General features: G+C 71.7%; 7 protein-coding genes and 2 pseudogenes (2 of these 9 cut by a window edge). 4 read left to right on the top strand and 5 right to left on the bottom strand.

Going from position 1 to position 57,671, the window contains the following annotated elements:
• From JJ691_RS50750 to JJ691_RS50735, 4 genes are all read left to right on the top strand, one after another.
• Nucleotides 1–3,627, top strand: partial view of a type I polyketide synthase gene (locus JJ691_RS50750; protein ID WP_442912814.1) — the end only. It extends 8,331 nt beyond the left edge of the window; the window shows 3,627 of its 11,958 coding nt (coding positions 8,332–11,958); its start codon lies off the left edge, out of view; its stop codon occupies nt 3,625–3,627.
• A gap of 114 nt (nt 3,628–3,741) precedes the next feature.
• Nucleotides 3,742–5,076: a crotonyl-CoA carboxylase/reductase gene (gene ccrA / locus JJ691_RS50745; RefSeq protein ID WP_211766488.1), complete on the top strand. Its 1,335-nt coding sequence runs from the start codon at nt 3,742–3,744 to the stop codon at nt 5,074–5,076.
• Nucleotides 5,077–5,094: 18 nt separating this feature from the next.
• Nucleotides 5,095–6,792, top strand: coding sequence for a 3-hydroxyacyl-CoA dehydrogenase family protein (locus JJ691_RS50740; protein WP_211766487.1), 1,698 nt, complete (start codon nt 5,095–5,097; stop codon nt 6,790–6,792).
• Between the two features lie 635 nt (nt 6,793–7,427).
• On the top strand, nt 7,428–8,375 hold the full coding sequence (locus JJ691_RS50735) for a DUF222 domain-containing protein (RefSeq protein ID WP_211766486.1): 948 nt from the start codon (nt 7,428–7,430) through the stop codon (nt 8,373–8,375).
• A 373-nt stretch (nt 8,376–8,748) separates the two neighbouring features.
• Here the strand turns inward: JJ691_RS50735 and JJ691_RS50730 are convergent, their stop codons facing one another.
• From JJ691_RS50730 to JJ691_RS52825, 5 genes and pseudogenes are all read right to left on the bottom strand, one after another.
• Complete coding sequence (locus JJ691_RS50730) at nt 8,749–14,754, bottom strand: type I polyketide synthase (RefSeq protein ID WP_211766485.1); 6,006 nt, start codon at nt 14,752–14,754, stop codon at nt 8,749–8,751.
• A gap of 48 nt (nt 14,755–14,802) precedes the next feature.
• Nucleotides 14,803–23,994: pseudogene (locus JJ691_RS50725) on the bottom strand (type I polyketide synthase); the annotation flags it as partial.
• 37 nt (nt 23,995–24,031) lie between these two features.
• On the bottom strand, nt 24,032–46,489 hold the full coding sequence (locus JJ691_RS52830) for a type I polyketide synthase (RefSeq protein ID WP_442912578.1): 22,458 nt from the start codon (nt 46,487–46,489) through the stop codon (nt 24,032–24,034).
• Between the two features lie 271 nt (nt 46,490–46,760).
• On the bottom strand, nt 46,761–48,275 hold the full coding sequence (locus JJ691_RS50665; RefSeq protein ID WP_211766483.1) for an ArnT family glycosyltransferase: 1,515 nt from the start codon (nt 48,273–48,275) through the stop codon (nt 46,761–46,763).
• Between the two features lie 55 nt (nt 48,276–48,330).
• Nucleotides 48,331–57,671, bottom strand: a pseudogene (locus JJ691_RS52825) (type I polyketide synthase) (its annotated part continues 13,189 nt past the right edge of the window); the annotation flags it as partial.

Here is a 57,671-nt window from a genome sequence, read left to right as displayed (position 1 = left end):
GTGAAGACCAACATCGGGCACACCCAGACCGCGGCCGGCGTCGCCGGTGTCATCAAGATGGTGATGGCGCTGCGGCACGGGGTGCTGCCCAGGAGCCTGTACGCCGAGCAGCCCAGCCCGCACGTGGAGTGGGCGGGCAGCGGGGTCCAGGTGCTCAACGAGACGATCCCGTGGCCGGCGACCGATCGCCCGCACCGGGCGGCGGTCTCCGCGTTCGGCATCAGCGGCACCAACGCGCACGTGATCATCGAGCAGGCCCCGGTCGTCGACGAGCCCGAGCCCCAGCCGGTGCCGGGTATCTCCCCGCTTGTGCTGTCGGCCCGGTCGGAGCAGGCGCTGCGGGCGCAGGCGGAGAACCTGGCGTCCCGTGTGGACGGTCTGGACCTGGCCGATGTCGGCTGGTCGCTGGCGACCACGCGGTCGGCGTTCGAGCACCGCGCGGTGGTGTTCGGCGAGGAATCGCTGCGGGCCTTGGCTTCCGGCGAGGCCGCGGCCGGTGTGGTCGAGGGTGTCACCGCCGCTTCCGGCCGGACCGTGTTCGTGTTCCCGGGCCAGGGTGCGCAGTGGGCCGGCATGGCCGTGGAACTGCTGGACTCCTCGCCGGTGTTCGCCGCCCGGATCGCCGAGTGCGAGGAGGCGCTGGCGCCGCACGTGGACTGGTCGCTGACCGAGGTCCTGCACGGCGATCCCGCCCTGCTGGAGCGGGTCGACGTCCTGCAGCCCCTGCTGTGGGCCGTGATGGTGTCGATGGCCGAGTTGTGGCGTTCGGTCGGTGTGGTTCCCGACGCGGTGGTCGGCACCTCGCAGGGTGAGGTCGCGGCCGCGTGCGTGGCGGGTGCGCTGTCCCTTGAGGACTCGGCGCGGTTGAGCGTGGTGCGCGCCATGGTGACCAACGACGCCATGGACGTGCTGGGCGGCCTGGCCACGATCGCGCTGCCGGCCGACGAGATCCAGCTGGGCGAGGGCGTGTGGGTCGCGGTGGTCAACAGCGCCACCAGCACCGTGGTCGGCGGCTACTCCGACGCCATCGACGAGTTCGTCGCCCGGTACGAGGCGGCCGGGGTTCGGGTGCGCCGGATGCCGGCGGCCTACGCCTCGCACACTCCGCTGATGGAGCCGATCCACGACCGGCTCGTCGCCGAGCTGGCGTCAATCACGCCGCTGGTGCCGCAGGTGCCGTTCTTCTCGACCGCGACGGCGGACTGGATCGACACCGCCGCGCTGGACGGCGAGTACTGGTACACCAACCTGCGCCAGCCGGTCCGCTTCCACGACGCGGTGACCGCGTTGGCGGAACAGGGCTTCGGGGTGTTCGTCGAGCCCAGCACGCACCCGGTGCTGATCTCGCTGATCGACCGGGAGGGTGTGATCACGTCCGGCTCGGTGCGCCGCAACGAGGGCAGCCTCCAGCGGTTCCTCACCTCGGCCGCCGAGCTGTGGGTGCGGGGCGTGCCGGTCCGGTGGGACCAGGTGTTCGAGGGTCGGGACGCCCGACTGGTGGACCTGCCCACCTATCCGTTCCAGCGCGAGCGTTTCTGGCTGGCGGACTCGGTGAAGGCCGCCGCGGCGGCACCGGCCAGGTCCGGCGACGTGGACGCGTCGTTCTGGGCGGCGGTGGAGCACAACGACCTCGACACGCTGGCCGACACCCTCGGGGTCGACAGCGCCGAACTGGACGGCGTGCTGCCGGCACTGTCGTCCTGGTACCGGAACCAGCGAGTTGAGTCCACTGTGGAGGACTGGCTGTACCGGATCGACTGGCGCCCGCTGTCCGGCGGCCAGAGCCGGCCGTACGGCGACTGGATCGCGGTCGTGCCGGAGGTGGAGATCGAGGCGGTCACGACCCTGCTCGACCGGCTTCGCGCCCAGGGCCTCCAGATCATGACGTCCACGCTGTCCGCCGTGGACTTCCTGATGGCCGAGGGTGTGCTTTCCCTGCTGGGCCTGGACACCCGTCCGCACCCGGACCACCCGGAGCTGTCGGTCGGCGTGGTCGACACCATGCGGCTGGTCACGTCGCTGACCGAGGCGGGCACCAAGACGCCGCTGTGGTGCGTGACGAGCGGGGCGGTGTCGATCGACCCGAGCGACCTGGTCACCGACCCGGTGCAGGCCTCGCTCTGGGGCGCGGCCGCGGTGCTGTCGCTGGACGAGCCCGACCGCTGGGGCGGCATCATCGACGTGCCGGCGGTCGTGGACGACCGGGCGGCCGCCGAGCTGTGCGCCGCGCTGGCTGACGGCAGCGAGGACCAGGTGGCGATCAGGGCCGGCGGCCGGTTCGGGCGCAGGATGGTCCGTGCGGCCGAAACCACTGTCCCGCAACGGAAGTGGCAGCCGCGGGGCACCGTGCTGGTCACCGGTGGCACCGGTGCGATCGGCGGTCACGTGGCCCGCTGGCTGGCCGCGAACGGCGCCGAGCACCTGGTGCTCACCAGCCGGAGCGGCAGTGCCGCGCCGGGTGCGGCCGAGCTGGAGGCCGAGCTGGTCGGGTTGGGCGCCCGGGTGACGATCGCGGCCTGCGACGTCAGCGACCGGGCGGCGCTGGTGGAACTGCTCGACTCGCTCGACGAGCCGGTGACGGCCGTGATGCACACCGCCGGCCTGGTGCAGGAGCAGACCCCGCTGGCGGAGGTGTCCGTCGCGGAGTTCGCCGAGATCGGCCGGGCCAAGCGGGTCGGCGCCACCAACCTGGACGAGCTGCTCGGCGACCTGGACGCGTTCGTGCTGTTCTCGTCCGGGGCCTCGACCTGGGGCAGTTCCGGGGTGGCGGCGTACGCCAGCGCCAACGGCTTCCTCGACGGTCTGGCCCACCGGCGCCGGGCTCGCGGGGCGACCGCGACCTCGGTGGCGTGGGGCGCGTGGGGCGGCGGCGGCATGGTGCACGAGGACGCCGCGGAGCACTACCGCAAGCGTGGTGTGACGCTGATGGCGCCCGAGCTGGCGGTCGCCGGCCTCCAGCGGGCACTCGACGCCGACGCGACGCAGCTGGTCGTCGCCAAGATCGAGTGGGAGACCTTCGGCCCGACCATGAGCCTGGCCGGCCCGCGCCCGCTGCTGAGCGACATTCCGGAGGCCACGCCGGCGCCGGTGGAGGTCACGTCGGACAACACCGGCGGCGAGCGGGAGTTGGTGCGGCGGTTGACGTCGCTGCCGGCCGACGAGCGGCTGCGGGTGCTGACCGGCGAGGTGCGGGACCTGACCGCGCTGGTGATCGGCCAGCGGGCGGAGTCGCTGCGGGTGGAGAAGCCGTTCAAGGAACTGGGTTTCGACTCGCTGACCAGTGTGGAGCTGCGCAACCGGCTCAACGCGCTGACCGGCTGCTCGCTGCCGGCCACCGTGGTCTTCGACCACCCGACGCCGCAGAGCCTGGCCGCGCACGTGCTGGAACTGCTGCTGCCGCCGGTGGCCGCGACCGATCCGCTCGACGAGCTGGACCGCCTGGAGGAAATGCTGATCAACACCGCCTCCGACGCCGAGCTGCGCAACCGGATCCAGACCAGGCTGCGCGATCTGATGGCCAAGTGGGGCCCGGAGGAGAGCGAGGACGAGGAGTTCGGGCTGGACATGGACAGCGCCAGCGACGACGAGATCTTCGACCTGATCGACCGGGAACTGGGCGTGAACTGATCACGGCCAGACGTGAAGGGCCAGTGGCGGGTGTCGGTCCGACCGACACCCGCGCACTGCCTGTCCAGTGCTGGTGAAGCCGAGTGCCGGTGACAGGTCCGGCTAGGGAGCGAAGTGAAACACATAGTCGACGCCGTCCTCTCCGAGGACACCTCACCCCAGGAGTTCAACTCCCTGCCGGTACCGGACAACTATCGCGGCGCGGTCGTGCTCGCCGCCGAGTCCGAGATGTTCGCCGGCATGGCCACCCGGGACAAGGACCCCGCCAAAGCCCTGCACATCCGCGAGGTCCCCACCCCCGACATCGGCCCCGACGAAGTGCTCGTGGCCGTCATGGCCAGCAGCATCAACTACAACACCGTCTGGACCTCGATCTTCGAGCCGCTGCCGACCTTCGGCTTCCTGCAGCGCTACGCCGCGACCGTGCCCGGCGCGGAGAAGCACGACCAGCCCTTCCACGTGGTCGGCTCCGACCTGTCCGGCGTCGTGCTGCGCACCGGCGGCGCGGTCCGCTCGGTCAAGCCCGGCGACCGCGTCGTCGCGCACTGCCTCAACGTCGAGCTCACTCATCCCGACGGGCACGACGACTCCATGCTCGACCCCGAGCAGCGGATCTGGGGCTTCGAGACCAACTACGGCGGCCTGGGCGAACTGGCTCTGGTCAAGGCCAACCAGCTCATGCCCAAGCCGGCCCACCTGACGTGGGAGGAGGCCGCCGCCTCCGGGCTGGTCCACTCCACCGCCTACCGGCAGCTGGTCTCGGCCAACGGCGCCCACATGAAGCAGGGCGACGTCGTGCTGATCTGGGGCGCGGCCGGCGGCCTCGGCTCGTACGCCACCCAGCTCGTGCTCAACGGCGGCGGCATCCCGGTGTGCGTGGTGTCCAGCCCGCGCAAGGCCGAGCTGGTCCGGTCCATGGGCGCGGAGCTGGTGATCGACCGGTCGGCCGAGGGACTGCGGTTCTGGTCCGACGAGCACACCCAGAACCAGCGGGAGTGGAAGCGGTTCGGCGGCCTGGTCCGCGAGCTGACCGGCGGCGAGGACCCCGACATCGTGTTCGAGCACCCCGGCCGGGAAACCTTCGGCGCCAGCGTGTACGTGGCCCGGCGCGGCGGCACCATCGTGACCTGCGCGTCGACCTCGGGCTACGAACACGTCTACGACAACCGGCACCTGTGGATGCGGCTCAAGCGCATCGTCGGCACCCACTTCGCCAACTACCGCGAGGCCTGGGAGGCCAACCGCCTGATCGCCAAGGGCATGGTGCACCCGACACTGTCCACTGTGTACGGACTGGACGACATCGGCGAGGCCGTCAGCGAGGTGCACGCCAACCGGCACGACGGCAAGGTCGGCGTGCTCTGCCTGGCGCCGCAGGCCGATCTGGGCGTCACCGACCCCGAGACCCGTGAACGCCACCTGCCCCAGCTGACCAGGTTCCGCATCTGACCGGGAAGGACATCTGCTGTGACTGAACAGAACATGACTGTCGGCGTCGTCGGACTCGGCTCACTCGGGCTGGCCTGCGCCGAACTGCTTGCCGGGGCCGGGATCCCGGTCATCGCCGTGGACTGCGACCCCGCCGCCGTGGCGCGGGCCCAGGCCCGGGAGATCCCGGTCGCCACCGAGATCTCCGCCCTGTCGGGGGCCGGTCTGGTCATCGAGGCCGTGACCGAGGATCCCGAGGTCAAGAGCTCGGTGCTGCGTACGGTGGCCGCGGCCTGCGCCCCCGACACGGTCCTGGTCTCCACCACCGCGTCGCTGTCCTTACCCGTGCTGGCCACCGCCTCGGGCCACCCGACCAAGCTGGTCGGGCTGCGCCTGCTCGTCCCGCCGGTGGCCGGCACCGGCTTCGAGGTCGTCGCGACCACCATGTCCGACCCCGACGCCGTCGACGTGCTGCGGGAGCTGCTGGGCCGACTTCCGTTGCAGGAGAAGACCTTCGGTCCGGCTCGGCAGCTGGCCTGGGACCTGCTGCTGGGCTACCTGAACCGGTCGGCCGCGCTGTACGAGGCCGGGTACGCCACCCGTGAGGACATCGACACCGCCATGCGGCTGGGCTGCGGCCTGCCCGCCGGGCCGCTGGAGCTGCTGGACCGGATCGGCGTGGACGTGGTCGTGGCCGGGCTGGCGGACCTGCACCGGCGCAGCGGCCGCGCCGCGCACGCACCCGCCCCGCTGCTGATCGCGATGGTCGCCCGCCAGGAACTGGGCCGCAAGGCCGGCAAGGGCATCTACGACTACCAGCCCTCCGGCGCCGTCGTGCCGCCGGTCGCGGCGAACCTGGCCGACGAGGCCACGCCGCGACCGGTCGAGCGGGTCGGCATCGTCGGCTCCGGCACCATGGCCCGGGGCATCGCCCAGGTCACCGCGCTGGGCGGGTTGGACACCATCCTGTTGGCCCGCAACCAGAACAAGGCCGAGGCCGCCGTCGAGGCCATCGACGCCGCCCTGGTCCGGGCCGTGCGACGCGGCCAGGTCAGCCCCGACGAGCGCCGCGCCGCGCTGGCCCGACTCCACCCGTCCTCCACGTTCGCCGATCTTGGCGACCGGGACCTGGTGATGGAGGCCGTCGCTGAGGACGACGACGTCAAGGCCGAGATCTTCGGCCGCCTCGACCGGGTCTGCCGGCCCGGCGCGATCCTGACCACCACCACCTCCAGCCTGTCGGTCGGCGACTGCGCCGAGGCCACCGGCCGCCGCGATGACGTGCTCGGCATGCACTTCTTCAACCCCGCGCCGGCCATGGGCCTCGTCGAGGTCTGCCGCACCAAGTTCACCGCCGAGGACGTCGTCGCCACCGCCCACGCGCTGGCCCGCTCCCTCGGCAAGACCCCCGTCGACTGCTCCGACCGCGCCGGCTTCATCGTCAACTACCTGCTGTTCCCGTACCTCAACGACGCGGTGCTGCAGGTCGAGGCCGGTGCGGCGAGCATCGAGGACATCGACACGGCGGTGGAAAGCGGCCTCGGCTACCCGTTGGGGCCGTTCGCGTTGATGGACGCCATCGGCCTGGACGTCGGCGAAGCCATCCAGCGGAGGCTGCACGAGGTCAACGAGGACCCCGACGTGAAGCCGACCGTGATGCTGACCGAGCTGACCCGGCTGGGGCGATTGGGCCGTAAGGTCGGGGCCGGCTTCTACCACCACCCGCCACGCCGATGACGGCGTGACGGGTGAGGGGTTATGGGACAGGGCGGTAGAGCGAACGGCGTGGTTGGTCATTATGGCCGCCACGCCGTTCGCTTTTGCGTTGGGGGGCGGGTTTGCGGGGGGTGGCTGTGGGTGTGGTTTTGCGGCCCGCTTCGGGGGGCGTTGTGTGACCGGCTCCGGGGGTCGCGTTTTATGGCTGACTCCGGGTGGATTTTGCGCGGTGCCTCTGGGCGATGGCAGATCAAGGCATCTTCGGGCAGGCTTCGCCTGCCTTGATCGCTGACAAGCTTATGCCATCGCCCCCCTCCGCGCAAAATCCACCCTCCGACACGGAATTGGAGGCGATTCGCGTGGGGGATTACTCGGCAGGGGGCTGCGATTATGCATGAAACGCCAGATTAACCCGTTAGTGATTCGATTTGGATCTTTGGGCAGAGTATTCTGACTGCATGGAAGAAATCGCCCGAGAGTTGGAGTCCACGGAACCGTCAGGGGCCATGCTGGACTTGCTCCTGGGCGCTGATCCCTCCAGCCTCACGCCCGATCAACAAATCACGGCGTTCATCATGGCCCGTAAGATCAAAGCCGTTGCCGATCATGTGCAGTTGTGCATTCTGCATGGTTTCGAGGACACGACGGAGATGGCTATGGCCCTTCGTGAGTCGGAGCAGTCGGTGGTGCGGCAGAAGGACCGCAGTGAGGTGCTGGATCGGTTGCCTCGACTGTGCGAGCAGCTACGGCGCGGGGAGATCGACCTGCGCCGGCTGGAGACCGTGGACGAGAGGGTGGTCCACCTGACCGACCCGGCCAAGGTCACCCAGGTCGAGGACGAGTTGGTCGACGCAGCCCCGGGTCTGACCCGCACCCAACTCGCCCGCCGCGCCACCAAACTGGTCGCCGAAGCCGACCCTCTCGGCTACGACCAACGCCGCCAGAAGGCCCGGGAGGAGCGGCGCGTCGAGTTCTCCCCGCTGCCGGACGGCATGGCCGAACTCCGGCTCCGGCTGGCCGCCATCGATGCCCGCCAGTGCTACGACACCCTCACCGCCGACGCCCGGGCCCTGATCAAAGACGGCCGCACCACCGACCAGAAGCGGGCGGATGCCTTCCTCGACCGGTTCCTGGGCTACGGCATCGACCGGAAGGTTCAGGTGCACGTCACCCTCTCCATGGAAACCCTCATGGGCCTCACCGAAGACCCCGGCCTCCTGGATGGCTACGGCCCGATCGCCGCCGACTCCGCCCGGGAACTCGCGATGCTCGGCCCCTGGCGGGGCATCCTCACCGACGAGCACGAGCGCGCCACCGCCATGACCACCCACAAATACCGCCCCGACACCCGCTGCCGGGAACTCATCAAGGTCCGCGACGGTGGAACGTGTTCGGCTCCGGGCTGCACCACCCCGATCCAGGAGATCGACCACACCATCCCCTGGCCCCGAGGCAAGACCGACCCCGCCCAACTCAAGGGCTACTGCGCCCATCACCACCACAAGAAACACGCCAACTACACCGCCACCCTCGACGAGGACGGCACCCTCCACTGGAACATCCCACAAGGCCGCCACTACACCACCCAACCCCACCAGTACTGACCACACCACGCCGCCGCACTCGTTCTTTGACAACTCCACAGCGAAACACGCCCCAAAAAAGCCCCCTCCGACAAAACGGGGACACAACCCGGGAAAGCGACCGGCTCACGTGTCCATCAACGTCAAGGAACGGAGGACGGATTCTGCGTTGGGGGCATAAGCTTGTCGGCGATCAAGGCAGGCGAAGCCTGCCGAACATTGCCTTGATCTGCCATCGCCCAGCGGTCTCCACGCGAAATCCACCCGGAGCTAGCTGCAAATCCCCCGGAACCAGCCACAACGCAACACCCCAAGCCGCACCACGGACAAACGCGAATCCGCCGGGGTGGTGACCACTGCTCACCACCCCGGCGGATTCACGCCCTTTACCTGGTCAGACGGTTTCTCGCAGCCAGTCGGTCAGCACACGGACCGTCGACTTCTCCCGGCCGCTGATCAGCGTGAAGTGGTCGCCGGGCGCGGGCAGGGCGACGTGGTCGGTGCGCCACGTCGGCTGCACGGCCCTCGGCCTGCCCTCACCCATCTCATCGGTGGCGTGCAGGAACAGCACCGGCGCCTTGACCTCCGGCGGCGTCCAGCTCTCGCTCTCCCGCATGTACCAGGACATCGCGGTCAGCTTGGTGAAGTCCATGTAGCCGGCGAACTGGTCCCCCATCGCCAACGCCTCGCGCAGCGTGTCGCCCTGCGCGGTGGCGTTCCACGCCTTGTCGCCCGGCGCGAAAGTGTCGATCACCACCACCGCGGCCGGATGCACCCCGGCCGCCTCCAGGTGGCTGGCCACGGTGAACGCCATCATGCCACCGGCCGAGTGACCCAACACCGCGAACGGTTCGTCGGTCACGTGCGGGATGGTGGCCTCGGCCAGCACCTGCGCGGCGAGGTCGAACGAGGCGGGCAGGCCCTCGTCGTCCATGAAGCCGGGGTTGGGGAAGGCGAGCAGGTCGTGCGCGCCGTTGAACTCGTGGCCCAGCCGGATGTACTGGTGCACGCCGCCGAGCAGTGCGTAGGAGGAGTACGCCAGCAGCTTCAGCCCGTCCCCACGGGCCAGCGTGATCGGCTGCGGGACCCTGGTCGCCCCCGACACCGTGTCGAAGGTGTCACGCAGCTTCGCCGCGGCGTAGACCACTGCGAACGCCTCGTCTTCCTTGCCGTTGCGGCTACCGGCCCAGTACAGGTCGCCGAGCGTCTGCCCCGGGATCGCGGCCGCGGGCTGGGCGGTGGTCGTCGCGGCGCCGTCGAGGGAATCCGCGAGCTTCTCGTGCAGGTGACGCGACAGGTCGACGGGCAGCGGATAGTCGAACACGATGGACGCCGGCAGACGCAGGCCGGTGGCCGCGTTGAGCGCGTTGCGCAACTGGAGCGCGGTCAGGGAGTCCAGTCCCAGCTCGCCCAGACCCTGGTTGGGGTCGATGGACTCCGGTCCGTCGTGCCACAGCACAGCGGCCGCGCAGGAGCGGACCAGGGTGAGCAGCGTCTCCTCCCGCTCGGCGGCCGACTTGCCGGCCAGCTCACGCAGCAGGCCGCCGCTGTCGGCGCCGGTCGCCGCGCTGCGCCTGGTGACCGGCGCGGACACCCCGAGCAGCTTGGCCAGCGTCGAGCCCTGTTCCCTGATCGTCTTCATGTCCAGCGCGGCCGGGACGACCAGCGACCGGTCGGCGCGCAGCGCGGCGTCGAACAGCCGCGTTCCCTCCACAGTGGACATCGGGACCAGGCCGCCACGGGCGATGCGGTCCTGCAAGCCGCCGGTCAGCTCGCTGCTCTCACCCCACAGGCCCCACGCGAGCGAGACGCCGGGCCGGCCGGCGGCGCGGCGACAAGCCACGAGGGCGTCCAGGAATGTGTTGGCGGCGGCGTAGTTGCCCTGCCCGGCGGCGCCGATCGCGCCGGAGATCGAGGAGAACACCGCGAACATCCGCAGGTCCTGGCCCCGGGTCAGCTCGTGCAGGTGCCAGGCGGTGTTCGCCTTGGGACGCAACACCTCCGCCACGCTGTCCGGGGTGAGCGACTCGATCACGCCGTCGGCGATCACCCCGGCCAGGTGCACCACGCCGGTGAGCCGCTGGTCGGCCAGCACGGCGGCGAGCGCGTCGCGGTCGGAGGTGTCACAGGCCACGATCCGTGCCGTGGCGCCGAGTTCGGCCAGCTCGGCCACTAGCTCGGACGCACCGGGCGCGTCCATTCCCTGCCGGCTCAGCAGAATCAGCTCGCGCGCGGAGTACTCGGCGGCCAGATGCCTGGCGAAGACCTTGCCGAGCGTGCCGGTGCCGCCGGTCAGCAGCACGGCGCCAGGACCGCTCAGATCCACCTTGTCCGTGGAAACCGGCTGGACCCGCGCCAACCTGGGCACATGGATCACGCCATCGCGCAGCGCGAGCTGGCTCTGTCCCGAGGCCAGCGCCGCCGGCAGCGCGGCCCGCGAGGACTCCGTGCCGTCGACGTCGATCAGGATGAACCGGCCGGGGTTCTCCGCCTGCGCGGAGCGAATCAGGCCCCACAGCGCGGAATTCGCGAGATCGGTGACGTCGCTGTCGGCGGTGGCGGCGACCGCGCCGCGCGTGACGATCGCCAGTTGGTGATCGACCACCCGGTCGTCGGCCAGCCAGGACCGCACATGCGTCAGCGCCCGGTCGATGGCGGCACCGAGGTCGGCCGTCGGGTCGTCACCACTGCCGACGCACGGGAGCACCACGTAGTCGGGGCTGGTGATACCGCCGGCCACCGAGGCCATCAGACCGTCGATGTCGAGGGCCGTCCAGACAGCGCCGGCGGCCAGGCCCAGGTCGGCCCCTTCGTCGCCGTCCAGCACGGCCCAGCGCGGGGTGCTGGCCGGCGTCGGCGCGGCCAGCGGGACCCAGTCCATCCCGTACAGCGGCTCGGCGCCCGCGTCACGCGCCGCCGCACCGCTGACTTCCTTGAGTTCCAAGGATTCCACGGTGAGCAGCGGCTGGCCGTCGAGGTCGGCGAAGGTGATCGCCACGCCGTCGCCGGCCGGTGTGAGCCGGGCCCGCGCGGCGGCGGCGCCGGTGGCGTGCAGGGTCACGCCGCTCCACAGGAACGGCAGCGCGGTGTCCCGCTTCTGCACGCCGACGCCCAGCCCCAGCGCCTGGAGGCCGGAGTCGAGCAGCACCGGGTGGATGCCGAACCGCTGCGCGTCCCGGACGACGCCGTCCGGCAGGGCGATGTCGGCGAAGACCTCGTCGCCCAGCCGCCACGCCCTGGTCAGGCCCCGGAACGCCGGGCCATGGTCGATGCCGGCCTCGGCGAATGTCCGGTAGACGGCCGTGGTGTCGGCTTCCTCGGCGCCGGCCGGCGGCCACTGCTCCAGCGTGTCGCCCTCGACGCCGTCGGCGGCGCGCACACCACCGGTCGCGTGCAGGGTCCAGTCCTGGTCGTCCTCGGGCCGGGAGTGCACGCTGACCGGCCGGACGCCGTGCTCGTCGGCCGCGCCCACAATCACCTGGAGCTGAACACCGTCCTGCTCGGGCAGCACCAGCGGCGCGGCCAACACCAGTTCGTCGATCCGGCCACAGCCGACCTGGTCACCGGCCCGGACGGCCAGTTCCACGAACGCGGCGCCGGGCAGGATCGCGTTGCCCAGCACCACGTGGTCGGCCAGCCACGGCTGGGTCCGCGTCGAGAGCCGGCCGGAGAACACGTATCCGCCCGAGTCCGCCACCACGGTGATCGCGGCCAGCAGCGGATGGTCGGCGGCGGTCAGACCCGCCGCGCGCAGGTCGGTGGCCACCTCGGTCAGCTCGACCCAGTAACGGTTGTGTTGGAAGGCATACGTCGGCAGGTCGATCCGGCGGCCGCCACAGTCGGCGTGGATCCGCCGCCAGTCGACCGGACCGCCCTGGACATGGAGCTCCGCCAGGGCCGCGGTCAGGGATCGGGTCTCGTCCCGGCCGCGACGCAGCAGCGGCACCGCGCCGTCCACCATGCCGGCGAGCACGCTGTCCGCCCCGACCTCCACGAACCGCGTCACGCCCTGCTCGGCCAGGAATCCAGCACCGTCATGGAAGCGCACGGCCTCGCGGACGTGACGCACCCAGTACTCGGCGTCGAACACCGACACCAGCTCGCCGGTCAGGTTCGACACCACCGGGATCTCCGGCCGCCCGTAGGTCACACTCTCGGCGACCTGGCGGAACTCGGCCAGCATCGGATCCATCAACGGCGAGTGGAACGCATGCGACACCTTCAGCCGCTTGGTCTTCTCGAACCGCGCCGCCACCGCCAGCACAGCGTCCTCAACACCCGACACCACAACCGACGTCGGCCCGTTGATCGCCGCAATCGACACACCGTCAGTCAGGTGCGGCAACACCTCGGCCTCGGTGGCCTGAATCGCGACCATCGCGCCACCCTCGGGCAGCGCCTGCATCAGACGACCGCGTGCGGCCACCAACGTGCACGCGTCCTCCAACGACAGCACACCAGCCACATGCGCCGCCGCCAACTCACCAATCGAATGCCCCACAACGAAGTCCGGCTTGACACCCCACGACTCCAGCAGACGGAACAACGCCACCTCGATCGCGAACAGCGCCGGCTGCGTGTGGCCCGTCTGGTCCAACTCCGGACCACCGTTGAACATCACCTCACGCAGACCAGCGTCGAAGTGCGTGAGAACGGCGTCCAACGCCTGCGCGAACACCGGGAAGGCCGCATGGAGCTCCTTGCCCATGCCCGGGCGCTGTGAACCCTGACCGGAGAACATGAACGCCGTCAGACCGTCGACCGCCGCGCCGGTCACCACATCGGCACTGACCGCGCCGGCGGCGAGAGCCCGCGCACCCGCCGCCGGGTCGTCACCGAGCAGGACGGCGCGGTGCCCGAACATCGGCCGGGTGGTCATCAGCGACCACCCGACATCGACCGGGTTGCGGCCGTCCGCGAAGGACGCGATCCGGTCGGCCTGAGCCCGCAGCGCCTGCTCGGACGTCGCCGACAGCACCCACGGAACAACGCCCTCCGGCGCGGGCCGCTCACTGTCGTCCCGGCCGGGAGCTTCCTCGATGATCGCGTGCGCGTTGGTGCCGCTCACCCCGAACGACGACACTCCGGCCCGTCGCGGCCGTGCCCCGGCCGGCCACGGCACGGCCTCGGTCAGCAGCTCGACCCGGCCGGCCGACCAGTCCACATGGGACGACGGTTCGGTGACGTGCAGGGTCTTCGGCAGCACTCCGTTCTGCAGCGCCAGCACCATCTTCATCACGCCGGCGACACCGGCGGCGGCCTGGGTGTGGCCCAGATTGGACTTGACCGATCCCAGCCACAGCGGCTTGTCCCGGTCCTGGCCGTAGGTCGCGAGCAGGGCCTGGGCCTCGATCGGGTCACCCAGCGCCGTGCCCGTGCCGTGCGCCTCGACGACGTCCACATCGGACGTCGAGAGGCCGGCGCCGGCCAGCGCCTGCCGGATCACCCGCTGCTGCGACGGACCGCTCGGCGCGGTCAGGCCATTCGAAGCACCGTCCTGGTTGATCGCGCTTCCGCGCAGCACCGCCAAGACCGGGTGACCGTTGCGCCGGGCGTCGGACAGCTTCTCCAACAGGAGCATGCCGCAGCCTTCGGACAGGCCGATGCCGTCGGCGTCGTCGGAGAACGCCTTGGACCGCCCGTTCCACGCCAGACCGCGCTGCCGGCTGAACCCGACGAAGATCGCCGGCGTGCCGATCACCGTCGCGCCGCCGGCCAGCGCGAGCCGGCACTCCCCGGCCCGCAGCGCCTGCGCGGCCAGATGAAGGGTCACCAGGGACGCCGAGCACGCCGTGTCGACGGTGACGGCCGGCCCCTCCAGTCCCAGCACATAGGAGATCCGGCCGGAGATCACGGCGGCCGAGTTGCTGGTCCCCAGGAAGGTGTCGGTGTCCTTGGCGTAGGCGAGCAGGCCCGAGTAGTCCTGGCCGTTGGTGCCGGCGAACACACCGACCCGGTCGCCCCGCAGGGTCGCCGGGTCGATGCCGGCCCGCTCGAAGGCCTCCCACGACGTCTCCAGCAGCAGCCGCTGCTGCGGGTCCATCGCGATGGCCTCGCGCGGCGAGATGCCGAAGAACGCCGGATCGAAGTCGCCGGCGCCGGCCAGGCTGTAGCCATCGGTGGCATAGGTGGCGCCCGGCGCGTCCGGGTCCTCGTCGTACAGCGCGGCCAGGTCCCAGCCCCGGTCGGCCGGGAACGGCCCGGCCACGTCGGTCTCGTCGGCGAGCAGCCGCCACAGGTCCTCGGGCGTGTCAACGCCGCCGGGGAAGCGGCAGCTCATGGCGACGATCGCGATCGGCTCCGGGACTCCGGCCTCCAGCTCGTGCAGCCGCCGCTTGCTCTCGTGCAGCTCCGCGGTAACCCGCTTGAGGTAGTCCAGGAGCTTGTCTTGATCCGCCATTGCCTCGGCCTCTTCTAGTCGGTGTGTCCGTCGGCGGGGTGGGCCGGGTCAGGCCAGCCCCAACTCCTTGTCGATGAAGGCCAAGACCTCGTCGGACGTCGCGTCCTGGAGTTTCTCGGTGACGGTGGTGGCCGCCGCCGCGGTCTCCGCCGCCCGCGAGCCGAGCTTGTCCGCGAGCGCCCGCAGCCGCACCACCAGCCTGCTCTCCTCGATGTCCTCAGTGGACAGTTCGGAGAACAGGGATTCCAGCCGGTCCAGGTCGAACTGCTTGGGCGCCGCCCCGGTGAACAGCGAGTCCTTCAGGTGACGGGCGAGCGCGACCGAGTTGGGGTGGTCGAACACCAGGGTGGCCGGCAGTTTCAGCCCGGTCGCCCCGTTGATGCCGTTGCGCAGCTCGACGGAGGTCACCGAGTCGAAGCCCAACTCCTTGAAGGCACGGACACTCTCCACGTCCTCCGCCGACCCGTGACCGAGCACGGCGGCGACGTGCGAGCGCACCAGTTCCAGCAGCGCCCGCTCGCGGTCGGCGTCAGAGGCGTCCGCCAGCCGGTCCACGATCGTGCCGGCCGCCGCCAGCTGGTCGACCGCCGCCGTCAGGGCATGCGCGTCGACCAGGTGTTCCAGGAACGGGCTCGGCCTGGTCGCGGTGTAGGCCACCGAGAACCGCTTCCAGTCGATGTCCGCGGCCAGCAGGAAGGTCTCCTCGTGGTCGACTGCCTGCTGGAGGATCGTGATGGCGCGGTCGGACGGCACCTCGGGCACACCGTGCCGGCGCAGCATTTCCTTGACCGCGTCCTCGTCGGCCATGCCGCCGTCCGCCCAGGGACCCCACGCCACCGACGTCGCCGGCAGGCCGAGCCCCCTGCGGTGCTGGGCCAGCGCGTCGAGGAAGGCGTTGCCGGGCGCGTAGTTGCCCTGTCCGGACGCCCCGAAGGTGCCGGAGAAGGACGAGAACAGCACGAACGCCGAGAGGTCGCGGTCCTTGGTCAGCTCGTGCAGGTGCCACGCGGCGCCCATCTTGGCCCGCAGCGCGTAGTCGATCCGCTCGGGCGTGATGCGGTCGACGGTGCAGTCGTCCAGCGCCGCGGCCGTGTGCACCACCGCGGTCACCGGGTGGTCGTCGACCAGGCCGCGCAGGGCCGCCGGGTCGGTGATGTCGCAGGCCACGATCGTCGTCTTGGCGCCGAGTTCGGCCAGCTCGGCCTCAAGCTCGGCCGCACCCGGCGCCGCCGCCCCGCGCCGGCTGACCAGCAGCAGGTGCTCCGCGCCATTGACCGCCAGCCACCGGGCCACGTGTGCGCCCAGCACACCGGTGCCACCGGTGATCAGGACCGTGCCCTCCGGCCGCCAGTTCCGCTTGGCCGGCGCACCGGTCATCGGCGCCCGCACGAGCCGGCGCACGTACACGCCCTGGCTCCGGATGGCCACCTGGTCCTCGCCGTCGGCGCCGGCCAGCACACCGCAGAACCGCTGCACGGCCCGCTCGTCCAGCTCGGCCGGCAGGTCGATCACACCGCCCCACCGGCTCGGGTGCTCCAGGCCGACGATCCGGCCGGCACCCCAGACCAGCGCCTGCGAGGGGTTCGCGAGCTGGTCGGTGGCGCCGGTCGACACCGCGCCACGGGTCACGCACCACAGCGGGGCGTCCAGGTCCACGTCGCCCATGGCCTGCACCAACGCGATCGTGGCGGCGTATCCGCTCGGGACGGCCTCGTGGCCGGCCAGCACCCGCTCGTCGAGCGGCAGCAGCGACACCAGGCCGTTGACCGAACCCGGGACGGTCCGGAGCTTCTCGGCGAGCCCGGCCCGGTCGGCGGAGTCGAGATCCACCGCCACCGTGACGACTTCGGCCCCGCGCTCGGTCATGGCAGCGGCCAGGGCGTGCTGGCTCTGCTCGTCCTCCGGCGTCACCAACACCCAGGTGCCGCCCAGCCTGCCCGACCACGAGCCGCCGGCCGGCTGCCACTTCACGTGGTAGCGCAGCGCATCGGTCTCCGAGTCCGCACGCCGCTGGCGACGCCACGAGGACAGCGCCGGCAGCAGTTCGGTGAGACTGGCTTCCTGGCTGGTTCCCCGGACGTCCAGGAGATCGACCAGCGTGTCCAGATCGTCCTGCTCGACGTGCTCCCAGAACCCGTCGGCGACCGGCGCCTCGCGCTCGGCCAGCAGACCGCCGCTCAGCTCCAGCCAGTAGCGCTGGTGCTGGAAGGCGTACGTCGGCAGCTCGGTGAGACGGCCGGCCACCGGCCAGGTGACGTCGACGCCCCGCGTCCACAGCTCGCCGGCCGAGGTCAGGAACCGGGCGAGGGTGCCTTCGTTGCGGCGCAGCGAGCCGACGGTGACCACGTCGTCGTGGTCGATCACCGGCGCCAGCACCGGGTGGGCGCTGGACTCGACGAAGACGCCGAAGCCCTGCTCCACCAAGGCGGTCACCGCCTCGTCGAAGCGAACAGTCTGACGCAGGTTGGTGTACCAGTAGCCGGCGTCCAGCTGTGTGGTGTCGGCCCAGTCGGCCGTCACCGTGGAGAAGAACGGGATCTGGGACGCCTGCGGGGTGATCGGCGCCAGATCGACCCGGAGCCGGGCCTGGATTCGCTCCACGTGCACGGTGTGCGAGGCGTAGTCCACCGGCACTCGGCGGACCCGCACGCCGGCGGCCTCGTAGCGGGCCACCAACTCGTCAAGGGCGTCCGGGTCACCGGCGACCACGGTGCTGGTCGCGCTGTTGACCGCCGCCACCCACACCCGCTCGCCCAGCTCGATCTCATCGGCCGGCAGGCCGACCGAGACCATGCCGCCCCGGCCGGCCAGATCGTCCCGAATCGCCAGGCTACGCAAGGCGACCACCCGAGCCGCGTCCGCCAGCGACAACGCGCCGGCCACCGCGGCGGCCGCGATCTCACCCTGCGAGTGGCCCACCACGGCCGCCGGGACGACGCCGTACGAGCGCCAGAGCGCGGAGAGGGAGACCATCACGGCCCAGGAGGCCGGCTGGACGATGTCCACCCGCTCCAACAACTCCGCGTCACCGCGAAGGACCTCGATCAACGACCAGTCCACGAACGGCGACAGCGCCGCCTCGCACTCCGCGATCCGCGCCGCGAACACCGGCGAGGAGTCCAGCAGCTCGACGGCCATGCCGGCCCACTGCGAGCCCTGGCCGGGGAACACGAACGCGATCTTGCCGGTGGCGCCGACCGTGCCGGTCACGGAACCGGAACCCGCGGCGACGTCTCGAACGCCGGCCAGCAGCTGCTCGCTGTCCGCCCCGATGACCACCGCGCGGTGCTCGAACACCGACCGGGCGTTCAGCAGCGAGAAGGCGATGTCGTTGGCGTCAAAGCCGTCGCCGACCGAGTCGGCCAGCCGTGCGGCCTGGTCGGCCAAGCCCTGCGCGGTCCGCGACGACAACACCCACGGGATGGGGGTGTTCTCTTCGCGCTTCTCGCTGCGGGCAGGCAACTCGGGCCCCTGCTCCAGGATCACGTGCGCGTTGGTGCCGCTCATGCCGAACGACGACACACCCACCCGACGAGGCCGGCTGAACTCCGGCCACGCGCGCGACTCAGTCAGCAGCGAGACCTTGCCGGCCGACCAGTCCACATGGGACGAAGGCTCGGTGACGTGCAGGGTGCGCGGCAGCACCCCGTGCCGCATGGCCATCACCATCTTGATCACGCCGGCGACACCAGCCGCCGCCTGCGTGTGACCGATGTTCGACTTGACCGACCCCAGCCACAACGGTTCTTCGCGGTCCTGGCCATAGGTGGCCAACAGCGCCTGGGCCTCGATCGGGTCACCCAGCGTCGTACCGGTGCCGTGCGCCTCGACAACGTCCACATCGGACACCGACAGGCCGGCCTGGGCCAGCGCCTGCCGGATCACCCGCTGCTGCGAGGGACCGTTCGGGGCCGTCAGACCGTTCGACGCACCGTCCTGGTTGATCGCACTTCCGCGCAACACAGCCAGAATCGGGTGACCGTTGCGCTGGGCGTCGGACAGCCGCTCCAGTACCAGCATGCCGACACCCTCGCCCCAGCCGGTGCCGTCGGCGTCGTCCGAGAACGCCTTGCAGCGACCGTCCTCGGCCAGGCCCCGCTGCCGGCTGAACGCGGTGAACGTGCCCGGAGTCGACATCACGGTCACACCACCGGCGAGCGCGAGCGAGCACTCCCCCGCCCGGACCGCCTGCGCGGCCAGGTGCATCGCCACCAGCGACGACGAGCACGCGGTGTCCACGGTCAGCGTCGGGCCCTCCAGGCCCAGCGTGTAGGCGATCCGGCCGGACATGACGCTGGCCGCGTTGCCGGTGCTGGCGTGCGCCCCCAGGTCCTGGTCGGTGAACATGAACAGGGTGGAGTAGTCCTGGCCGTTGACACCGACGAACACACCGACCGGGCTGCCCTTCACCGACCCCGGTGCGACACCCGACCGTTCCAGCGCCTCCCACGACGTCTCCAGCAGCAACCGCTGCTGCGGGTCCATCGCCACCGCCTCACGCGGCGAGACCCCGAAGAAGCCAGGGTCGAAGTTCCCCACACCGTCGAGGAATCCGCCCTCACGCACGTACGACTTGTCCACGGACCCCGGATCCGGGTCGTACAGGGACTCCACGTCCCAGCCGCGATCGGCAGGGAAGCCGGCGAGCGCGTCGACGCCCTCGGACACCAGGCGCCACAACGCCTCCGGCGAATCGACCCCACCTGGGAACCGGCACGCCATACCCACGACCACGATCGGCTCGTCGTCGACCCGGGCCGAGACCGGGGTCAGCGACACGTCAGCCGAATCACCGACCAGTTCCTGGCGTAGGAACTCGGTCAGGGTTGTGGCGGACGGGTAGTCGAAGATCACTGTCGCCGGCAGGCTCAGGCCCGTCGCGGCGCCGAGGACGTTGCGGAACTCCACCGCGGTCAGCGAATCGAAGCCCAGGTCGCGGAACGCGCGGTCGGGCTCGATAGCCTCCGGGCCGGCATGTCCCAGCACGGCGGCCGCGTGCGCGCGCACCACGGTCAGCAGCCGGCGGACCTGCTCAGCCCTGGGCAGGCCGGCGAGGTCGCCGCCCAGCGAGGGGGCCTGCGCCTGGGGCCGGTCGGCGACCTCGGGCAGGTCGGCGATGAACGCGCTCGGCCGGACGACGGTGTAGCCGGGAACGTAGTTCTCCCAGTCGATGTCGGCCACCACGGCGGTCGCGTCACCGGAGGCGACCGCCTGGGCCAGCGCGGTCAGCGCGAACTCGGCGTCCATCGGCGGCATGCCACCACGGCGCATCCGCTCGGCGGCCGTCGGGTCTGCGGCCATGCCGCTGCCGGCCCACGGACCCCACGCCACCGAGGTCGCCGGCAGTCCGGCGGCCCGGCGGGACTCGGCCAGCGCGTCCAGCCACGCGTTCGCCGCCGCGTAGGCGGCCTGGCCGGGGGCGCCGGCCGTGCCGGCGAACGAGGAGAACAGCACAAACGCGTCCAGCTCGCCGGACAGCTCGTGCAGGTTCAGCGCGGCCTGGGCCTTGGCCCGCAGCGCGGTGGAAAGCTGTTCCGTGGTAACGGAATCGAGGATGCCGTCGGCCAGCACACCGGCGGTGTGCACGATGGCGTTCGGCGACACCTCAGCGATCAGGCGCGCGACCGCGTCCCGGTCGGCGACGTCGCAGGCCAGCACGCTCGCCCGCACGCCGAAGCCGACCAGCTCCGCCTCGATCTCGCCGGCGCCGGGGGCATTGGGCCCCTGCCGGCTGACCACCACCACGTGCTCGGCGCCGTTCGCGGCGACCCACTTGGCGACGTGGGCCCCCAGGGCTCCGGTGCCGCCGGTGACCAGCACGGTGCCGCGCGGCTGCCACTTCTCCTGCTCCGTCGCGGACTTCACGGCCCGGGCCAGCCGGCGCACGAATACGCCGTTGGCGCGGACCGCAACCTGGTCCTCATCGCCGTCGAGACCGGCCAGCACCGCGACCAACCGGGCGATGGCCCGGTCGTCAAGCTCGGCCGGAAGGTCGACGAGACCGCCCCAGCGGTCGGGGAGCTCAAGCGCGGCCGCCCGGCCGAGACCCCAGACGGCGGCCTGGTCGACGTCGGTGAGCCGGTCCCACCGGCCAGCCGTCACGGCACCGCGGGTGACGCACCACAGGCGCGCCCGCGTGTCGGTGTCGCCCAGCGCCTGGATGAGGGTCACGGTCAGGGCCAGACCCGTTGGCACGTCGGAGTTCGTGGACTCGGCCAGCGCCAGCAGCGACACCACGTGGTCGGGCCGGACGTCGAGCGCGCCCAGCCGCTGGGTGAGCGTCTCGCGGTCCTCGTCGGCCTGGACCGGCAGGGTCGTGACCGTGGCGCCGTGGGAGCGCAGTGCGTCCTGGACGGTTTCGTCACAGCCGGCCGGGGCGATCACCAGCCAGTTGCCGGACACCACCGGCGAGGCACCGGGAATGACCGGCTTCCAGCCGACCTGGTACCGCCATAAGTCCACAGTGGAGCTTTCCTGGCGGTTGCGGCGCCAGGTCGACAGCGCGGGCAGCACCGAGCTGAGCGGGGTGTCCGCGTCGACACCGAGCGCACCGGCGAGGTCCCCGCCCTCGACGATCTCCCAGAACCGGCCGTCCTCGACGGCTTCGGTGGTCTCGGCGGCGAGTTCCGGCCCGGCCAGCCAGTAGTGCTCGTGTTGGAAGGCGTAGGTCGGCAGGTCGGTCCGGGTGACGCCGCGGCCGGCGAAGAACTTGGCCCAGTCCGGGGACAGTCCCGACACGTGCAGGCGGGCCAGCCCGGTCGTGACCGCCTCGACCTCGTCGCGGTCCCGGCGCAGCACCGGCACCGCGCCCTCGATCATGCCGGCCAGCACGCCACCCGGGCCCACCTCGACGAACCGCGTCACACCGTTGCCGCGCAGGTATTCGACGCCGTCGTGGAAGCGCACGGCCTCGCGGACGTGACGCACCCAGTACTCGGCGTCGAACGCCGGGACCAACTGACCAGTCAGGTTCGACACCACGGAGATCGACGGCCGCCCGTAGGTCACACCCTGGGCGACCTTGCGGAACTCGGCCAGCATCGGATCCATCAACGGCGAGTGGAACGCGTGCGACACCGTGAGCCGCTTGGTCTTCTCGAACTTCGACGCCACCGCAAGGACTTCGGCCTCGACACCGGACACCACAACCGACATCGGCTCGTTGATCGCCGCGATCGACACACCGTCGGTCAGGTGCGGCAACACCTCGGCCTCGGTGGCCTGGATCGCCACCATCGCGCCGCCGGTCGGCAACGCCTGCATCAACCGAGCACGCGCGGACACCAGCTTGCACGCGTCTTCCAACGACAGCACGCCGGCGACATGCGCCGCCGCCAACTCACCAATCGAATGCCCCACCAGGAAGTCCGGCTTGACACCCCACGACTCCAGCAACCGGAACAACGCCACCTCGATCGCGAACAACGCAGGCTGCGTGCAACCAGTCTGGTCCAGATCGGCGGAACCCTCGAACATCACCTCGCGCAGACCGGCATCCAGGTGCGCCAACACCGCGTCCAACGCCTCGGCGAACACCGGGAACGCCTCGTACAGGCCCTTGCCCATACCGACCCGCTGCGAACCCTGACCGGAGAACATGAACGCCGTCTTGCCGGCGGCGGCCACCCCGGTGACCAAGCCGGTCGCGATCTCACCGGTGGCCAGTGCCCGCAGCGCGGCGCGCAGCTCGTCCGGCCCGGAACCGACAAAAACCGCGCGGTGCTCAAGGCAGGACCGGGTAGTCGCCAGTGCACGGGCCAGACCGACGACATCGGAGTCCACAGTGGACACAAGAGTGGCGGCCTGGGCCCGCAGGGCCGCCTCGCCCCGACCCGACACCAGCACGGGCACGATGTCGGAGGTCACCGTGACCGGCTCGGGCTCGCGGGTGGGCTCCGGGGCCTGCTCGACGATGACGTGCGCGTTGGTGCCGCTGATGCCGAACGAGGAGACGCCGGCCCGGCGCGGGCGCTCGCCCGCCGGCCACGGCTGCTCCGAGGTCAGCAGTTCGACCGCGCCGGCGGCCCAGTCGATCTTCGGGGACGGCGAGTCCACGTGCAGCGTCCGGGGCAGCACGCCGTTCCGCATGGCCAGGACCATCTTCATCACGCCGGCGACACCGGCGGCGGTCTGGGTGTGACCGATGTTGGACTTGATCGACCCCAGCCACAGCGGCCGCTCGCGATCCTTGCCGTAGGTGGCCATCAGCGCGTGCGCCTCGATCGGGTCACCCAGCGTCGTGCCGGTGCCGTGGGCCTCGACGGCGTCCACATCGGACGGTTTGAGGCCGGCGCTTTCCAGTGCCCGCAGGATGACCTGCTGCTGCGAGGGACCGTTCGGGGCCGTCAGACCGTTCGACGCGCCGTCCTGGTTGATCGCGCTTCCGCGCAGCACCGCCAGAATCGGGTGACCGTTGCGCACGGCGTCGGACAGCCGCTCCAGCAGCAGCAGGCCGGCGCCCTCGCCCCAGCTGGTGCCGTCGGCGGCGGCCGCGAACGCCTTGATCCGGCCGTCGGCGGCCAGGCCGTTCTGCCGGCTGAACTCCGAGAACAGGCCGTGCGTGGCCATGATCGTGACCCCGCCGGCCAGCGCCAGCGAGATCTCGCCCTTGCGCAGCGCCTGCGCGGCCAGGTGCAGGGTCACCAGCGAGGACGAGCACGCGGTGTCCACGGTCACCGCCGGCCCCTTCAGGCCGAACACGTAGGAGACCCGGCCGGTGATCACCGCGTTCGAGGTGCCGGTCATCAGGAAGCCGGCCACGCCGTCGGGCAGCTCGGCCAGGCCGGCCCCGTACCCGGTCGCGGTGGCGCCGATGTACACGCCGGTGCTGCTGCCCTTGAGCGAGTGCGGGTCGATGCCGGCCCGCTCGAACGCCTCCCACGCGGTCTCCAGCATCACCCGCTGCTGCGGGTCGGTGGCCAGCGCCTCGCGCGGCGACATGCCGAACAGGGACGGGTCGAACTGCGCGGCGTCGTGGAGGAAGCCGCCCGCGTGGGCGTAGTCGGCCTCGTGCGCCGACTCCGGCCAGCCGCGGTCGACCGGGAAGGCCGACATGCCGTCCACGCCGTCGGCCAGCATCCGCCAGAGCTGTTCGGGGGTCTCGATCCCGCCGGGGAACCGGCAGCTCATCGACACGATGGCGATGGGCTCGCCGGCCCGGTCCTCGACATCCCGCAAGCGCCGGGTGGTCTGCCGCAGGTCCGCGGTGACCTTCTTGAGGTAGCCCAGCAGCTTTTCCTCGTCAGCCACGTCAAGTCCTTTCTGTTCGCTGGCGGGATCAGACGCCGAATTCCTGGTCGATGAGGTCGAACAACTCGTCCGCGCTGGCGGACTCGACGTCGTCGAAGCTGACGTCGGACTCGCTGGCGTCCACTTCGGACACGCTCTGGGTCGGCAGCACCTGGGCCAGCAGGTGCTCGGCCAGCTCGGCCGGGCTCGGGTAGTCGAAGACCACCGTGGCGACCAGCCGCAGCCCGGTCACCCCGCCCAGCCGGTTGCGCAGTTCGACCGAGGTCAGCGAGTCGAAGCCGAGGTCGCCGAAGGCGCGGTGCGGCTCGATGTCGGCCGTCGACTCGTGCCCGAGCACCTCGGCCACCTGCGCGCTGACCAGTTCCAGCATCCGCTGCCCGCGATCGGACTCCGGCAGCTGCGCCAGCCGGTCGGCCAGCGACACGTCGTCGGCCCGGACCCTGGTCGCGGCCCGCGCGGTCCGCCGGGTCGGGACCCGCACCAGGCCCTTGTAGAGCGGGGACAGCGCCTCGCCCATCGTGGCCAGCACCGCCAGGTCCAGGTCGATCGGCAGCATGGCCGAGCAGTCCTGGCCCAGCGCGGTGTCGAACAGCTCCATGCCGTACTCGACGGTCAGCGGCCGCATGCCGCCCCGGGCCATCCGGGCCATGTCGGCCCCGGTGAGCCGGCTGGTCATGCCGACCTCCTGGTTCCACGGCCCCCACGCCAGCGCGGTCGCGGTGCGCCCGTGCCGCCGCAGGTGCTGGGCGTAGGCGTCCAGGAAGGTGTTGGCCGCCGCGTAGTTGCCCTGTCCCGGGCCGCCGAACACGCCGGCCGCGCCGGAGAACAGCACGAACGACGCCCGCTCGCCGGCCAGCTCGTGCAGGTTGATGATCGCGTCCACCTTGGGCCGCAGCACCGCGTCCACCCGATCCGGCGTCAGCGAGGCGATCAGGGCGTCGTCGACGACACCGGCGGTGTGCACGACCGCGGTCGGCTCGACCCCGGCCAGCAGCTGCCGGACCGAGTCCCGGTCGGCCACGTCGCACGCGGCGATCGTGACGATCGCGCCGAGGTCGGACAGTTCCGCGCGCAACTGCTCGGCGCCGTCGGCGGCCGGGCCGCTGCGGCTGGTGAGCAGCAGGTCGCGGGCGCCGTGCTCGGCCACCAGGTGCCGGGCGAGCCGGCCGCCGAGGCCGCCGGTGCCACCGGTGATCAGCACCGTGCCAGAGACATCCAGCCGCCACGCGTCGGCGGTCGGCGTCGCCGTGCCGGCACCGGCCGCGGCCAGCCGGCCGATGCGCACCTCACCGTTCCTGATCACCAGCTGCGACTCGCCCACGGTCAGCGCGGCCGGCAGCGCGGCCACCGACTCCAGCTCGCCGTCCACATCGACCAGGGTCAGCCGGCCCGGGTGCTCCGACTGCGCGGACCGGACCAGGCCCAGGACCGCCGCGTGCGCGAGGTCCCGCACCGCCTCGTCCTCGTTCGCCGCGACCGCTCCCCGGGTCACCAACACCAGGTGCGTGCTGGCCAACCGCTCGTCCGCCAGCCACGACTGGATCAGGTCCAGCACTTCGCGCACCGCGACCCGGACGTCGGTGGCCAGGTCGCCGGTGGTGTGGCCGTTGGTCAGCCGGGGCACGAGCAGCACGTCCGGCATCGAGGTGATCGAGGCCAGGTCCTCGTGACGGTCGAGCTCCAGCGCGGCCGCCAGCTTCAGCTCGTCCGCGCCGAGCACGGCGACTTCGGCGTCGAGGGTCTCGCCGGCGACCCGAGTCGGCGTCCAGTCCAGCCGGAACAGCGACTCCTGCCGGGGCTTGAGCTGGTCGAGGGCGATCTCCCGCATCACCAGCGCGCCGATGGAGGCGACCGCGTGGCCGTCGGCGTCGTACACGCCCAGGCCCAGCGCGTCCACGCCGTCGGCCTTGCTCAGCCGGACCCGCAGCGTCGACGCCCCGCTCGCGTGCAGGCTGACGTCGCTCCACGAGAACGGCAGCCGCTTGCGGCCGGTGCCCTCCAGCGGCAGGAACACCAGGCCCTGGAGGGCGGCGTCCAGCAGCGCCGGGTGCAGCCCGAACGCGGCCGCGTCGGCGGCGCGGCCCTCGGGCAGCGACACCTCCAGGAACGCGTCGTCCCCGAGCTGCCAGGCGGCCCGCAGGCCCCGGAACATCGGCCCGTACTCGAAGCCGCTGGACGCGTACGCCTGGTAGAAGCCTTCCACCGCAAGCGGTTGCGCACCGGCCGGCGGCCACTCGGCGACCTGCTCGGCGACCTGCGGGCCGCCGACGCCCAGCGCGCCGGACGCGTGCAGCAGCCACGGCAGGTCGACGGGCGCGTCCTCCGACCGCGAGTGCACGGTGATCGTCCGCGACCCACGGCCGTCGGCGGCGCCGACCATGACCTGGATCTGGGTGCCGCCCCTGGCCGGCAGGGCCAGCGGCGTGGCCAGCGTGAGCTCCTCCACCACGTCACAGCCGACCTGGTCGCCGGCACGGATCGCCAACTCCAGGAAACCGGTGCCGGGGAACAGGATCTGCTCGCCGACGACGTGGTCGGCCAGCCACGGCTGGGTCTGCGCCGACAGCCGCCCGGTGAACAGGAACTCGTCGGTGTCGGCCAACTGCACGGCCGCGCCCAGCAGCGGGTGACCGGTGGTGGTGAGGCCGGCCGAGGTGACGTCGCCGGCCGCCCTCGCCGTCATCTCCGGCCAGAACTTGCGGTGCTGGAAGGCGTAGGTGGGCAGTTGCGTGGTCTGTGCGCCGTCGAACAGACCGGTCCAGTTCGGGGAGAAGCCGTTGACGTGCAGGGCGGCGACCGCCTTGGTGAGGGTGTCCACCTCGTCGCGGTCCCGGCGCAGCAGCGCCACGGCGTCGTCCAGCATCGGGGTGAGCACGCCGTCCGGCCCGACCTCCAGGAACGTGGTCACGCCCTGGGCGGTCAGCGCCGTGACGCCGTCGTGGAAGCGGACGGCTTCCCGCACGTGGCGCACCCAGTACTCGGCGTCGAACTCCGACACCGGCTGGCCGGTCAGGTTGGACACGACCGTGATCTCCGGCCGGCCGTAGGCGATGCCCGAGGCGATCGTGCGGAACTCGGCCAGCATCGGATCCATCAGCGGCGAGTGGAACGCGTGGGAAACCTTGAGCCGCTTGGTCTTCTTGAACCGGTCGGCCACCGCGAGCACCGCGTCCTCGGCGCCGGAGACGACCACGGAGTTGGGGCCGTTGACCGCCGCGATCGACACCTTCTCCGACAGGTAGGGCAGAACCTCGTCCTCGGTCGCCTGGATCGCGACCATGGCACCGCCCTCCGGCAGCGCCTGCATCAGCCGACCGCGAGCAGCGACCAGCCGGGAGGCGGCGCCGAGCGACAGCACACCGGACACGTGCGCGGCGGCCAGCTCGCCGATGGAGTGCCCCATCACGAAGTCCGGCCTGACGTCCCAGGACTCCAGCAGACGGAACAGCGCGACCTCGATGGCGAACAGCGCGGGCTGGGTGTAGCCGGTCTGGTCGAGATCCGAACCGCCGTCGAACATGACCTCACGCAGCGGACGGGCCAGCTCGCCGTCCAGGTGCGCGCAGACGGCGTCCAGCGCGTCGGCGAACACCGGGAAGGCCTCGTACAGACGCTTGCCCATGCCCGCGCGCTGCGAACCCTGACCGGAGAACAGGAACGCGGAGCGGACCTCGGCGCGGGCGACGCCCCGCACCAGCGCGGCCGCGGTGCCGTCGCCGGCGATCGCGTCCAGCGCGGTGAGCAGCGTGTCCCGGTCCTGGGTGACGACGACGGCCCGGTGCTCGAAGTCCGACCTCGTCGTCGCCAGCGAGTAGCCCAGGTCGAGCAAGCTCGTCTCGGGGTTGGCGGCCACGAAGTCCCGCAGTCGTTCGGCCTGCGCCCGCAGGGCGTCCTTGCTGTGGCCGGACACCGGGACCGCGACGACCTCGCTCGCCGGCCGGGACGGCGCGGGCGCCGCGGCCGGCGGCTGCTCGATGATGACGTGCGCGTTGGTGCCGCTCAGGCCGAACGAGGATACGCCGGCCCGGCGCGGACGCCCGGACCCGGTCCATTCCCGGGCCTCGGTCAGCAGCTCGATCCGGCCCTCGGCCCAGTCCACATGGGACGACGGCGCCGAGACGTGCAGGGTCGGCGGCAACGTGTCGTGCCCAAGCGCGAGCACCATCTTCATCACACCGGCGACACCGGCCGCGGCCTGCGTGTGGCCGATGTTGGACTTGATCGACCCCAGCCACAGCGGCTCGTCCCGATCCTGGCCGTACGTCGCCAGCAGCGCCTGCGCCTCGATCGGGTCGCCCAGCACGGTTCCCGTGCCGTGCGCCTCGACGGCGTCCACATCGGACGGACGCAGGCCCGCGTCCGCCAGCGCCTGCCGGATCACCCGCTGCTGCGACGGGCCGTTGGGCGCGGTCAGGCCGTTGGACGCGCCGTCCTGGTTGACCGCGGAACCCTTGACCACGGCCAGAATCGGGTGCCCGTGACGCTGGGCGTCGGACAGCCGCTCCAGCACCAGCACGCCGGCGCCCTCACCCCAGCCGGTGCCGTCCGCGCTGTCCGAGAACGGCTTGCAGCGACCGTCGGGCGCGAGCCCGCGCTGCTTGCTGAACTCGATGAACGAGAACGGGGTCGACATGATCGTCACACCGCCGGCGAGCGCCAGCGTGCACTCGCCGGAGCGCAGCGCCCGGGTCGCCCAGTGCAGTGCGACCAGCGACGAGGAGCACGCCGTGTCCACCGTGACCGCCGGACCCTCCAGGCCCAGCGTGTACGAGATGCGACCGGACACGATGCTGCCGGCGTTGCCGGTCATCGTGTAGCCCTCGGCGTTCTGGCCGGCGGCGGCCAGCATCGCGCTGTAGTCCTGGCCGTTGGAGCCCATGAACACGCCGGTCTGGCTGCCCAGCAGCGAGCCGGGGTCGATGCCGGCGCGCTCCAGCGCCTCCCACGAGGTCTCCAGCAGCAGCCGGTGCTGCGGGTCCATCGCCATGGCCTCACGCGGGTTGATGCCGAAGAAGGCCGCGTCGAACTGGGACGCCTCGCCCAGGAAGCCGCCCTCGGTGGCGTAGCTGGTGCCGGCGTTGTCCGGGTCGTCGTCGAAGATCGCGTCCAGGTCCCAGCCGCGGTCGGCGGGGAAGCCGGTGATCGCGTCACCGGACCCGGACACCAGCTCCCACAGCCGTTCCGGCGACTCGGCGCCGCCGGGGAACCGGCAGCCCATGCCCACGATGACGATCGGGTCGTCGTCGACGGCGCTCGTGGGAGCGGTGCTGGTCGTCCCGGTGTCCTTCGCCGGTCCGCCACCGAGTTGCGCCCGCAGATAGCGGGCCAGCGCGGTCGGCGTCGGGTAGTCGAAGATCATCGTGGACGGCAGCCGGACGCCGGTGGCCGCGCTGAGGCGGTTGCGCAGGTCGACCGCGGTCAGCGAGTCGAAGCCGATGTCCTTGAACGCGCGCCCGGACTCCACGTCCTCCGGCCCGCCGAAGCCGAGCACCCCGGCGACGAAGGAGCGGACGAACTCCAGCAGCTCCCGCTCGCTCTCGGCCTCGGACAGGCCGGCCAGCCGGTCGCCCAGCGCCGAGCCGCCGGAACCGCCGGTGGACTCGGCCGCCGCCGCCAGCGCCGCGCGGGCCTCGGCGATCGTGTCGATCAGCTTGCTGGCCCGGACCGCGACCAGGCCCGGCGCGTACTTGTCCCACTCGACGCCGGCGATGGCCAGCGCCGTGTCGTTGTTGTCCAGCGCCTGCCGCATCGCGGCGATGGCGGTGGCCGGGTCGATGGCCAGGATGCCGCCCCGACGCTGGCGCGCGATCAGCGCCGCGTCGTCGGCCAGGCCGCCCTCCGCCCACGGGCCCCACGCCAGCGACGTCGCCGCCAGGCCCAGGCCCCGCCGGTGCTCGGCGAGCGCGTCCAGGAAGGCGTTGGCCGCCGCGTAGTTGGACTGGCCGGGAGCGCCCCAGGTGCCGGCGGTGGAGGCGAAGGACACGAAGGCGGTCAGCCCCAGGTCCTTGGTCAGCTCGTGCAGGTTCAGCGCGGCCAGGCTCTTGGCCCGCAGCACGCCGGCCAGCCGGTCCGGGGTCATCGAGTCGATCATGCCGTCGTCGAGGACACCGGCCGTGTGCACCACGGCGGTCGGCGGGTGCTGCGCGATCACGGTGGCGAGGCTGTCCCGGTCGGCCACGTCGCACGCGGCGACCGTGACCCGCACCCCGAGCGCGTCCAGCTCCTCGACCAGCTCGGCGGCGCCGTCGGCGGCCAGGCCGCGCCGGCTGAGCAACACCAGGTGCTCGGCCCCGGCACCGGCCAGCCAACGGGCGACGTGCCCACCGAGGGCGCCAGTGCCACCGGTGACCAGGACCGTGCCGGACGGCTGCCAGACCCCGGCCGGCACCGCCGGCAGCGGAGCCCGGCCCAGCCGGCGGCCGAACACACCCGAACCGCGGATCGCCAGCTGGTCCTCACCGTCGGAGTCGGCCAGCACGGAGGCCAGCCGGCGGACGACGCGGTCGTCGACCGTGCCGGGCAGGTCGACCAGACCGCCCCAGCGCTGCGGCTGCTCCATCGCGGCCACCCGGCCGAGACCCCAGACCAGCGCCTGGATCGGGTTGGCCAGCGCGTCGGAGCGACCCACCGACACCGCGCCGCTGGTCACGCACCACAGCGGGGCCTCGACGCCGGCATCGCCCAGCGCCTGCACCAGGGCCGTGGTCAGGTCCAGGCCGGCGGGCACCTCGGGGTGCGCGGCCGACGGCTTTTCGTTCAGCGCCAACAGGGACAGCACACCGGCGAACTCCCGGCCGCCGACCTGGTCGGCCAGCCGCAGCCGGTCGGCGTCCTCGGCGACCTCGACGGTGACGAACTCGGCCCCGTACCGCGCAAGGCTTTGCGGCCACTCGGCGGAGTGACCCGCCGGCACGACCAGCAGCCACGTGCCGTCCAGCTTCGGGGACGGCGAGTCGCCGACCGGCGTCCAGTTGACCTGGTACCGCAACGCATCCATAGCCGACTGCTCGCTGCGGGCCCGTCGCCACGCCGACAGCGCCGGCACCATCGCGTCCAAAGTGGACTGGTCGAGGTTCAGGGTGTCCGCGAGCGAGGCGAAGTCCTCCTGCTCGACCGCGGTCCAGAAGGCGGCGTCCACCGGGTCGACGGCCGACTCCTCGTGCCGTTCGCCGAACTTCGGCCAGTAGCTCTGGTGCTGGAAGGCGTAGGTCGGCAGGTCGACGGCGCGGCCGCCGGGGACCAGAACGGCCCAGTCCACCTCGACGCCGCCACAGTGCAGTTCGCCCAGCGACAGCAGGAACCGGCGCATGCCGCCCTGCCCCCGGCGCAGCGTTCCGACCACGAGCGGGTCGAGGTCCTCGACGCCGTCCAGCGTCTCGCGGATGGCCGGGGCCACCACGGCGTGCGCGCTCGATTCGACGAACACGCCGTAGCCCTGGTCGGCCAGCGCCGCGATGGCTTCGTCGAACCGGACGGTCTGGCGCAGGCTCGCGTACCAGTAGGCGGCGTCCAGTCCGGCGGTGTCGATCCAGTCCGCCGTCACCGTGGAGAACAGCGGAATGTCCGAGGTCCGCGGGGTGATCGGCGCGAGGTCCGCGCGGACCCGGTCCTGGATCCGCTCCACGTGCACGGTGTGCGAGGCGTAGTCCACCGGGATCCGGCGAACCCGCACGCCAGCGGCCTCGTAGCGGGCCACCAACTCGTCAAGGGCGTCCGGGTCACCGGCGACCACAGTGCTGGTCGGGCTGTTGACCGCGGCGACCCACACCCGCTCGCCCAGCTCGACGTCGGCGGCCGGCAGGCCGACCGAGACCATGCCGCCCAGACCGGCCAGATCGTCGCGAATCGCCAGGCTGCGCAGGGCGACCACGCGAGCCGCGTCCTCCAGTGACAGCGCACCGGCCACCGCGGCGGCGGCGATCTCACCCTGGGAGTGACCCACGACGGCGTCGGGTGTGACCCCGTGGCTGCGCCACAGCTCGGCCAGCGACACCATCACGGCCCAGCACGCGGGCTGGACCACGTCCACCCGCTCCAACAACTCCGCGTCACCGCGGAGCACCTCGGTCAGCGACCAGTCCACAAAGGACGACAGCGCCGCCTCGCACTCGGCCATCCGCTGGGCGAACACCGGCGAGGAGTCCAGCAGTTCCACCGCCATGCCGGCCCACTGCGAGCCCTGGCCGGGGAACACGAACACCGTCTTGCCCCGGGCGCCGATCGACTGCTGGGCCAGGTTCTCGGCCGGCATGCCGGCGGCCAGCGCCCGCAGGCCGGCGGCCAGCTCGTCCCGGTCGGCGCCGACCACGACGGCCCGGTGCTCGAACGCGGACCGCGTGGAGTGCAGGGAAAACGCGACGTCGGCCGGGTCACTGTCCACAACGGACAGAAGCTTCTCGGCCTGCGCCTTGAGCGCCGCCACCGACCGGGCCGACACCAGCCAGGGCAGGATCTCGGCCTCGGGGGCGGGGGCCACCGCGGCCGGCTCGATCTCGGGGGCCTGCTCGATGATGGTGTGGGCGTTGGTGCCGCTCATGCCGAACGAGGACACGCCGGCCCGGCGCGGGCGGCCGGTCTCCGGCCACGGCACGGCCTCGGTGACCAGCTTGACGTGGCCCGAGGTCCAGTCGATGTGCGGCGAGGGCTCGTCCACGTGCAGCGTCGGCGGCACGATCCCGTTGCGGATCGCCATCACCATCTTGATCACGCCGGCGACACCGGCGGCGGCCTGCGAGTGGCCGATGTTGGACTTGATCGAGCCCAGCAGCAGCGGGTTGTCCACGGCGTGGTCGCGGCCGTAGGTGGCCAGTAGCGCGCCGGCCTCGATCGGGTCGCCCAGCGTGGTGCCGGTGCCGTGCGCCTCGACGACGTCGACGTCCGCGCCGGTGAGGCCGCCGTTGGCCAGCGCCTTGCGGATGACCCGCCGCTGCGACGGGCCGTTGGGGGCGGTCAGGCCGTTGGACGCACCGTCCTGGTTGACCGCGGAACTGCGCAGCACGGCCAGGACTGGGTGGCCGTTGCGCTCGGCGTCGGACAGCCGCTCCAGCACGATCGCGCCCGCGCCCTCGCCCCAGCTCGCGCCGTCGGCGGCCGCCGAGAACGACTTGGACCGGCCGTCGGCGGCCAGGGCCTTCTGCGCGCTGAACTCGATCAGCGAGACCGGGCTGGCCATGACCGTGACGCCGCCGGCGATGGCCAGCGTGCAGTCGCCGTCCCGCAGGGCCTGCACCGCCCAGTGCATCGCGACCAGCGAGGAGGAACAGGCGGTGTCGATCGAGACCGACGGCCCCTCCAGCCCCAGCGTGTACGAGATGCGGCCGGACAGCACGCTCGGCGAGTTGCCGGTGCCGATCATGCCCTCGGCGGCCTCGTCGGACGAGGCCAGCATGCCGGCGTAGTCCTGGTAGGTGATGCCGGCGAAGACACCGGTCTGGCTGCCCCGCAACGCTTCCCGGTCCAGGCCGGTGCGCTCCAGCGCCTCCCACGAGACCTCCAGCAACAGGCGCTGCTGCGGGTCCATCGACACCGCCTCGCGCGGGCTGATGCCGAAGAACGGCGCGTCGAACTCGCTGGCGCTGTGCAGGTAGCCGCCCTCACGGGCGTAGCAGGTGCCGGGCGCGTCGGGGTCGGGGTTGTAGAGGTTGTCCAGGTCCCAGCCGCGGTCGGTCGGGAAGCCGGAGATGGCGTCGGTGCCGGTGGCCACGACCTGCCACAGCTGCTCGGGCGTGTCGATGCCGCCCGGGTAGCGGCAGCCCATGCCGACGATGACGATCGGGTCGTCGTCGTCAGACGTACGGACCACCGCCGCCGCAACGGTTTCCTCGGTACCCAGGATCTCCTGCTTGAGGAAGTCGGCCAGCGTGGTGGCGGTCGGGTAGTCGAACACCAGGGTCGCCGGCAGGCGCAGGCCGGTGGCCTCGTTCATGCCGTTACGGAACTGCACCGCGGACAGCGAGGTGAAGCCGAGGTCGCGGAAGGTCCAGGTCGGGTCGACCGCGTCCGGGCCGCGGTAGCCCAGCACGATCGCGGCCTGGGTCCGCACGATGGTCAGCAGCAGCTGGTCCTGGTCGGCCGGCTCAAGGCCGTCGAGCCGCTCGCGCAGGCTGCCGCCGTTGTCGGCGACCACCGGCGCGGCCACCGTGTCCTGGGCCTTGCGGCGACGCCGGGACGGCGCGGCCGCCTTGTTCTCGGCCGCCCGGACCGGGCCGGCCGAGGCCTCGCGCAGCACCAGCCGGTCGACGGTGGCCAGCGGCTGGCCGGTCCCGTCGGCGAGCGCCAGGTGGACCGAAGAGTCCTTTGTGGACAGGTGAACGCGGATCGTGGCCGCGCCGACCGCGGCCAGCGACACCCCGCTCCACACGAAGGGCAGGCCGGCGATGCCGGGCAGGAAAGCCAGTGCCTGCAAGGCGCCGTCCAGCAGCAGCGGGTGCAGGTCGAAGCGGTCGGCCTCGTCGCGCAGCTGCTCGGGCAGGCTGACCTCGGCGTAGACGTCCGCGCCGCGCTGCCACACCGCTTGCAGGCCACGGAACGACGGCCCGTAGTTGAAGCCGGCCCGCCGCTCGTACAGGCCCTCGATGTCCACCGCGGTCGCGTCGGCCGGCGGCCACTGCGCCATGGCCTCGCCGTCGGCGATCGTGCCGGCCTTGATCTCACCGGACGCGTGCCGGGTCCAGGCCGCCGCGTCGTCGTCCTCGGGGCGGGAGTAGATGTTCACGGTGCGGGCGTCCCGGTCGTCCGGCGCGCCCAGCGCCACCTGGAGCCGCAGGCCGCCCTGTCGGGGCAGCACCATCGGCGCCTCGATGACCAGCTCGGTGAGCTCGTCGCACTCGACCTGGTCGCCGGCGGCCAGCGCCAGCTCGACAAAACCCGTGCCGGGGAACAGGATCTGGCCGTCCACGACGTGATCGGCCAGCCACGGCAGGGCTTGCGTCGAGATCCGGCTGTTGAACAGCAAGCCGTTCTGTTCGGCCAGCCCGACCGCGACACCCAGCAGCGGGTGCTCGGTCGCGGTGAGGCCGAGGGCCGACGGGTCGGTGCCGGCGGCCTCGACGGTCGGCAGCAGCCAGTACTGGTCGTTCTGGAAGGCGTAGGTGGGCAGGTCGATCCGGCGGCCGCCCCAGCCGGCGAACACCGCGTTCCAGTTCGGGGTGAGGCCGCCGACGTGCAGCTGCGACACGGCGGTCAGCAGCGCGTCGACCTCGTCCCGGTCCCGGCGCAGCACGGCGACGGCGTCGCCGCTCTCGATCATGCCGGCCAGCACGCCGTCCGGCCCGACCTCGACGAACCGCTTCACACCCTGCTTGGCCAGCATGGTCACGCCGTCGTGGAAGCGAACCGCCTCCCGGACGTGCCGGACCCAGTACTCGGCGTCGAACTCGGCGACCAGTTCACCGGTCAGGTTGGACACGATCACCAGGCGCGGCTGGTGATAGGTCACGGTCTCGGCGATCGCGCGGAACTCGGCCAGCATCGGGTCCATCAGCGGCGAGTGGAACGCGTGCGAGACCTTGAGCCGCTTGGTCTTCTCGAACTTCGCCGCCACGGCAAGGACTTCGGCCTCGACGCCGGAGATCACAACCGAAGTCGGCTCGTTGATCGCGGCGATGGACACACCGTCGGTCAAGTGCGGCAACACCTTGTCCTCGGTGGCCTGGATCGCGACCATGGCACCGCCCTCGGGCAGCGCCTGCATCAGCCGACCACGGGCGGCGACCAGCCGGCAAGCGTCCTCAAGGGACAGTGCACCGGCCACGTGCGCGGCGGCCAGCTCACCGATCGAGTGGCCGACCACGAAGTCCGGCCGCAGGCCCCAGGCCTCCAGCAGACGGAACAGCGCGACCTCGATGGCGAACAGGGCCGGCTGCGTGTACCCGGTCTGGTCGAGATCGGCGTCACCGTCGAACATCACCCCGCGCAGTGGGCGGTCCAGCTCGGTGTCCAGGTGGGCGAACACGGCGTCGAGGGCGTCGGCGAACACCGGGAACGCCGCGTACAGGGCCTTGCCCATGCCCACCCGCTGCGAACCCTGGCCGGAGAACATGAACGCGGTCTTGCCACCACCGGTGGACGTGCCGCGCAGCACGCCGGGAACCCGCTCGTCGGCGGCGATGGCCGCCAGGCCCCGGAGCAGGTCGTCCCGATCCTGGCCGAGCACGACAGCGCGGTGTTCGAACGCGGACCGCGAGGTCGCCAGCGAGTAGGCCAGGTCGAGCGGATTCGCCGTCTCCGCCACGGAGACCAGCAGTTCCGCCTGCTCGCGCAGCGCCTGCGCACTGCGGCCCGCCACCACCCAGGGCAGCGCGCCCGGCGCGTTCTCGATCACATCCATCTCCTCGGCGAAGGGCTGGGCCTGCTCGATGATCACGTGCGCGTTGGTGCCGCTCACGCCGAACGCCGAAACGCCGGCCCGGCGCGGGTGGTCCGTCTCCGGCCACCGGCGGGCCTCGGTCAGCAGCTCGACCTGGCCGGCACTCCAGTCCACATGGGACGAAGGCTGCGACACGTGCAGGGTTCGCGGCAGCACACCGTGCCGCATCGCCTCCACCATCTTGATCACACCGGCGACGCCGGCCGCCGACTGCGTGTGGCCGATGTTGGACTTGATCGACCCCAGCCACAGCGGCTCGTCCCGGTCCTGGCCGTAGGTCGCCAGCAGGGCCTGGGCCTCGATGGGATCGCCCAGCGCGGTGCCGGTGCCGTGGGCCTCGACAGCGTCCACTTCGGACGGTGTGACGCCGGCGTCGATCAGCGCCTGCCGGATCACCCGCTGCTGCGACGGACCGTTGGGCGCGGTCAGGCCGTTGGACGCGCCGTCCTGGTTGACCGCGGAACCCTTGACCACGGCCAGAATCGGGTGGCCGTTACGGATGGCGTCGGACTGGCGCTCCAGCAGCAGCATGGCCACGCCCTCGGACCAGCCGGTGCCGTCGGCGTCGTCGGAGAACGCCTTGCAGCGGCCGTCGGCCGCCAGGCCGTTCTGCCGGCCGAACTCGATGAACGAGAACGGGGTGGCCATCACGGTCACACCGCCGGCGACCGCCAGCGAGCACTCACCGCGACGAAGTGCCTGCGCGGCAAGGTGCATCGCCACCAGCGAGGACGAGCACGCGGTGTCGATCGTCATCGCCGGGCCCTCAAGGCCCATCGTGTAGGAGATGCGGCCGGAGGCGACGGCCGGGGCGGTGCCGGTGAGGATGTGCCCCTGGAGTTCCTCGGGCAGGTTGCTGACGCCGGTGGCGTAGCCGGAGCCGCCGGCCCCGACGTACACGCCGGTCTGGCTGCCCCGCACCGAGGCGGGGGTGATGCCGGCCCGCTCGAACAGCTCCCACGTCGTGGTCAGCAGCAGGCGCTGCTGCGGGTCGGCGGCCATCGCCTCGTGCGGGCTCATCCCGAAGAAGGCCGGGTCGAATTCGCCGGCACCAGTGAGGAAACCGCCGTCGACGGCGTAGATCCGCTGCTCGTCGGCCGGGTCGTGGATGGCGTCGACGTCCCAGCCGCGGTCGGTCGGGAACTTGGACAGCGCCTCGGATCCGCTGTCGACCAGCTGCCACAGCTGCTCGGGCGCCCGCACATCGCCGGGCAGCCGGCAACTCATGCTGACGATGACGATCGGGTCCTCGTCGGCCGCCGAGACGGCCGCTCCGGACTGCTGGTTCTCTTCGCTGCCGAAGAGTTCGTCGATGATGTGGCGGCTGAGCACGGTGGCGTTCGGGTAGTCGAACACCAGTGTCGTGGGCAGCGCCAGGCCGGTCAGCTCGGTGAGCCGGTTGCGGAGCTCGACCGCGGTCAGCGAGTCGAAGCCCAGGTCCCGGAAGGCCCGGTCGGCGTCGACGGCCTCGGCGGCGGAGTGCCCCAGAACGACGGCCGCCTCCCGGCGGACCAGGTCCAGCACCTCGTGCCGCTCGACCGACGCCGCTTCCCACGTGACCTCGACCTGCGCCGGCTTTTCCTGGTACAGGCCGCTGATCAGTGCGCTCGGGCGCAGCACCGTGAAGCCCGCGGCGAACTTCGCCCAGTCCACGTCGGCGACGGTCACGCAGGCGTCGCCGACGCCGACAGCCTCCACCAGTGCCCGCACGGCCAGGGCCGGGTCGAGCGCGGTGAGTCCGCGCTTGGCCAGCTGCTGCTGTTCACGGACATCGGCGGCCATGCCGACCTCGGCCCACGGGCCCCAGGCGACGGCCGTCGCGGCGAGGCCGCGGGCGCGGCGGTTCTCGGCCAGCGCGTCGAGGAAGGCGTTGGCGGCGGCGTAACCCGACTGCCGGCCGCTGCCCCACACGCCCGAGATCGACGAGAAGAGCACGAAGGCGTCGAGTTCGCCGAACAACGCGTCCAGCTGCACCGCGCCGTCGACCTTGGCCGACATGACCGCGGACAGGGTCTCCTCGGTGGCCTCCTCCAGCGCGACCGACTCGTTGACGCCGGCCGCGTGCACCACGGCGGTGATCGGCGCGTGCTCGTTCGCCAACTGGGACAAGGCATCCGGGTCACGGACGTCGCAGGCGGCGATGGTGACCCGCACGCCCAGCGCGGCGAGTTCGTCGCGGAGCTCGGTCGCACCAGGGGTTTCCAGTCCGCGGCGGCCGGTGAGCACCAGGTGCTCGGCGCCGTTGCCGGCGGCCCACCGCGCCACCTCCGCGCCGAGTCCGCCGGTGCCGCCGGTGATCAGCACGGTGCCGCGCGGGGTCCAGACGTCGTCGTGGCCGGCGGCCGGCGCGTGCGTCAGCCGCCGGACGAACACCCCGGAGGTGCGGACCGCGACCTGGTCCTCGCCAGTGCCGGCGAGCACCTGGCGCAGCCGGTTGGCGGCGCGCTCGTCGAGGGTTTCGGGCAGGTCGACCAGACCGCCCCAGTTGCGCGGGTATTCCAGCGCGGCGACCCGGCCGAGGCCCCAGACGGCGGCCTGCGCGGGATCGGGTGCGCTGTCGAACCGGCCGACGCTGACCGCGCCCCGGGTGGCGACCCACAGCGGCGCGGTGATCGACTGCTCGCCGAGCGTCCGCAGCACGTCGGCGATCTGCGCCAGTCCGCTGGGGACGGTCGCCTCTTCGCCGGCGACGTAAAGGATTCCGCTCAGGTCGGCAGTGACTGCGGTGGCGAGCTCGTCGAGCGTGACCGACGTCGTGTTCAGGGCCTGGGCCAAAGTGTCGGACCCGACAACCAGCCAGGTCCCGTCGAGGGCTGGCTTGGGCAGCTCGGTGGCCGGCGTCCAGGTGGCCCGGTAGCGCCAGCTGTCGATGGTGTGCTGCTTGTCCTGCTGTCGACGCCAGGAGGAGAGCTTGGGCAGCACATCGGTCAGCGACTCGGCCGACAGTTCCAGGGTGTCGGCCAGCGACTCCAGGTCCTCGCGCTCGACGGCCGCCCAGAACTCGGCGTCCACCGTCCCGGCGGTCGACGCGGTGGCCGCCGGCTTCGCGGAGAAGTCGACCGTGGGCCAGTACCGCGTGGTCTGGAAGGCGTAGGTCGGCAGGTCGATCAGCCGGCCCGAGATCAGCTTCAGCCAGTCGCCCCGGACGCCCTTGACGTGCAGGCGGGCCAGGGCAGTGGTGATCGCCTCGACCTCGTCGCGGTCCCGGCGCAGGCTGGCGATGCCGTCGGCCATGCCGGCCAGCACACCGTCGGGGCCGACCTCCAGGAAGGTGGAGACACCGAGGCCGGTCAGCGTGGTCACGCCGTCGTGGAAGCGGACGGCTTCGCGGACGTGCCGGACCCAGTACTCGGCGTCGAACTCGGTGACCAGCTCGCCGGTCAGGTTCGACACCACCGAAATCCGCGGCTGGGCGTAGGTGATGCTCGCCGCGATCGCGCGGAACTCGGCCAGCATCGGGTCCATCAGCGGCGAGTGGAACGCGTGGGAAACCTTGAGCCGCTTGGTCTTCTCGAACTGGGCGGCCACCGCCAGCACGGCCTCTTCGTCGCCGGAGACGACCACGGAGGTCGGCCCGTTGATGGCGGCGATGGAGACCTTCTCGTTGAGCAGCGGCAGAACCTCAGTCTCGGTGGCCTGGATCGCCACCATCGCACCGCCGGTCGGCAGCGCCTGCATCAGCCGGCCACGAGCGGCGACCAGTCGGCAAGCGTCCTCAAGGGACAGTGCACCGGCGACATGCGCGGCGGCCAGCTCGCCGATCGAGTGCCCGACCAGGAAGTCGGGGTGCACGCCCCACGACTCCAGCAGGCGGAACAGGGCGACCTCGACGGCAAACAACGCCGGCTGGGTGTACCCGGTCTGGTCCAGGTCGGCGGAACCCTCGAACATCACCGCACGCAGCGGACGGTCCAGTTCGGCGTCCAGGTGCGCGCACACGGCGTCGAGGGCATCGGCGAACACCGGGAAGGCCGCGTACAGCTCGCGGCCCATGCCGACCCGCTGCGAACCCTGACCGGAGAACATGAACGCCGTCAGGCCATCGACCGCGGTTCCGGTCACCACACCGGGAGCAGCCTGACCGGAGGCCAGCGCCCGCAAGGCTTCCGCGCCGAACACCACGGCACGGTGGTCGAACGACGATCGCGACGCCACCAGCGAGAACGCGACATCGGCCGCGTCAACACCGTCCACACAGGACACCAGACGCGCGGCCTGATCCCGCAGCGCCTCCGGCGAGGTGCCGGACAGCACCCACGGCGTCACAACCGAACGCTCAACCTCCGGCGACTCGACAACCGGAGCCTGCTCCAGGATCACGTGCGCATTGGTGCCGCTCACGCCGAACGACGACACACCAGCCCGACGCGGGCCACTGCCAGCCGGCCACTCCCGGGCCTCGGTCAGCAGCTCGACCTTGCCGGCGGTCCAGTCCACATGGGACGTCGGCTCCGACACGTGCAGGGTGGGCGGCAGAACACCGTTCTGCATCGCCAACACCATCTTGATGACACCGGCGACACCGGCCGCCGCCTGGGTGTGACCGATGTTGGACTTGATCGAGCCCAGCCACAGCGGCTCTTCGCGGTCCTGGCCGTAGGTCGCCAACAAGGCCTGAGCCTCGATCGGGTCACCCAGCGTCGTACCCGTGCCGTGCGCCTCAACAGCGTCCACATCAGACGGACGCAACCCGGCAGAAGCCAGTGCCTGGCGGATGACCCGCTGCTGCGACGGACCGTTCGGCGCGGTCAGGCCATTCGAGGCACCGTCCTGGTTGACCGCGGAACCCTTGACCACGGCCAGAATCTGATGCCCGTTGCGCTGAGCGTCGGACAGCCGCTCCAGCACCAGCATGCCGACACCCTCACCCCAGCCGGTGCCGTCGGCGTCGTCCGAGAAGGCCCGGATCCGGCCGTCGGCCGACAAACCGCGCTGGCGCGAGAAGGACACGAAGATGCCCGGCGTGGACATCACCGTCACACCACCGGCCAGCGCCAGCGAGCACTCACCGGACCGCAATGCCTGCGCGGCCCAGTGCATCGCCACCAGCGAGGCCGAGCACGCGGTGTCGACCGTCACGGCGGGACCCTCAAGGCCCAGCGTGTAGGAAACCCGGCCCGACACGATGCTGGCCGCGTTGCCCGTGCCGGAGTGGCCCTCGAAGTCGTCCCCGGCGTAGGCCAGCAGCGCCGGGTAGTCCTGGCCGTTGGTTCCGACGAACACGCCGACCGGAGCGCCCTTCACCGAGGCCGGTGCGACACCGGCCCGCTCCAGCGCCTCCCACGACGTCTCCAGCAGCAGCCGCTGCTGCGGGTCCATCGCGACGGCCTCGCGCGGCGACACACCGAAGAAGCCGGAGTCGAACTCCCCCACACCGTCGACGAATCCACCCTCGCGCACATACGACTTCCCCACCGCACCCGGCTCTGGGTCGTAGAGGGCGTCCATGTCCCAACCGCGGTCGACCGGGAACTCGCCGACCGCGTCGACGCCCTCGGACACCAGGCGCCACAGGGCTTCCGGCGAGTCGACCCCACCCGGGAACCGGCACGCCATGCCCACGATCACGATCGGCTCGTCGTCGACCACCGACACCACCGGCGCAGACGACACCTCCGCCGAACCGCCGACCAGCTCACCGCGCAGGTACTCGGCCAGCACCCCGGCCGACGGGTAGTCGAACACCGCCGTCGACGGCAGGGTCAGCCCCGTCGCGGCACCGAGGATGTTGCGGAACTCCACCGCTGTCAGCGAATCGAAGCCGAGGTCGCGGAAAGCGCGGTCGGGTCCGACCGCCTCCGGCCCCGCGTATCCCAGCACCACAGCGGCGTACGAGCGCACGACCGACAGCAGCTTGCGGCTCTGCTCGGACTCGGACAGGCCGGCCAGCGACAGCTGGTCGTCGCCGGTCGCGCCAGGCTCGGGCCGGTACAGCTCGGCCAGCAGCGGGCTCGGCCGCAGGCCGGCGAAGCCCGGTCCGAACTGGTCCCACGCCGCGTCGATGACCGTCACCGTGGCATCGCCGGTGGCCACCGCGCGGCTCAGGGCCAGCACGCCCAGCTCCGGGGCCATCGCCGGCGTGCCGCTGCGGCGCAGCCGGGCGGCCACGACCTCGTCGGCGGCCATGCCGTCGCCGCCCCACGGACCCCATGCGACCGACGTCGCCGGCAGCCCGGCGGCCCGCCGCGACTCGGCGAGCGTGTCCAGGAAAGCGTTCGCCGCCGCGTAGGCAGCCTGGCCTGGGCCGCCCGCCACGCCGGCGAACGAGGAGAACAGCACAAACGCGTCCAGGTCGCCGCACAGCTCGTGCAGGTTCAGTGCGGCCTGGGTCTTCGCCCGCGCCACGAACGCGAGCCGCTCGGCGGTGACCGAGTCGAGCACACCGTCGTCGAGCACACCGGCCGCGTGGATCACGGCGTTCACCGGCGGCAGCGACTCCAGCAGGCGTCGCAGGTCATCGCGGTCGGAGACGTCGCAGGCGGCCGTGGTCACCCGCGCCCCGAGGCCGATCAGGTCGGCCTCCAGCTCGGCCGCGCCGGGCGCCTCCGCGCCACGGCGGCTGGTCAGCACCACGTGCTCGGCACCGTTGGCGGCGACCCAGCGGGCGACGTGACCGCCGATGGCCCCGGTGCCACCGGTGATCAGCACCGTGCCCCACGGCTGCCACTGCCCGGTCCCGGCCAGCGGCGCCGGCGTGAGCCGACGGCCGTACACACCGTTGGCCCGCACCGCGACCTGGTCCTCGTCGCCTACGGCCAGCACCGAGAACAGCCGCCGGGCGGCGCGGTCGTCGAACTCGGCGGGCAGGTCGACCAGGCCGCCCCACAGCTCAGGGAACTCCAGCGCGGCGACGCGGCCGAGGCCCCACACCGTGGCCTGGGCCGGGCTCGGGGTCCCGTCCCAGCGGGCGACGGCCACCGCGCCCCTGGTGGCGGTCCACAGGCGGGTCTTGATCCCGGCGTCGGACAGCGCCTGGAGCAGCGTCAGCGAGGACACCAGGCCGGCCGGCACCTCGGACGCGGTCGGGTGCGGCTCCTCGTCCACGCCCAGCAGGGACAGCACGCCGTCGAAAGTCTGGCCGCGCAGGCGATCGGCGAGCTCGGCCCGGTCGGCGGGCTCGATCAGCTCGACAGTGACGCCGTGCGCGCGCAGTGCGGTGACGACCTGGTCGGTGAGCTCCGACGGCGTGGCCACCACGGCCCAGTTGCCGCGCAGCGCACGCTCGGCCCCGACCGGCTTCCACGTCACCGCGTAGCGCCAATTGTCCACAGTCGACGACTCGGTGCGACGGCGACGCCACGACGACAGCGTCGGCAGCAGCTCACCGAGCGAGGCGCGGCCGGCGTCGTCGACGGACAACGTGCTCGCCAGCGACTCCAGGTCACCCTGCTCGACGGCCTGCCAGAACTGGACGTCCACCGTGCTGGCCGGCTCGGCCGCGGCGCTCGGCACGGACTCCAGCCAGTAGCGCTGGCGGTCGAAGGCGTAGGTCGGCAGCGCGACCTGACGCGCGCCCCACCCGGCGAACACGGCGGCCCAGTCCGGGGAAAAGCCCTGGACGTGGCAGTGCGCCAGGCCGGCGAACAGCGCGGCGACGTCGTCACGGTCGGCGCGCAGCACCGGCACTGCGGTGCTGTCGGCCACGGTCTCCCGCGCCATGGCCGACAGCACGCCGCTCGGACCCACCTCAAGGAAGGTCCGAACGCCTTGCCCCGCAAGGAAAGTAACGCCGTCGTGGAAACGAACGGCCTCGCGAACGTGCCGGACCCAGTAGTCGGCGTCGAACACCGACACCAGCTCGCCGGTCAGGTTCGACACGACCGAGAGCTCTGGCCGGCCGTAGGTGATGCCCGCGGCGACCTTGCGGAACTCGTCCAGCATCGGATCCATCAGCGGCGAGTGGAACGCGTGGGAAACCTTGAGCCGCTTGGTCTTCTCGAACCGCGCCGCCACCGCGAGGACAGCCTCTTCATCACCCGAGACGACTACAGAGGTCGGCCCGTTGATCGCCGCGATCGACACCTTCTCGTTCAGCAGCGGCAAAACCTCAGCCTCAGTGGCCTGAATCGCCACCATCGCACCACCGGTCGGCAACGCCTGCATCAGACGCCCACGAGCGGCCACCAGCTTGCACGCGTCTTCCAACGACAGCACACCAGCGACATGCGCGGCCGCCAGCTCACCAATCGAGTGGCCGACAACGAAGTCCGGCTTGACACCCCACGACTCCAGCAGGCGGAAAAGCGCGACCTCAATGGCGAACAACGCCGGCTGGGTGTAACCGGTCTGGTCCAGGTCGGCGGAGCCTTCGAACATCACCTCGCGCAGGTCGGCGTCCAGGTGCGCGAGAACGGCGTCCAACGCCTCGGCGAACACCGGGAACGTCTCGTACAGGCCCTTGCCCATACCCACGCGCTGCGAACCCTGACCGGAGAACAGCAGCGCCGAGCGGGTGCCCGAGACGACGGCGCCGGTGATGACCTCGGCGGAAACCTGACCGTTGGCCAGGGCGTCCAGCCCGCGCAGCGCCGAGGCGTGATCATCGGCGAGCACGACGGCACGGTGGTCGAGCGCGGCCCGGGTCGTGGCGAGGGAGAAGGCGACATCCCTCAGGTCGGCGGTGCTGTCGTAGGCCGCGAGGCGAGCGGCCTGTCCGCGCAGGGCATCGGCGCTACGAGCGGCGACGAGCAGCGGGGCCACCGGAGAAAACACGGTCTGCCCGGGGGTTTCGACGGGCTCCGGCTCCGGGGCCTGCTCGATGATGACGTGGGCGTTGGTGCCGCTGAGGCCGAACGCGGACACGCCGGCCCGGCGCGCCGCGCCGGTCTCCGGCCACGGCCGGGACTCGGTGAGCAGCTCGACCGCGCCGGCCGTCCAGTCCACATGGGACGTCGGCTCGGACACGTGCAGCGTCTTGGGCATGACGCCGTTGCGGATGGCCTGCACGACCTTGATCACGCCACCGACACCGGCGGCGGTCTGGGCGTGGCCGATGTTGGACTTGAGGGAGCCCAGCCACAGCGGCCGCTCCCGCTCCTTGCCGTAGGTGGCGATCAGGGCCTCGGCCTCGATCGGATCGCCGAGCACGGTGCCGGTGCCGTGCGCCTCGACCATGTCCACATCGGACGGTGTGAGGCCGGCATTGGCCAGCGCCTGCTGGATGACCCGCTGCTGGGCCGGGCCGTTGGGGGCGCTCAGGCCGTTGGACGCGCCGTCCTGGTTGACCGCCGAGCCGCGCACCACGGCCAGCACCTCGTGCCCCCGGCGGCGGGCGTCGGACAGGCGCTCCAGCAGCAGCAGGCCGACGCCTTCGGACCAGCCGGTGCCGTCGGCGTCGTCGGAGAAGGACTTGCACCGGCCGTCGCCGGCCAGCCCGCCCTGCCGGGAGAACTGGACGAACCCGCCCGGCGAGGCGATGACCATCACGCCGCCGGCGATCGCGAACGAGCATTCCTTGCGACGCAGCGACTCCGCGGCCAGGTGCAGCGTGACCAGCGAGGCGGAGCAGGCGGTGTCGACGGTGACGGCCGGTCCCTCAAGGCCGTAGACGTAGGACAGACGGCCGGACAGCACGCCGTTGGAGTTGCCGGTGAGCAGGTGCCCCTCGACACCCTCGGGCAGTTCGCCGATGTCGGAGCCGTAGCCGGACGGGCCACCGCCGATGAACACGCCGCCCTGGCCGCCGCGCACCGACTTGGGGTCGATGCCGGCCCGCTCGAACAGCTCCCAGGACGTCTCCAGCAGCAGCCGCTGCTGCGGGTCGGCGGCCAGCGCCTCGCGCGGCGACATGCCGAACAGGGACGGGTCGAAGGCGGCCGCGTCGTCGAGGAAGCCGCCCTCGGCCGTGGTGCTGGTGCCGGTGCGGTTGCCCTCCGGGTCGTAGAGGCCGTCCAGGTCCCAGCCGCGGTCGGCGGGGAACGGCGACACGCCGTCCACGCCCCCGGCCACCAGGTCCCACAGGTCCTCCGGCGAACGAACGCCGCCGGGGAACCGGCAGCTCATCGCGACAATGGCCACCGGTTCGTTGGCCCCGGCCTCCAGCTCGCGCAACCGCTGCCTGGTCTCGTGCAGATCAGCCGTCACCAGCTTCAGGTACTCCCGAAGCTTCTGTTCGTTCACCATGGGTACCTTGCCTGTGCGCAGTGGACGCGAAGATCCCTCCGCGCCTGTTCACGACCGTCCAAACGCCTGGTTATGGAGCTGTTCCGCACTGGTGGGGTCATCCGTCCCGTCCTGCCCATCGCCCAACATCGGCCAGCATGGTCCGCGCCTACCGGAGGACGGCCGGTTGACGGCCGTCCTCTGGTGAAACTGCTGAAATCGAAGGCCCCGAATGCCGGCGCGGCGCGACCCGGGAGGGGTCGCGCCGCGCCGGTCCGCTCGGCGTGGGTCAGCCGGTGAGGGTCTTGATCTGGGGCCACACCTTCGACCACGGCGCGTCCTTGGTCGAGAACAGGTAGATGGGCGCGCCCTGGTAGTTGTTGTTGATGCCCAGCTTGTTGTCCACGGTGGCGACCTTGGTCGACTTGGCGAAGTGCTCGCGCACCACGTCGGCGTTGTTGTCGCCGATGTAGAGCACGTTGGTGGCGCTCTCCGGCGGGACACCGAAATACCAGTACGCGCGGCTCGGGCTGTACGCGGACGGCAGGCCGCGCGCCGGACCGTAGACGTCGATCACGCTGGCGGTCCAGAAACTGTCGCCCATGATGACGGTGTGCTGGCGGACGTCGTCGGGCAGCGCCCGGTACGCGGCGGCCACCTCGTCGGCCATCTGCGGCCAGCCGACACTCTCGGCGTTGGTGACATCCGATGTCTCGTTGCCGCGGATCGACTCCACCGGGGCGATCGGCATCCCGATCACCGTCAGCACGCCGGACAGGACCAGCGCCGGCCAGGCCACCCACGGGACCCACCGCTTGCGCGGGCTCTCCAGGCCGACGGCGGCCAGCGCCCACAGCACGGGCACGATGCCGGTGGGGTAGTAAGGGCGGCCGCCGGTCGCGATGAACACGACCGCGAGGACGACCGCCGTGATGGCCAGGAACCGGTAGCGCGGCTGGCGGGCCGCGCGCCAGAGTCCGTACGCCGCGAGCGGGGTGCCGATGATGCCGAGCAGGATCGCGAAGAACACCAGGAACATGCCGGCGCCGCCGACGCCGGCGTACTCCTCGTAGGCGATCTGGCGGGCCATGTCCACCTGCGGCCAGCCGTGGTTGGCCTGCCAGATCAGCGACGGCAGCGTGGTCAGCACGGCGATGCCGCCGCCGAGCCACAGCATCTTGCTGCGGAAGAACTCCCGCGGCCCGGCGATGAGGATGGCGACCGCGGCGACCACCCAGAAGAACGCGATCAGGTACTTCACCTGCAGGTCGACGGCGGTGACGATGCCGGCCCACAGCAGCAGCTTGTCCTGCCGGGTCCGCAGCCAGCGGACCAGCAGCCAGGTGATGGCCGTCCAGAAGAACAGGTCGATGGTGGAGGTGGCCAGCAGGTGGCCGCCGCCGGCGACCAGCGGCGCGGTGCAGTAGACCGCGGCCGCGATGACCTGGGCCCGCCGGCCGCCGCCGAGTTCCCACACCGTCAGCGCGGCCACGAGGATGCCGGCGACCGTCACCACGACCGACGGCAGGTGCAGCACCCACAGCGATCCCGGGGCGATCGTGTCCGCGACCATGGCCAGGAACGGGACCAGTGGCGGCTGGTCCACGTAGCTGAAGTCCAGGTGGCGGCCGGCGGCGATGAAGTACAGCTCGTCGCCGAAGTACCCGTACCCGTTGCCGAGCACCAACAGCACCGCGCCCATCAGGCCGGCGATCACCGCCACCGGCACGAGCGCGAACGCCGCGACCCGCACGCCGCCCGGGCTGGGCGGCTCGTTTGTTCTGAGTTGCTCTGATCGCAGCACTTGCCGTTCCTTCCGATCACGTCCGGCGGTGACGGACCCCGCCCACAGCGCTCGCCTACGACCTCCCGAATTCCTGGTTGATGAACTCGAAGATCTCGTCATCGGTGGCGGCGTCGAGCCGCTCCGCGACGGTGGCGCCTTCCGTCTTCTCCTGGCCCCCGTCGAGCTTGGCCAGCATCGTTCGCAGCCGGGCGACAATCATCGGATGTTCGGCGTCGTCTAGGGAAACTGCTGAAATGGCCTGCTGGACGCGGTCCAGCTCGTCCAACACCGAGACTTGCTCGACTCCCAGCTTGCCCAGCAGGAACCGGGCGAGCTCGGTGGGCGTCGGGTGGTCGAACACGACCGAGGCGGGCAGCCGCTGGCCGGTGGCCGAGGCGAGCTGGTTGCGCAGCTCGACCGAGGTCAGCGAGTCGAACCCGAGTTCCTTGAACGGACGGACCGGGTCGACCGCGTCGATGCCGGCGTGGCCGAGCACCGCGGCCACGTGCGCCCGCACCAGGTCGACCACGACCCGCTCCCGCTCCGGCCCGGGCAGGCCGGCCAGCTGGTCGGCCAGGCCAGCGGCCGAGGCGTCCGGTTCGGGGGCGGCGTCCACCACGACCTCGGGCAGCTCGTCGAGCAGCGGCCGCCGCCGGGCCGCGGTGAAGCCCTTGGCGAACTGCGCCCAGTCCATGTCCGTCACTGTCACGAACGTCTCGTCGAGCTCCACCGCCTGCCGCAGGCTCGCCACCGCGTACTCGGGACGCATGGTTCGCACGCCCCGCCTGCGCAGGTGTTCGCCGGCTCCCTCGGTGGCGGCCATGCCGCCACCGGCCCAGGCACCCCAGGCGACCGAGGTCGCCGTGGCCCCGCGCGACCGGCGCTGTTCGGCCAGCGCGTCGACGAACGCGTTGCCGGCCGCGTAGGCCGCCTGGCCGCCGCTACCCCACACCGCGGCGTTGGACGACATCAGGACGAACGTGTCCAGCACCGAGTCGTCGAGCAGCTCGTCCAGGTTGATCGCGCCGGCCACCTTGGCCGCGATGACCTCGGCGAACTCCTGGGCGTCGGTCTCGGCCAGCGGACCCGGCCGTTCCACGCCCGCGGCGTGCACGACACCGCGCACCTGGTCGCCGGCCGCCTCCAGTTCCTTGAGCAGCCTGGACAGCGAGTCCCGGTCAGCCACGTCGCAGGCCGCCACGGTGACCCGCGCGCCCAGCGCGGTCAGCTCCGCGTCCAGCTCGGCGACGCCGGGGGTGTCGGCCCCGCGGCGACCGAGCAGCACTAGGTGCTCGGCCCCGTTGCCGGCCAGCCAGCGGGCGACGTGCCCGCCGATGGCCCCGGTGCCGCCGGTGATCAGGGTGGTGCCGACCGGGTTCCAGGCCCGGACCGGCTGGCGGCCGCCCACCGGGTCGTGCACGAGCCGGCGCAGGAACACGCCGTTGTCGCGCACCGCGACCTGGTCCTCACCGTCGACGCCGGCCAGCACGCCACACACCCGCCGCGCGGCCTGGTCGTCCAGGGTCGCCGGCAGGTCGATCAGGCCGCCCCACCGGTCGGGGAACTCCAGGCCGACCACGCGGCCCATCCCCCACACCTGCGCCTGGGCCGGGCTCACGACCCGGTCCGAGCCGCCGGTGGCCACCGCACCGGAGGTGCCCAGCCACAGCGGCGCGGTGATCCCGGCGTCGGCGAGCGCCTGCACCAGGAGCAAGGTGCCGGCGACACCCCGGGTCAGCACCGGGTGCGACGGGAACTCCGCCTCGTCCAGTGCCAGCAGGGAGAGCACCCCGGCGGGCTCACGGCCCACGAGCTCGGCGGCCAGGCCGGCCCGATCGGCCTGGCCCAGGTCGACCCGCACGATCTCGACCCGCGCGCCGGCCTCGGTCAGCGCGGCCGCACTCTCGTCGACGAGCCGGTATTCGCCCTTCGGCGCCACCACCAGCCAGCTGCCGGCCAGGACCGGCGTCGCCGTGTCGGCCAGCGGCCGCCAGGCGATCTGGTAGCGCCACGAGTCGGCCGCGGACTGTTCGCGCTGCTTGCGCCGCCAGGTCGACAGGGCCGGCAGCACGCCGTCCAGCTCGGCGCTGTCCAGCTCCAGGGTGCCGGCCAGTTCCTCCAGGTTGTTGCTCTCGACCGCTTCCCAGAACGCGCCGTCGACCGTGTCCACCGCCGCCTTCCTGGCCCGCAGCTTCGGCCAGTAGGAGACGTGCTGGAACGCGTAGGTCGGCAGGTCCACCAGCCGGCCCGAGATCAGCTTGAGCCAGTCGACCTCGACGCCACGGACGTGCAGCTGGGCCAGGGCCGTGGTGATCGCCTCGACCTCGTCCCGGTTGCGGCGCAGGGTGGCGATGCCGTCGGCCATCCCGGACAGCACGCCGTCCGGCCCGACCTCCAGGAAGGTCGTCACACCCTCGCTGATCAGTGTGGCCACGCCGTCGTGGAACCGCACGGCCGCACGGACGTGCCGCACCCAGTACTCCGGCTCGGTCCACTGCCCGCCGCCGGCCGACGTCGGCACCACCGGAATCCGGGGCTCCGCGTAGGAAAGCCCCTCGGCGATCGTGCGGAACTCGTCGAGCATCGGGTCCATCAGCGGCGAGTGGAACGCGTGCGAGACCTTGAGCCGCTTGGTCTTCTCGAACCGCGCGGCCACCGCCAGCACGGCCTCCTCGTCACCGGAGACGACCACCGAGTCGGGACCGTTGATCGCAGCGATCGACACCTTCTCGGACAGGTAGGGCAGCACCTCGTCCTCGGTCGCCTGGATCGCCACCATCGCACCGCCCTCGGGCAGCGCCTGCATCAGACGGCCCCGCGCGGCGACCAACGTGCAAGCGTCCTCAAGGCTGAGCACGCCAGCGACATGCGCCGCCGCCAGCTCACCAATCGAGTGGCCCACAACGAAGTCCGGCCTGACGCCCCACGACTCCAGCAGACGGAACAGCGCCACCTCGATCGCGAACAACGCCGGCTGCGTGTAACCGGTCTGGTCCAGCTTCGAACTGCCCTCGAAGATCACCTCACGCAGATCGGCGTCCAAGTGCGCCAACACCGCGTCCAACGCCTCGGCGAACACCGGGAAGACCTCGTACAGGCCCTTGCCCATACCCACCCGCTGCGAACCCTGACCGGAGAACATGAACGCCGTCAGACCCTCGACGGCGGCACCGGTCACCACGCCCGGCGCAGGCCGGCCCTCCGCGAACGCACGCAGCGCGTCAACACCGGACACCACCGCGCGGTGCTCGAACGACGTCCTGGAGGTCACCAGCGAGTAGGCCACATCGGCCGCGTCAACTTGGTCCACAATGGACGCCAGTCGAGCCGCCTGATCGCGCAGCGCGCTCTCGGACGCGGCGGACAGAATCCAAGGCGTCACAGCCGACCGCTCGGCGGCCGTCTCCTCGACCGCCGGGGGCTGCTCCAGGATCAGGTGCGCGTTGGTGCCGCTGACACCGAACGACGACACACCGGCCCGGCGCGGGTGATCCGTCTCGGGCCACGGCCGGGCCTCGGTCAGCAGCTCGACCTTGCCGGCACTCCAGTCCACATGGGACGTCGGCTCCGACACGTTGAGCGTCTGCGGCAGCACGCCGTTCTGCATCGCCAACACCATCTTGATGACACCAGCGACACCGGCCGCCGCCTGCGTGTGCGAGATGTTGGACTTCACCGAGCCCAGCCACAACGGCTCGTCCCGGTCCTGACCGTAGGTCGCCAACAGCGCCTGGGCCTCGATCGGGTCACCCAACGTCGTGCCGGTGCCGTGCGCCTCGACAGCGTCCACATCGGACGGAGTGAGGCCGGCGTTGGCCAGCGCCCGGCGGATCACCCGCTGCTGCGAGGGACCGTTCGGGGCCGTCAGACCGTTGGACGCACCGTCCTGGTTGATCGCGCTTCCGCGCAGCACCGCCAAGACCGGGTGACCGTTGCGCACGGCGTCCGACTGACGCTCCAGCACCACCATGCCGACACCCTCGGACCAACCCGTGCCTTCGGCGTCGTCGGAGAAGGCACGGATCCGGCCGTCCGCCGCCAGACCGCGCTGACGCGAGAAGGAGACGAACAGGCCCGGCGTGGACATCACAGTGACACCGCCGGCCAGTGCCAGCGAGCACTCACCGGACCGCAGCGACTGCGCGGCCCAGTGCATCGCCACCAGCGACGCCGAACACGCCGTGTCGACCGTGGCCGACGGGCCCTCCAGGCCCAGCGTGTACGAGACCCGGCCGGAGACGACACTGCCCGCGTTGCCGGTGACGACGTGCCCGGCGATGTCGTCCTCGGCCTCGGTCAGGACCATCAGGTAGTCCTGCCCGTTGGTGCCGACGAACACACCGGTGTCGCTGCCCCGCAACGACCTCGGGTCGATGCCGGCCCGCTCCAGCGCCTCCCACGACGACTCCAGCAGCAGCCGCTGCTGCGGGTCCATCGCCACCGCCTCACGCGGCGACACACCGAAGAAGCCGGCATCGAAGCCCGACGCGCCGTGCAGGAAGGCACCTCCGCGCGCGGTCGTGGTGCCGATGTTGTCGGGGTCGGCGTGGAACAGCGAGTCCAGGTCCCAACCGCGGTCGGTCGGGAAGTCGCCGACCGCGTCGCGGCCGTCGACCAGCATCTGCCACAGGTCCTCGGGCGAGGCCACGCCGCCGGGGAACCGGCAGCTCATGCCCACGATCACCACCGGGTCGTTGTCCGGGTCGACCGTCCGAACCTGCGTCGGCACAACGACTTCGGTGCTCGCGCCGAGCAGGTCGGCGCCGAGCCGGGTCGCCAGCTCGCGGACGGTCGGGTGGTCGAAGACCAACGTGGTCGGCAGCTTCAGTCCCGTCGCCGCGCCGAGCCGGTTGCGCAGCTCGACCGCGGCCAGCGAGTCGAACCCGAGCTCCCGGAACGGCTTCGCCGTCGGCACGGCGTCGACGCCGTCGTGCCCGAGCACATCGGAGACGTGCTTGCGCACCAACGTGACCAGTGTGCGGTCGGCCTCGTCCCGCGGCAGCGCCGACAGCCGGTCCCGCAGCGAGTCACCTTGCTCGGCAACGGTTTCCGTGACGACGAGGTCACGGCTCCACGGCCGTCCGGCGGTGCGCTGCCAGTCCATGTCGATGACCACGAGCGTGGCGTCGCCGTCGTCCAGCGCGCCTTGCAGGGCGCTGATGGCGAGGTCCGGCCGCATCGGGAAGACCCCGGTCTGTCGCAGCCTTTCCTCCACCACACCGGCATCGGCCGCGAGACCGCTGTCCGCCCAAGCGCCCCAGGCGATCGATGTTGCCACCAGGCCGTCGGCCCGGCGCTGCTCGGCGAGGGCGTCCAGGTAAGCGTTGGCAGCCGCGTAGTTCGACTGACCGGCACTACCCAGCACACCGGCGCCCGCCGAGAACAGCACGAACGCCGTCAGCGGCAGATCGCGGGTCAGCTCGTGCAAGTTCTGCGCCGCGGTCACCTTCGGCGCGAAAACACGCTCCACCTTCGACGCGTCCTGGCTCTCCAGCACGCCGTCGTCCAGCACACCGGCCGTGTGGATCACCGCGTTCGGCGGGTATTGCGCGATCAACTCCGCCATGGCGTCTCGATCTGCGGCATCGCAAGCGGCGATCGTCACCTCGGTGCCCAGCTCACGCAGCTCGGCTTCGAGGTCCGCAGCACCATCGGCGTTCCGGCCGCGACGGCTGGTCAGCACCAGGTGGCGCGCACCGGCCTCGGCCAGCCAGCGGGCGACATGCCCACCAAGGGCACCGGTGCCGCCGGTGACCAGCACCGTGCCGTACGGCTGCCACGGGTCGGTGGCCTTGACGTGCGGGGCGGCCTTCGCGAACCGCCGGACCCGGACGCCGCGGTCGCGGATGGCCAGCTCGTCCTCGCCGTCACGACCGGCGAGCACACCGGCCAGGCGGCGCACCGCGATGTCGTCGGCGTCGACCGGGAGGTCCACCACGCCACCCCAGCGCTCGGGCTGTTCGAGGGCGATCACCCGGCCCATGCCCCAGACCTGAGCCTGCTCCGGGTTGGCGATCCGGTCGTTCTCGTCGACCGCGACCGCGCCCTTGGTGACCAGCCACACCTTCGCGTCGGCCTCGATGTCGCCGAGGGCCTGGACAAGGTGCAGCGTGGCCGTGATCGGCTGGTCGAAGGCCAGCAGCGACACGACACCGGCCACCGGCTCGGTCATCGCCGCCCGCAGCTGCCCGGCCAGTGTGGCCCGGTCCGCGCCGTCGGTGACGACGTGGATCGTGTTGTCCCCGAACGTCCAGTCGTTGTCGGCGGCCGTGACCACGACCCAGGTGCCGGTCGCCGGCGAGGCGTCGTCCACCGGCCGCCACGTGACGCGGTGGCGCCAGTCGTCGACCACCGACCGCGTCGTGCTGTCCACAATGGTCTCAAGCCAGTACCGCTTGTGGTCGAACGCGTAGGTCGGCAGATCCACGCTCCGGCCGACCAGGTTCCACTGCACGTCCAGACCGCGGACGTGGGCCTCAGCCAACGACAGCAGCCACCGCTGAAGGCCACCGTCGTTGCGCCGCAACGTGCCCACCGCGACCGCGTCGACACCGGCCTCGTCCACAATGTCCTGAACGCTCATCGTCAGCACCGGATGCGCGCTGGTCTCGATGAAGAACCCGTAACCCTGCTGCGCCAACGACCCGATCGACTCCGCGAACCGAACCTGGTGCCGCAGGTTGCGGTACCAGTAGGCGGCGTCGAGAGACGTGGTGTCCTCGATCCAATCACCGGTCACCGTCGAGAAGAACGCCGTCGACGCTGCCCGCGGCGCGATGCCGTCCAACGCCACAGCCAGATCCGACTCGATCGCCTCGACGTGATCGGTGTGCGAGGCGTAGTCCACCGGAACCATCCGCGCCCGACCACCGCCGGCCTCGACCGCCGCCTGGACCGCGAGCAGCCCCTCCGGCGAGCCGGCCACAACAACCGAACGCGGCCCGTTCACCGCAGCCACGAAGACGCCGTCAACCAGCAGCGGCTCAACCTCGGCCACCGGCAGGGCAACCGACATCATGCCGCCCAGACCGGCCAGCGAGGCGGCAATCGCCTTGCTGCGCAGGGCGACAACCTTCGCGGCGTCATCCAGCGACAGCGCGCCGGCCACACAGGCGGCCGCGATCTCACCCTGTGAGTGACCAACCACCGCGTCCGGCTCGACACCGTGCGAACGCCACAACTCGGCCAGCGACACCATCACCGCGAACAGCACCGGCTGAACGATGTCCACCCGCTCCAGTGCCTCGGCGTCGTTCAGGACGTCCAGCAGCGACCAGTCCACATAGGACAACAGCGCCGCCTCGCACTCCACCATCCGCCGCTCGAACACCGGCGAGGCGGCCAGCAGCTCGGTGGCCATGTCGACCCACTGCGAACCCTGGCCGGGGAAGACGAACACCTTCTTGCCGAAGACATCGGCCACACCCTGCGCCATCGTCGCCGGCAGGTCGCCGTCGGCGAACCGCTCCAGCGCGCCGGTCAGCGAGTCGTGCTGCTGCCCCACCGCGACGGCCCGGTGCTCGAACACCGCCCGCGTGCGGTCCAGCGAGAAGGCCACATCGGTGACGTTCTGCTCCGGGACGGCGGCAAGCCGGCGAGCCTGCGCCCGCAGCGCGGCATCCGACTTTGCCGACAGCACCCACGGCGCGGGCTCGACAGCCGGCGGGCTGGCCGGGATCTCGTCGGCCGCGGGCGCCTGCTCGATGATCACGTGCGCGTTGGTGCCGCTCAGGCCGAACGAGGAGACGCCGGCCCGGCGCGGGCGCCCGGACTCGGTCCACTGCCTTGACTCGGTCAGCAGCTCGACCTTGCCGGCCGTCCAGTCCACGTGCGTGCTGGGCGTGCCGACGTTCAGGGTCTGCGGCAGCACGGCGTGCCGGAGGGCCATCACCATCTTGATCACGCTGGCGACACCGGAGGCCGCCTGGGTGTGACCGATGTTGGACTTGATCGACCCCAACCACAACGGCTCATCCCGGTCCTGCCCGTAAGTCGCCAGCAGGGCCTGGGCCTCAATCGGGTCACCCAGCGTGGTGCCGGTGCCGTGCGCCTCGACAACGTCCACTTCGGACGGAGTGAGGTCAGCCTGGGCCAGCGCCTGGCGGATGACCCGCCGCTGCGACGGACCGTTCGGCGCGGTCAGACCGTTGGACGCACCATCCTGGTTCACCGCGGAACCCCGGACCACGGCCAGGATCTGGTGCCCGTTGCGCTCGGCGTCCGACAGCCGCTCCAACACCACCATGCCGACACCCTCACCCCAGCCGGTGCCGTCGGCGTCATCGGAGAACGCCTTGACCCGGCCGTCGGCGGCGAGCCCGCCCTGGCGGGAGAACTCCTCGAACACCACCGACTGCGCGATCACCGCGACACCACCGGCCAGCGCCAGATCGCACTCGCCGGCCCGCAGCGACTGCGCCGCGAGGTGCATCGCCACCAGCGAGGAGGAGCACGCCGTGTCGATCGTCATCGCCGGCCCCTCAAGGCCCAGCGAGTACGAGATGCGGCCGGACACCACGGAGTGCGCGTTGCCGGTCAGCAGGTAGCCCCGCACCTCGTCCGGGTCGGCGAGCGACCCGGTGCCGTAGCCGTCGGGCGAGCTGCCGACGAAGACACCGGTGGCGGTGCCACGCAGCGCTGACGGGGCCAGACCCGCCCGCTCCAGCGCCTCCCACGACGACTCCAGCAGCAGCCGCTGCTGCGGGTCCATCGCCAGCGCCTCACGCGGGCCGATGCCGAAGAAGCCGGCGTCGAACTTGTCCGCGTCGTCGATGAAGCCGGCCCGGTGCTCGAACGCGCCGGTCAGCGCGGAGAAGTCCCACGACCGGTCCAGCGGGTAGTTGGACGTCGCGTCCCGGCCGTCCAGCACCAGCTTCCACAGCTGTTCGGGCGAGGTGACCCCACCCGGGAAGCGGCACGCCATGCCCACGATGGCCATCGGCTCGTCCACCGCGACGGCGCGGCGGTCCACCGCGTCGGCCTCGGCGCCGAACAGCTCGCCCAACACGTGCTCGGCCAGCGACCGCGCCGACGGGAAGTCGAACACCACGGTCGAGGCCAGCGTGAGCCCGGTGGCGGCGGTGAGCCGGTTGCGCAGTTCCACCGCGGTCAGCGAGTCGAAGCCGAGCTCGCGGAACGCGCGGTCGGGGTCGATCTTGCCGGCTCCTGCGTGCCCGAGGGTCACCGCGGCCTGGGCGCAGATCTCTTCCACCGCAACGCGTTCGCGGTGACCGGCCGGCAGCGCGGCCAGTCGCCCGGCGAACTCGGACACCGATTCGCCAGTAGCGGCCGGGGAAGCCGCGGCCAGCGCCGTGACCACCTCGGGCAGGTCCTCGATCAGCGGACGACGACGGGCGACGGAGAACCCGGGCGCGAACACCGCCCAGTCCATGTCCGCGACCGCGACGAACGTCT

Origin of the sequence: Kutzneria sp. CA-103260, assembly GCF_018263855.1 — a bacterium.
Lineage (GTDB): Bacteria > Actinomycetota > Actinomycetes > Mycobacteriales > Pseudonocardiaceae > Kutzneria.
The sequence above is the reverse complement of the archived record's forward strand: the minus strand, read 5'-3'. Positions and strand labels throughout refer to the sequence as shown.

Coding starts and splice junctions, on each gene's coding strand:
- JJ691_RS50735 (WP_211766486.1), top strand. CDS start 7,428: ATGGCCCTTCGTGAGTCGGAGCAGTCGGTGGTGCGGCAGAAGGACCGC.
- JJ691_RS50730 (WP_211766485.1), bottom strand. CDS start 14,754: ATGGCGGATCAAGACAAGCTCCTGGACTACCTCAAGCGGGTTACCGCG.